The organism is Brevundimonas sp. NIBR10 (assembly GCF_027912515.1).
In the GTDB taxonomy this organism is placed as follows: Bacteria; Pseudomonadota; Alphaproteobacteria; order Caulobacterales; family Caulobacteraceae; genus Brevundimonas.
This window is the reverse complement of sequence record NZ_CP115464.1, coordinates 1,180,895-1,238,565: the sequence shown is the minus strand read 5'-3', so window position 1 is coordinate 1,238,565 and position 57,671 is coordinate 1,180,895. Positions and strand designations below refer to the sequence as shown.

48 protein-coding genes (2 of these 48 running past the window's edge) are annotated in these 57,671 nt (G+C 67.8%); 26 read left to right on the top strand and 22 right to left on the bottom strand.

Annotated elements, in window-relative coordinates:
- On the top strand, positions 1-597 hold the 3' portion of the coding sequence (locus O5K39_RS05970) for a PQQ-dependent sugar dehydrogenase (RefSeq protein WP_271146365.1). The gene continues 690 nt to the left of window position 1, outside the view; the window shows 597 of its 1,287 coding nt (coding positions 691-1,287); its start codon lies beyond the left edge, outside the window; the stop codon is at positions 595-597.
- Positions 598-988: 391 nt separating this feature from the next.
- On the opposite strand, the gene O5K39_RS05965 is transcribed toward O5K39_RS05970, so the two are convergent.
- A complete protein-coding gene (locus O5K39_RS05965; RefSeq protein ID WP_271146364.1) occupies positions 989-1,654 on the bottom strand; it encodes a hypothetical protein in 666 nt (221 codons plus the stop codon).
- A 206-nt stretch (positions 1,655-1,860) separates the two neighbouring features.
- On the opposite strand from O5K39_RS05965, the gene O5K39_RS05960 reads away from it, so the two are divergent.
- The 4 genes from O5K39_RS05960 (at position 1,861) to O5K39_RS05945 (ending at position 5,981) form a co-directional block, all read left to right on the top strand.
- Positions 1,861-2,772, top strand: a complete 912-nt coding sequence (locus O5K39_RS05960; protein ID WP_271146363.1) for a co-chaperone YbbN — start codon at positions 1,861-1,863, stop codon at positions 2,770-2,772.
- Between the two features lie 11 nt (positions 2,773-2,783).
- The gene (locus O5K39_RS05955) at positions 2,784-3,440 is read left to right on the top strand and encodes an LON peptidase substrate-binding domain-containing protein (protein WP_271146362.1); all 657 of its coding nucleotides are present in this window, start codon (positions 2,784-2,786) and stop codon (positions 3,438-3,440) included.
- Positions 3,441-3,559: 119 nt separating this feature from the next.
- A complete protein-coding gene (locus O5K39_RS05950) occupies positions 3,560-3,757 on the top strand; it encodes a Trm112 family protein (RefSeq protein WP_271146361.1) in 198 nt (65 codons plus the stop codon).
- Between the two features lie 100 nt (positions 3,758-3,857).
- Entirely contained in the window at positions 3,858-5,981 is a 2,124-nt protein-coding gene (locus O5K39_RS05945) for a response regulator (RefSeq protein WP_271146360.1), read from the top strand.
- Positions 5,982-5,987: 6 nt separating this feature from the next.
- On the opposite strand, the gene O5K39_RS05940 is transcribed toward O5K39_RS05945, so the two are convergent.
- From O5K39_RS05940 to O5K39_RS05930, 3 genes are read right to left on the bottom strand one after another with little or no spacing between them, the layout of a single operon-like run.
- On the bottom strand, positions 5,988-6,362 hold the full coding sequence (locus tag O5K39_RS05940; protein ID WP_271146359.1) for a potassium channel family protein: 375 nt from the start codon (positions 6,360-6,362) through the stop codon (positions 5,988-5,990).
- On the bottom strand, positions 6,359-6,862 hold the full coding sequence (locus tag O5K39_RS05935) for an NUDIX hydrolase (RefSeq protein WP_271146358.1): 504 nt from the start codon (positions 6,860-6,862) through the stop codon (positions 6,359-6,361). Before O5K39_RS05935 ends, O5K39_RS05940 begins: the two co-directional genes overlap by 4 nt.
- Positions 6,859-7,509 (bottom strand): glutathione S-transferase family protein, encoded by a 651-nt coding sequence (locus O5K39_RS05930; RefSeq protein ID WP_271146357.1) that lies wholly within the window; start codon positions 7,507-7,509, stop codon positions 6,859-6,861. The genes O5K39_RS05935 and O5K39_RS05930 overlap by 4 nt, the downstream gene beginning before the upstream one ends.
- Before the next feature lie 268 nt (positions 7,510-7,777).
- Between O5K39_RS05930 and O5K39_RS05925 the strand changes: the two genes are divergently transcribed.
- From O5K39_RS05925 to O5K39_RS05915, 3 genes are all read left to right on the top strand, one after another.
- Positions 7,778-8,335, top strand: a complete 558-nt coding sequence (locus tag O5K39_RS05925; protein WP_271146356.1) for a hypothetical protein — start codon at positions 7,778-7,780, stop codon at positions 8,333-8,335.
- 166 nt (positions 8,336-8,501) lie between these two features.
- Positions 8,502-9,548 carry a ribonucleotide-diphosphate reductase subunit beta gene (locus tag O5K39_RS05920; protein WP_271146355.1) on the top strand — a complete coding sequence of 349 codons (1,047 nt, stop codon included), beginning with the start codon at positions 8,502-8,504 and terminating at the stop codon, positions 9,546-9,548.
- A gap of 164 nt (positions 9,549-9,712) precedes the next feature.
- Complete coding sequence (locus O5K39_RS05915; protein ID WP_271146354.1) at positions 9,713-10,738, top strand: oxidoreductase; 1,026 nt, start codon at positions 9,713-9,715, stop codon at positions 10,736-10,738.
- Here O5K39_RS05915 and O5K39_RS05910 read toward each other — a convergent pair.
- Positions 10,728-11,486, bottom strand: coding sequence for an alpha/beta hydrolase (locus O5K39_RS05910; RefSeq protein ID WP_271146353.1), 759 nt, complete (start codon positions 11,484-11,486; stop codon positions 10,728-10,730). The two genes, O5K39_RS05915 and O5K39_RS05910, sit on opposite strands and share 11 nt — an antisense overlap.
- 62 nt (positions 11,487-11,548) lie before the next feature.
- Here O5K39_RS05910 and O5K39_RS05905 point away from each other — a divergent pair, with 62 nt between their 5' ends.
- From O5K39_RS05905 to rplT, 5 genes are all read left to right on the top strand, one after another.
- The gene (locus tag O5K39_RS05905; RefSeq protein ID WP_271146352.1) at positions 11,549-12,517 is read left to right on the top strand and encodes a glycosyltransferase family 9 protein; all 969 of its coding nucleotides are present in this window, start codon (positions 11,549-11,551) and stop codon (positions 12,515-12,517) included.
- A gap of 171 nt (positions 12,518-12,688) precedes the next feature.
- The gene (infC, locus tag O5K39_RS05900) at positions 12,689-13,210 is read left to right on the top strand and encodes a translation initiation factor IF-3 (RefSeq protein ID WP_271146351.1); all 522 of its coding nucleotides are present in this window, start codon (positions 12,689-12,691) and stop codon (positions 13,208-13,210) included.
- A 114-nt stretch (positions 13,211-13,324) separates the two neighbouring features.
- A complete protein-coding gene (locus O5K39_RS05895) occupies positions 13,325-15,295 on the top strand; it encodes a S9 family peptidase (RefSeq protein WP_271146350.1) in 1,971 nt (656 codons plus the stop codon).
- A gap of 176 nt (positions 15,296-15,471) precedes the next feature.
- Positions 15,472-15,669, top strand: coding sequence for a 50S ribosomal protein L35 (gene rpmI / locus O5K39_RS05890; protein WP_131250811.1), 198 nt, complete (start codon positions 15,472-15,474; stop codon positions 15,667-15,669).
- A gap of 120 nt (positions 15,670-15,789) precedes the next feature.
- Positions 15,790-16,143 (top strand): 50S ribosomal protein L20, encoded by a 354-nt coding sequence (gene rplT / locus O5K39_RS05885; RefSeq protein ID WP_271146349.1) that lies wholly within the window; start codon positions 15,790-15,792, stop codon positions 16,141-16,143.
- Between the two features lie 66 nt (positions 16,144-16,209).
- On the opposite strand, the gene O5K39_RS05880 is transcribed toward rplT, so the two are convergent.
- The 4 genes from O5K39_RS05880 to O5K39_RS05865 form a co-directional block, all read right to left on the bottom strand.
- A complete protein-coding gene (locus tag O5K39_RS05880) occupies positions 16,210-16,662 on the bottom strand; it encodes a PaaI family thioesterase (RefSeq protein ID WP_271146348.1) in 453 nt (150 codons plus the stop codon).
- Positions 16,663-16,838: 176 nt separating this feature from the next.
- Positions 16,839-17,414, bottom strand: a complete 576-nt coding sequence (locus tag O5K39_RS05875) for a DUF3035 domain-containing protein (RefSeq protein ID WP_271147110.1) — start codon at positions 17,412-17,414, stop codon at positions 16,839-16,841.
- 69 nt (positions 17,415-17,483) lie between these two features.
- On the bottom strand, positions 17,484-18,041 hold the full coding sequence (gene lspA / locus O5K39_RS05870) for a signal peptidase II (RefSeq protein ID WP_271146347.1): 558 nt from the start codon (positions 18,039-18,041) through the stop codon (positions 17,484-17,486).
- A gap of 43 nt (positions 18,042-18,084) precedes the next feature.
- Positions 18,085-18,504 carry a hypothetical protein gene (locus tag O5K39_RS05865; protein WP_271146346.1) on the bottom strand — a complete coding sequence of 140 codons (420 nt, stop codon included), beginning with the start codon at positions 18,502-18,504 and terminating at the stop codon, positions 18,085-18,087.
- A 137-nt stretch (positions 18,505-18,641) separates the two neighbouring features.
- Here O5K39_RS05865 and O5K39_RS05860 point away from each other — a divergent pair, with 137 nt between their 5' ends.
- The gene (locus O5K39_RS05860) at positions 18,642-21,527 is read left to right on the top strand and encodes a pitrilysin family protein (protein WP_271146345.1); all 2,886 of its coding nucleotides are present in this window, start codon (positions 18,642-18,644) and stop codon (positions 21,525-21,527) included.
- Between the two features lie 48 nt (positions 21,528-21,575).
- Here the strand turns inward: O5K39_RS05860 and mmsB are convergent, their stop codons facing one another.
- Genes mmsB through O5K39_RS05845 form a run of 3 tightly spaced genes read right to left on the bottom strand, consistent with a single transcriptional unit; the run spans position 21,576 to position 25,156 of the window.
- Entirely contained in the window at positions 21,576-22,607 is a 1,032-nt protein-coding gene (gene mmsB / locus O5K39_RS05855) for a 3-hydroxyisobutyrate dehydrogenase (protein ID WP_271147109.1), read from the bottom strand.
- Positions 22,504-23,643 carry an acyl-CoA dehydrogenase family protein gene (locus O5K39_RS05850; protein ID WP_271146344.1) on the bottom strand — a complete coding sequence of 380 codons (1,140 nt, stop codon included), beginning with the start codon at positions 23,641-23,643 and terminating at the stop codon, positions 22,504-22,506. Before O5K39_RS05850 ends, mmsB begins: the two co-directional genes overlap by 104 nt.
- 10 nt (positions 23,644-23,653) lie before the next feature.
- Positions 23,654-25,156, bottom strand: a complete 1,503-nt coding sequence (locus tag O5K39_RS05845; protein ID WP_271146343.1) for a CoA-acylating methylmalonate-semialdehyde dehydrogenase — start codon at positions 25,154-25,156, stop codon at positions 23,654-23,656.
- 185 nt (positions 25,157-25,341) lie between these two features.
- Here O5K39_RS05845 and O5K39_RS05840 point away from each other — a divergent pair, with 185 nt between their 5' ends.
- From O5K39_RS05840 to O5K39_RS05825, 4 genes are all read left to right on the top strand, one after another.
- The gene (locus tag O5K39_RS05840) at positions 25,342-26,442 is read left to right on the top strand and encodes a DUF2855 family protein (protein WP_271146342.1); all 1,101 of its coding nucleotides are present in this window, start codon (positions 25,342-25,344) and stop codon (positions 26,440-26,442) included.
- A gap of 43 nt (positions 26,443-26,485) precedes the next feature.
- Complete coding sequence (locus O5K39_RS05835; protein ID WP_271146341.1) at positions 26,486-27,364, top strand: LysR family transcriptional regulator; 879 nt, start codon at positions 26,486-26,488, stop codon at positions 27,362-27,364.
- Between the two features lie 149 nt (positions 27,365-27,513).
- The gene (locus O5K39_RS05830) at positions 27,514-28,137 is read left to right on the top strand and encodes a TetR/AcrR family transcriptional regulator (RefSeq protein ID WP_271146340.1); all 624 of its coding nucleotides are present in this window, start codon (positions 27,514-27,516) and stop codon (positions 28,135-28,137) included.
- Between the two features lie 64 nt (positions 28,138-28,201).
- Entirely contained in the window at positions 28,202-29,734 is a 1,533-nt protein-coding gene (locus O5K39_RS05825) for an acyl-CoA carboxylase subunit beta (RefSeq protein ID WP_271146339.1), read from the top strand.
- 197 nt (positions 29,735-29,931) lie between these two features.
- Here the strand turns inward: O5K39_RS05825 and O5K39_RS05820 are convergent, their stop codons facing one another.
- On the bottom strand, positions 29,932-30,345 hold the full coding sequence (locus O5K39_RS05820) for a GIY-YIG nuclease family protein (protein WP_271146338.1): 414 nt from the start codon (positions 30,343-30,345) through the stop codon (positions 29,932-29,934).
- Between the two features lie 150 nt (positions 30,346-30,495).
- Between O5K39_RS05820 and O5K39_RS05815 the strand changes: the two genes are divergently transcribed.
- The 4 genes from O5K39_RS05815 (at position 30,496) to mce (ending at position 36,629) form a co-directional block, all read left to right on the top strand.
- On the top strand, positions 30,496-32,490 hold the full coding sequence (locus O5K39_RS05815) for an acetyl/propionyl/methylcrotonyl-CoA carboxylase subunit alpha (protein ID WP_271146337.1): 1,995 nt from the start codon (positions 30,496-30,498) through the stop codon (positions 32,488-32,490).
- 181 nt (positions 32,491-32,671) lie between these two features.
- Complete coding sequence (locus tag O5K39_RS05810) at positions 32,672-34,051, top strand: methylmalonyl-CoA mutase family protein (protein ID WP_271146336.1); 1,380 nt, start codon at positions 32,672-32,674, stop codon at positions 34,049-34,051.
- Complete coding sequence (gene scpA / locus O5K39_RS05805; protein WP_271146335.1) at positions 34,051-36,210, top strand: methylmalonyl-CoA mutase; 2,160 nt, start codon at positions 34,051-34,053, stop codon at positions 36,208-36,210. The genes O5K39_RS05810 and scpA overlap by 1 nt, the downstream gene beginning before the upstream one ends.
- Entirely contained in the window at positions 36,207-36,629 is a 423-nt protein-coding gene (gene mce / locus O5K39_RS05800) for a methylmalonyl-CoA epimerase (RefSeq protein ID WP_271146334.1), read from the top strand. The genes scpA and mce overlap by 4 nt, the downstream gene beginning before the upstream one ends.
- Positions 36,630-36,893: 264 nt before the next feature.
- Here the strand turns inward: mce and O5K39_RS05795 are convergent, their stop codons facing one another.
- Positions 36,894-37,703 carry a LytTR family DNA-binding domain-containing protein gene (locus O5K39_RS05795; RefSeq protein WP_271146333.1) on the bottom strand — a complete coding sequence of 270 codons (810 nt, stop codon included), beginning with the start codon at positions 37,701-37,703 and terminating at the stop codon, positions 36,894-36,896.
- A gap of 71 nt (positions 37,704-37,774) precedes the next feature.
- On the opposite strand from O5K39_RS05795, the gene O5K39_RS05790 reads away from it, so the two are divergent.
- Both O5K39_RS05790 and polA read left to right on the top strand, forming a co-directional pair.
- Entirely contained in the window at positions 37,775-38,413 is a 639-nt protein-coding gene (locus O5K39_RS05790) for a DUF2141 domain-containing protein (RefSeq protein ID WP_271146332.1), read from the top strand.
- A gap of 252 nt (positions 38,414-38,665) precedes the next feature.
- Positions 38,666-41,596: a DNA polymerase I gene (polA, locus tag O5K39_RS05785; protein WP_271146331.1), complete on the top strand. Its 2,931-nt coding sequence runs from the start codon at positions 38,666-38,668 to the stop codon at positions 41,594-41,596.
- 12 nt (positions 41,597-41,608) lie between these two features.
- Here polA and O5K39_RS05780 read toward each other — a convergent pair whose 3' ends face one another.
- From O5K39_RS05780 to O5K39_RS05765, 4 genes are all read right to left on the bottom strand, one after another.
- On the bottom strand, positions 41,609-42,682 hold the full coding sequence (locus O5K39_RS05780) for a 2OG-Fe(II) oxygenase (RefSeq protein ID WP_271146330.1): 1,074 nt from the start codon (positions 42,680-42,682) through the stop codon (positions 41,609-41,611).
- Positions 42,683-42,735: 53 nt separating this feature from the next.
- A complete protein-coding gene (locus tag O5K39_RS05775) occupies positions 42,736-45,825 on the bottom strand; it encodes a calcium-binding protein (RefSeq protein WP_271146329.1) in 3,090 nt (1,029 codons plus the stop codon).
- Positions 45,826-46,295: 470 nt separating this feature from the next.
- Positions 46,296-47,654, bottom strand: coding sequence for an HlyD family type I secretion periplasmic adaptor subunit (locus tag O5K39_RS05770; protein ID WP_271146328.1), 1,359 nt, complete (start codon positions 47,652-47,654; stop codon positions 46,296-46,298).
- A complete protein-coding gene (locus O5K39_RS05765; RefSeq protein ID WP_271146327.1) occupies positions 47,651-49,387 on the bottom strand; it encodes a type I secretion system permease/ATPase in 1,737 nt (578 codons plus the stop codon). Before O5K39_RS05765 ends, O5K39_RS05770 begins: the two co-directional genes overlap by 4 nt.
- A gap of 224 nt (positions 49,388-49,611) precedes the next feature.
- On the opposite strand from O5K39_RS05765, the gene O5K39_RS05760 reads away from it, so the two are divergent.
- Positions 49,612-49,944: a hypothetical protein gene (locus tag O5K39_RS05760; RefSeq protein ID WP_271146326.1), complete on the top strand. Its 333-nt coding sequence runs from the start codon at positions 49,612-49,614 to the stop codon at positions 49,942-49,944.
- 83 nt (positions 49,945-50,027) lie between these two features.
- Positions 50,028-50,912 carry a UTP--glucose-1-phosphate uridylyltransferase GalU gene (gene galU / locus O5K39_RS05755; RefSeq protein WP_271146325.1) on the top strand — a complete coding sequence of 295 codons (885 nt, stop codon included), beginning with the start codon at positions 50,028-50,030 and terminating at the stop codon, positions 50,910-50,912.
- Positions 50,913-50,994: 82 nt separating this feature from the next.
- On the opposite strand, the gene O5K39_RS05750 is transcribed toward galU, so the two are convergent.
- From O5K39_RS05750 to O5K39_RS05735, 4 genes are all read right to left on the bottom strand, one after another.
- Entirely contained in the window at positions 50,995-55,512 is a 4,518-nt protein-coding gene (locus O5K39_RS05750) for a calcium-binding protein (protein WP_271146324.1), read from the bottom strand.
- 118 nt (positions 55,513-55,630) lie between these two features.
- Positions 55,631-56,392, bottom strand: coding sequence for a tetratricopeptide repeat protein (locus O5K39_RS05745; protein ID WP_271146323.1), 762 nt, complete (start codon positions 56,390-56,392; stop codon positions 55,631-55,633).
- Positions 56,389-57,618: a glycosyltransferase gene (locus tag O5K39_RS05740; RefSeq protein ID WP_271146322.1), complete on the bottom strand. Its 1,230-nt coding sequence runs from the start codon at positions 57,616-57,618 to the stop codon at positions 56,389-56,391. Before O5K39_RS05740 ends, O5K39_RS05745 begins: the two co-directional genes overlap by 4 nt.
- Positions 57,615-57,671, bottom strand: the 3' portion of a protein-coding gene (locus O5K39_RS05735) for a glycosyltransferase family 1 protein (RefSeq protein ID WP_271146321.1). The gene runs 1,338 nt beyond the window's last position; 57 of the gene's 1,395 nt are visible here — the last part of the coding sequence; its start codon lies off the right edge, out of view; the stop codon is at positions 57,615-57,617. The genes O5K39_RS05740 and O5K39_RS05735 overlap by 4 nt, the downstream gene beginning before the upstream one ends.

Here is a 57,671-nt window from a genome sequence, read left to right as displayed (position 1 = left end):
GGGCTGCGCAACTCCGTGGCCATGGTCCGGCATCCGTCGGGTGCCGTCTATCAGGGCGAGAATTCGGTCGATCTGACCACCGCCAACCGGCCGTTCGACGAGATCAACCGGCTGACGGCGGGGGCCCATTACGGCTGGCCCTACTGCACCGACATGGCCACCGCCCTGCCTGGCTGGAGCGCGCGACAGGCCCGGTGCGGCCAGAGGACGCCGCCCGTCTCGCTTCTGCCGCCCCATGCCGCGCCTTTGGCCATGCTGTACTACGACGGGGCGATGTTCCCCGAACTGCGCGGGCGGATGCTGATGAGCTGGCACGGCCATCGCCAGGCGGCGGGCCGGGTCGTGGCCATCGAGACCGATGCGAACGGCGCGCCCCTGACCGACACCCGCGCCCTCTACGCCGTCTATCCGCGCGGTGCCCTGCCCTATCCTTCCAGCGCGCCTGCGCCCCGGGCCAGGGTTCTGACGCCGGGCTGGAATGCGGTGGCGGGGTCACATCCGATGGGCGCGCCAGTCGGAATGGCGGTGGCCCGAGACGGCTCGATCTGGATCGCCGACGACCGCAACGCCGCGATCCTGCGGATCGCCCGGCCCTGAAGTTCGTCAGGCGGGCCGGCCACCTCGTCCTTTGAGGATCAGCGGTGCAGTGGAAAGTTTCATCACCAAGGGCACCAAGAATCCACAAAGGACGCGAAGGGATAGCGCTGGATTCAATATCGCTGCGCCAGAAAACAGGGCGCGGAGAACGACGGCAGCTGCGCCGCAGGCTGGCCTTCCGCTGAAACCCATTCATGGAACCGTTTGCCGACCGCACCGCCCGCTCGGTCCCTTCGTGGCCTTTGTGGATTCTTGGTGCTCTTGGTGATGAACCCTCTGCCCCTCACCGGTCGGCTCGGGGCACCGCCCAAACGAAAAGAGCGGCCCGCCTTTCGACGGACCGCCCCAGTTCGGTAACCTTGGAGGCCCCGCAAGGCCCCCTCGGTATTCTTTAGCCGCGTTCGCCGGGCTCTTGGGCGTAGCCCGAGCTCGAACCGGTCGCCGCAGGAGCGGAGTAGGTCGGAGCGGCGGGGTAGCTGGCCGGAGCCGAGTAGCCGTTGTCGGCGGGAACGGCCGGAGCCGCGTAGCCGGTGTCGGCCGGAGGAGCCATGTCGCCCGAGTAGGCGGGCGGCGAGGCCACGTCGCAGCAGTGCTCGTCCGGATGATCGGGACCGGCGGGCGTGAAGTGGATTTCCGGCGGGGCCACGGACACTTCCGACGGGCGGACGTGGACGTCGGGCGCTTCCAGATAGACCTGGGCGGGCGCGACCTGAACCGGCGGGGCGTCGACGTAGATCGGCGGGCCCTGGATGTAGATGGCGGGCGACGGCGCGAACACCGGAGCCGAAGAGATGCGCAGGCCGGGGGCGCGGACCCGGATCGGCGGTGCGGGCGGACGGACCGTGTAGAACGGAACGTTGATCACCGGCACGTTGCATTCGCAGTTGCGGTCATAGATGGTCGCGCCACCGCCGCCCCAGCGTTCGCCCTCGACGAAGGAAACCTGCGTCGGGGTGGCAACCGCGGAAGAGCCCGTGGCCGCTTCGTCTGCAGCGAAGGCCGAGCCGGCCGCCGTTGCCATGGTGGCGCCCAGCGCCATGATCAGAACTGATTTCACTTTGATGTCTCCCCAGTCACCTGTTCCTTACTGAAGCATGAACGACAACGGTTTGGCTTGCACCCAACGAGACGCAAACCAACGATTTATTTCGCGTTGCAGGAGAGTGACACCCGCGCCCGGGAGAATTCCTTGAGTTTGTTCCCCTGGGAGACCATCTGACGCCTCCCGCGTTCACCAAGACTCGTCACGAAGCAGGCCCTGCAATGACCTTCGCCGACCCGAAATCGACTTCCACAGGCTCCGATCACGAGGACGTGATCATGGAGGGATCGGACGCCGGCTTCATGAAAGACGTCATCGCGGCCTCGAAAACCGTCCCGGTCATCGTCGATTTCTGGGCGACATGGTGCGGTCCGTGTCGCCAGCTGACCCCGGCACTGGAAAAGGCCGTGCGCGCGGCGGGCGGCAAGGTCCGGCTGGTCAAGATCGACGTCGACAAGAACCCGGCCTATGCGGGACAGCTGCGAGTCCAGTCGATCCCGACCGTCTATGCCTTCGTCAACGGCCAGCCGATCGACGGCTTCCAGGGCGCGGTGCCCGAGAGCCAGATCAAGGCCTTCATCGACAAGCTGACCGGCGGGACCGGCGAGAACGCCGATGTCGAGCAACTGCTGTCGCTGGGCGAGGAATCCCTGGGTCTCGAAGACTTCGGCGGTGCGGCCCAGGCCTTCGCCCATGTGCTGACCCTCGACCCCGAGAACCTCAAGGCCATCGCCGGCATGGCCCGGGTCTATCTGGCGTCGGGCGACCCCGAACAGGCGGTCCAGACCATCGCCATGGCACCCGAGGGCTCGTCCGATCCGGCGGTCCAGAGCGTCCGCGCCCAGCTGGCCCTGATGTCGGCCGCTCCCAGCGGCGAGGCCGACGCCCTGAAGGCCCGGGTCGCCGCCGATCCGACCGATCACCAGGCCCGCTACGACCTGTCGATCGCACAGGCCGCCGAGGGTGACCTCAAGGGCGCCGTCGACAGCCTGCTGGCCATCGTCCAGGCGGACCGCGAGTGGAACGACCAGCAGGCCAGGAAGCAGTTGCTGGTGGTATTCGAGGCCGCCGGCCTGGCCAGCGACGTCTCGAAGGACGGCCGCCGACGCCTGTCCTCCATCCTGTTCGCATGAGGAAGCCGACGATGGCCCAGGGCTATGTGAGGGCGGCGGACCTCCCGCAGGTCATTCCGGTCTTTCCCCTGCCGGGAGCGATCCTGCTGCCGCGCGGCCAGCTTCCGCTCAACATCTTCGAGCCGCGCTATCTGAACATGATCGACGATGCCATGGCCGGGGACCGGATGATCGGCCTGATCCAGCCGGCGGGCGGGCCGGCGAGCCTGCCCAGCCTGACGGCCGTCGGCTGCGCCGGCCGGATCACCAGCTTCGCCGAGACCTCGGATGGTCGATACCTCGTGACCCTGACCGGCATCTGCCGCTTCCGCGTGGCCGTCGAACTGCCCAGCCAGACGCCGTACCGCCAGGTCCGCGCCGCCTTCGCCCCCTTCGAGGCCGACCTGGCCTCGCCGTCCGGCGACGACTTCGACCGCGACGCCTTCCTGTCGGCGCTTCGCGCCTATCTGGAACGCCGCCAGCTCGAGATCGACTGGGAGACTGCGGGTGGCGCGCCGCAGGAGGCCCTGATCAACAGCCTGTCCATGGCCCTGCCGTTCGAGCCGGCCGAAAAGCAGGCCCTGCTGGAATCCCAGACCCTGGAGGACCGCTGTCAGACCCTGACCGCCCTCCTCCAGATCGACGCCGCCGAAAGCGGTGACGGCGATTCCCCGACGGCGATGCAGTAGGTAGGGGGCGCTACCGCTCGGCTCGCGGAGCCTCGCTGCTTGAGCGCGTAGACCCCACGCGCGAAGCGATGATGTGGGCTCAAGTAGCGCAACGCGCGATAGCCCACTAGAAGCAAAGAATGTCAGACGCCTTCCACACCCCCTCGACCGTCGATCCGCGCCTGCTGGAGGTGCTGGTCTGTCCCGTGACGCGCGGGCCGCTGTCCTATGACCGCGAGGCGGGCGAACTGGTGTCGAAGGGCGCGAAGCTGGCCTTCCCGATCCGCGAAGGCGTGCCGATCATGCTGGCCGAGGAAGCCCGTCCGATCGAGGGTTAGGCCCGGTCAGCGGCCCCAAGGCAAAGCTTCCGGGTTCGGCATCCGAAATTTAACCTTCTCGTGCGACGGTAGTCTCAAGAACTGCGGTCGAGGGGGCCGAATGCACGGTCGCTGGCGACTATTCAGGCATGATGCGGGACAGGCTTCGGGCCCGCATGCGCTGATCTACGTCGCCCTCTTCGTACTCTGCCTTGTCTTCGGGATCTGGAGCGCACGCACCTTTGATGCGGTGGTCATCTGGCCCGCCAACGGGGTGATGCTGGCCGCCGCCCTGCATCTTCACCGTCGCCGTGCGATCCAGGTCCTGGCCGCCTGCCTCGTCATCAACCTGATCGGCAACGTGGTTCGCGGGGACATCGCGCCCTTCTGGTGGCTGAACGCCGTCATGAACATGGGCGAGGTCCTGGTGGCGGCCGTCATCGCCCGGCGCGTCTGCGGCGCGGCGCTCGACATTCGACGGCCCAAGCGGTTGTGGCGTTTCGCCTTCCTGGCCGTGGTGCCCGCCGTCCTGCTGTCCACGGTGATTTCCATCGGCGTGGCTGCGGCGACCTTCCGGTTCCCCGTGAGCACCCTGGCGTTCATGGCCCAGCGCTTCTTCGTCATGGAGACCCTGGGCCTGCTGATGGTGGCGCCGGCCCTGCTGCTGATCGCCAAGGCGCACCGGTTCCGCTCGACGGCCCCGGCCTCTCCGGCCGAGGCATCGCTGCTAATCGCTCTGTTGATGCTGGTGACGGCCGGTATCTTCTTCCAGAACTACGTGCCGGCCGCATTCCTGATCTTCCCCTTCCTGCTGCTGGTCGCCTTCCGGACGCCCCCGTCCTGGGTCGCGGGAGCCGTCATCGGCGTGGCCGTCATCGCTGCCACAGGGACTCTGTCAGGCCACGGCCCCGGCACCCTGTCGCGGCTCGCCGAACTGCCGGAACTGTCCGACCGACCGGCCCTGCTGCGCCAGCTGAACATCTACTATGTGTTCCTGCTGGGGGTTCTGGTCACGGCCCTGCCCGTCTCGGCGGTCATGTCGGAACGCCGCCGCCTGATCCAGTGCCTCAAGGCCCGGACCGAGGCCGCTCACGCCGCCCGCCGCCGCGCCGAACAGGCCGATGCCGCCAAGTCCCGCTTCCTGGCCCTGATGAGCCACGAGATGCGCACCCCCCTGAACAGCGTCACCGGCTATGCCGAGGTCCTGGCGCGCCGCCCCGGCATGGACCTGGACGCCGTGTCCCACCTGGGTCACATCCAGCGTTCGGGCGACGCCCTGCTGATGCTCGTCGAGGACGTTCTCGAAATCTCGCGCGGCGACGACGTGCTCAACATGACACCGCTGTCCCTGCTCCAGGTCATCGACACGGCGGCGGCCCCCAGCCGCATCGAGGCCGCCGACAAGGGCCTGACCCTGAGCGTCGAGGTCCGCCCCGACGCCCTGGCCCCCGTGATCGGCGACCCGCGTCGCCTGCGTCAGGCCCTGCATCACCTGATCGGCAATGCCGTCAAGTTCACCGACCACGGCGGCGTCCGCATCCTGGCCGACCGGATCGACGGTCAGGTCCTGATCGCCGTCTCCGACACCGGCAAGGGCTTCGACCCTATCGCCGCGCCCCGCCTGTTCGATCCCTTCGTCCAGGGCGACGATTCGATCAGCCGCGCCCATATCGGCGCCGGCATCGGCCTGACCCTGGTCAAGCGTCAGGCCGAGCTGATGGGGGGCGACGTCGTGATCGACAGCCACCCCGGCGAGGGCGCGACTTTCACCCTGCGGCTGCCCCTGGCCCCTGCCGCGCCGGAGGCCATGGCGAACCACGCAGACGCCCGCGCCGAGCGGGACGAGGGCTCTCCGCCCCGTATCCTGGTGGTCGACGACCATCCGGCCAACCGCGAGGTCGCCCGCCTGATGCTGACCGCCGTCGGCTGCGAGGTCGTCGAGGCCTGCGACGGCGACGAAGCCATCGACATGGCCGCCACCCAGCCCTTCGACCTGATCCTGATGGATGTGCGGATGCCGCGCGTCGACGGCCTGGCCGCGACCCGGGCGATCCGGGCGACGGGCAGCGGCGTTCCCATCCTGGCCGTCACCGCCGACGCCATGCCCGAGGATGCCGCCCGCTGCCTGGCCGCCGGCATGGACGCCCACCTTGCCAAGCCCATTTCGCACCACGCCCTCTATACCGCCATGGAGCGGCTGCTCTGCGCGCCCGAGGCAGCGGAAGCCGAGGCCGAGGCCGCCTGATCGCGATCAGGCCTTCGGCCCGTCCTCCTCGGCCAGCCGCGCCTTGATGAAGGCGATGTCGGCCAGAAGCTGACGCTGTTCCTCGTCGGTGAACTTATGCTGGTCCTCGATCAGCGTCCCAATGATCCGCCCGATCAGCAGCGGCAGGATGAACAGCAGGGTCACGTGCATCAGCACCACCGTCACGATCCGCCCGCCCACGGTGGTCGCATAGATGTCCCCATATCCCGTCGTCGTTGCCGTCACCGCCGCCCACCACAGGGCGTCGCCGAAGGACTTGGCCTCGAACAGGGCATACAGCCCCGCGCATCCGGCCAGTATGGCCATATAGAGCAGCAGCAGTTCCAGAATGCTGTTGGTGGCGCGGATCAGCAGTTTCACGGGCGACGAACTCCTTTGCGATTGCAGCGGGGATCTACGAACGGGCGTCGGACAGGGCGGTCCATGGCCCAGAGCCCGCGCGCCTGGATGGCGTCCTCGATGATCCGATCGTGATCGAAGGCCAGTTCAGGCAAGGCGTCCAGCGAGAACCATCGACAGTCCACCGCGTCGTCGCCGGCCTTCACCTCGCCCGAGACCCCGACGAGATAGGCGGCCGTCACCGTCTGTCCGCGCGGATCCCGTCCCGGCGCGCTGTAGACCCCGACCAGGCTGAGCCCGTTCGCCGCCAGACCGGTCTCCTCCTTAAGTTCTCGCGCTGCGCACGCCTCCAGCGTCTCGCCGTCGTCCAGGAACCCTCCGGGCAGGGCCCAGGCGCCGGCGAACGGCGCATGACGCCTCCGGATCAGGAGAATGGAGGGGCACCCCTCGCGAACCTCGATCACGGCGATGTCGGCCGTCACGGCCGGGCGTGGCCAGTCGTAGCAGTACGGGCCCGTCATCGGTCCTCCCCCGCAGCGAAGGGCCAGCGCGCCGCCCAGAAGTCGGCCAGCTCCGGCAGGGCGTCGACCCGGCGCACCACCTCGGCCATGCGCGGCGCCACCTCGGCGAAACGCCGGCGGCGCGGTGTCCATCGGCTGGCGACCGTCACATAGAGGTCCAGCACGGTCGGTTCCGCACCCAGCAGGAAACGGCCGGGCTCCAGCTGGCTCTCCATGACCCCCCAGCACTCGGCGATGCGGGCGGCGGTCCGCTGCAGGAGCACCGTCTGCGCCGGACCATCGTCCCCGACCAGCCGCGACGGCACATCCCGCACCCAGTACATCGAATAGATCGCCGCAGGGATGAACGTCATCCAGCGCAGGAACTGGCCCCGAATCGGATCGCCGGGCGGCGGCGCCAGCCGCGCCTCGGGGTGCCGCTCGGTCAGCCACAGCAGGATGGCGGCGCTCTCGGTGATCGTGTCGCCCTCCGGTGTGACCAGGGCGGGGATCTGGCGCATCGGATTGACGACCGCGACCTTGTCCCGCTCGGCGTCGCCTTCCCAGGTCACGGCCTCGACGACCGAGAACGGCTGTTTCATCAGGGTCAGCGCCGCCTCAACCGGCATCGAACCGGACCCCGAGGCCCCGTACACGACATAGGTCATGATCCCGCGCCTCGGCAGGCCACGGCCAGGGCGGATATCCGGGCGGGAAAAAGGGCGCGCATGGCGTATCCGGCGAGGACCATCGATCCCGGCATCTGAACATCCCGCCCGGGTTTGGCAATCGGCCGCACGACGTCCCGGCATCGGGTCGCTCGGCTTGTCCAGCCGTCCCAGGTTGCGAACCTCGACGGCCCAATCCCTTGCCGCACAAGGGATTGCATCGCCACAGACCCCGTTGAACGCGCCTGGGTTGGAACTGGCCCTAGACTTGCCGGATGACAGACAGCGAACCCACACCCGCCTCACCCCCGAAGCCTGGGCCTGCGTCCGGGCGGACTTCCTGACCGGTGTCAGCGCGCCGGTCCTCTCCGAACGCTACGGCGTGAGCGTTCGCCACATCCGGCGACGCGCGGCGATCGAGGGGTGGCGACGCGCCGATTTCACGCCCGGCCGTGTGGCTCCCCCGCCACCCTGGATGGCCGGGATCCCCACCAAGGACCAGGAAATGGAGATGGACCCTGCCCTGGAGGAGGTCGACGAGGCCGAGTCGACCTCGCGCTTCGGCCTGCTGTTCAATCCGGACGCCCGCGCCCTGCACCGCTTCGCCTTCCGTCAGGCCGCGGAGAACGCCGCCATCGACCAGCCGCAACAGGCCATGGTCTGGATGCGTCTGGCCCAGATGGTCGAACGCTCGACCGGCCGCCTCGACAGCGACAGCACGGCCTTCCGCCAGATCGACCATGTCCGGGCGGCCTATCTCCACCGTCTCAGGGAGGCGCTGGACGCCGAGGCCGAGCGAAAGGAACAGGGTTCCGCGCCCGACTGATGTCACTGTCCGTCACCCGAGATCCTGTCACGGTGGCAAAACCATCCCCTGTTCGACACAAGATGTTGATGCTGGGGATCGTTAACCATCTAGGGATAGCCTTCAGGTCGATTCTGGGCTTGGATAGGTCCAGTCCTCTCCTCGATCCCAGTCCGGTGCCTGTCGCATGAACGCCCACGCCATCATCCGTCCCGGAACCCCCGGCCTGCTGACCCCCTCGGCGGCCTACAAGCCGTTCCGCTATCCGTGGGCGTTCGACATGTGGAAGAAGCAGCAGCAGGTCCACTGGATGCCCGAAGAGGTGCCGCTGGGCGAGGACTGCAAGGACTGGGCGGCGAACCTGAACGACAAGGAGCGCAATCTGCTGACGCAGATCTTCCGCTTCTTCACCCAGTCCGACATCGAGGTCGCCGACAACTACATGGAAAAATACGGTCGGGTGTTCAAACCGACCGAGGTGAAGATGATGCTGTCGTCCTTCGCCAACATGGAGACGATCCACATCGCGGCCTACGCCCTGCTGCTGGAAACCATCGGCATGCCCGAGAGCGAGTTCGGGGCCTTCATGGAATACGAGGCCATGCGCGACAAGCATGACTTCATGCAGACCTTCGGCGTGGACACCGAGGCCGACATCGCCCGGACGCTCGCCATGTTCGGCGGCTTCACCGAGGGGCTGCAGCTGTTCGCCAGCTTCGCCATGCTGATGAATTTCCCGCGCCAGAACAAGATGAAGGGCATGGGCCAGATCGTCAGCTGGTCGGTGCGCGACGAGAGCCTGCACTGCGACGGCATCATCAAACTGTACCATGCCTTCAACAAGGAAACGGGCGTGGTGACGAAGGCCGTGGCCGACGACATCGTCCAGTGCTGCGAGACCGTGGTGGGGCTGGAGGACAAGTTCATCGACCTGGCCTTCGAGGCCGGCGAGATCAACGGCATGACGCCCGAGGACATCAAGTCCTACATCCGCTTCATCGCCGACTGGCGCCTGCGCCAGCTCAAACTGCCCGAGCTCTACGGCGTCAAGGAAAACCCCCTGCCCTGGCTGCAGTCGCTGCTCTCGGGCGTCGAACACGCCAACTTCTTCGAGGCCCGCGCCACCGAATACTCGAAAGCCGCCACCACCGGCGCCTGGCACGGCGCCGACGGCGTCTGGGGAGAGTTCGACAAGCTGCTGGCCCGCCGCGACATGAGCATGGTGGCGGGGTGATGTAGGTCCCCTCTCCCGTCGGGAGAGGGCTTGAGCGCACGGCGGCGAAGCCGTCGTCCAGGCGCGAAAGGGTGAGGGTTTACGGTGCGAACCGTTGAGGGCGGAAGCCCTCATCCGTCCGCTTCGCGGCCACCTTCTCCCTATGGGCGAAGGAAAAAATAAGAATGACCGCCCCGATCAACACCGCCGTCATCGGTTTCGGCAACGCCGGGAAGACTTTCCACGCCCCGCTGGTCGCCGCCTGCCCCGACCTCAACCTCCTCACCATCGTCAGTCGCCGCCCGGACGACGTCCGCGCCGTCTACCCGGACGTCCGGGTCGTGCCCGATTTCGAGACCGTCCTCGTCGACCCCGACATCGCCCTCGTCGTCCTCGCCACGCCCGACGTCCTGCACGCGCCCCAGGCCGAGGCCGCGCTCAACGCGGGCAAGGCGGTCGTCGTCGATAAACCCTTCGCCACCACCCTGGCCGACGCCGAACGCCTGGTCGCCCTGTCCGCGCAGACCGGCCTTCTGCTGTCGGTCTTCCAGAACCGCCGCTGGGACGCCGACTTCCTGGCGCTGAGGGCCGAGATCGCCTCGGGACGCCTCGGCGACATCGTGACGGTCGAGAGCCGCTACGATCGCCACCGCCCCCTGGTCCGCGACCGCTGGCGCGAGAACGACGGCGACGGCGTCTGGCTGGACCTCGGCCCCCATCTGATCGACCAGATGCTGGTGCTGTTCGGCGCACCCGAAGCCGTAACTTGCGACATGGCCATCCAGCGCCCCGGCGGCCTGACCCCTGACTGGGTCCATGCCGTGCTGCGCTATCCGGACCGACGCGTCGTGCTGAACGCCGCCATGGTCGCCGCCGCCCCCGACGTCCGCTTCGCCGTCCACGGCACGAAGGGGTCCTGGCTCAAATCCGGCCTCGACACCCAGGAGGATCAGTCGAAATCCGGCATGATCCCCGGTGCCCCCGGCTGGGGCCTCGACCCCAACCCTGCGACCTTCGTCGACGGCGAGACCTTCGCGCGGTTTCCCGCCCCCGGCCCGGCTGGAAACTATCTCGACTACTACGCCGGGATCGCCGCCGCCCTGCGGGGCGAGGGTCCCAACCCGGTCCCGCCCGAAGAGGCCCTGCTCACCATGCGCGTCATCGACGCCGGCCTGCGCAGCGCCCGCGAACGTCGTGAGATCACCCTCTGATCACGTCCACCGCCAGGACCAGCCGTTCAAGATCGGCGGGGGTCGACAGCCGGTGATCCCCGCCCTCGATCAGGTCCAGCCGCACATCCCCGCCCGTCAGCCGCTCGACCAGTTCGATCGCATGGGTCCAGGGCACGGTCGCATCGGCCCGACCCTGAAGGATATGAACCGGCACCGTGATCCCGATGGGCCCGTCCAGCAGCATCCAGGCCTTGGCCTCCTCGAACATGGTCCGGGTCAGGGCATAGGTGCCCAGCCCTTCCTCGACCACCACGGTCTCACCATCCCTCAGGATCGCCTGCCGCTCATGATCCGCCAGCCCCGGCCACATCAGCCGCTCGGTGAAATCCTGGGCCGGATTGACCAGCACCAGCCCCGCCACAGCCTGCGGCCTCGCCAAGGCTGCCAGCAGGGCGATCCATCCCCCCATCGACGATCCGACCAGAACCACCGGCCCCGGGATACTGTCGATCACCGCCACCGCATCCTCGCGCCACCGCCCGATGGTCGCCGCCTTCCAGTCGCCGCTGGACCGGCCATGGGCGAAATGGTCGTACCTCAGGAAGGCCCAGCCCCGCGCCTTCGCCGCCGCCTCAAGCGCCAGCGCCTTGGTTCCCTCCATGTCGGACCGGAACCCGCCGATCCAGATCACCGTCGGCCCCTCCCCCGAGACCTGCTTGTAGGCCAGGGTCTCGCCGTCCGGCCGGCGGATAAAGCGGTGGGCGTCGTCGTTGTCGGCGTCGGTCAAGTCGGGTCCTGTCCAGTTCGGCGCGGTTGGCGATCCGGTCGCGGCTCGCGTATGAGCGCACCATGCCCGTAACCCCCCGCGCACCGATAGTCCTGTTCGTGACCTCCAACCGGATCGGCGACTGCGTGATCTCGTCCGGGATCATCCGCGAGATCGGCCGCCAGTTGCCGGGCGCCCGGATCACCGTCGCGGCCGGTCGCCCTCCCGCCCCCTTCTTCCGCTCCGCCCCCGGGGTCGTCCGCACCATCATCCTCGACAAGAAGAAGGCCGCCGGACACTGGCTCGATCTGTGGAAACAGGTCGTCGGCACCCGCTGGGACCTGGTCATCGACATCCGGGGATCGGCGCTCAGCTACCTGATCCCGGCGAAGCGGCGCGTGGTCTACAACCGGTCCTGGGAGACGGGCCTGCGCAAGGTCGAAATGGTCTCGCGCCTGATGGGATCGTCCACACCGCTCGACCCGGAGATCTGGCTGGACGCTCAGGCGCGCGCGCAGGCCGCCGCCGTCATCGACCCGCAATTGGCGATGGGCCCGGGGCCCGGCCCCATCCTCGCCCTCGCCCCCATCGCCCACCAGCCCGGCAAGAGCTGGCCCGCCGAGCGCTGGGGCGAACTGGTGGCGCGGTTGATGGCCGAGCCGCGCTTCGACGGCTGGCGCTTCATGCCCGTCGGCGGGCCCGGCGACCGCCCGCCCGCGACCTCGGCCCTCGAGACGGCCGGAGACCGCGCCATCGACTTCGTCGGCAAGGGCGACATCCTGGCCTCCGCCGCCGCGATCGATCGAGCAGCCCTGTTCGTCGGCAACGATTCCGGCCTGATGCACGTCGCCGCTGCCCTCGGTCGACCGACACTGGGTCTGTTCGGCCCGACCGAATGGTGGCTGTACGGCCCCTGGGGCCCGCGCACCCGCACCGTCGCCTCCAACGAGACGCGCGGCCAGTTCGCCCCGATCGAGGACCTGAGCGTCGATCATGTGTTCGATGCGGTGCTGGCCCTGCACGACGACTTCATCGGCGGGGCGGGGGCCTGAGCCCATCACCCCCGGCCTACACCGGTCCGCCTTGTAAATCGGCGTCTTCGAGCGCATATAGCGCCCCTTGGGGAACGCGGCGCCAGACCGCGCGCTGACCCCTGCACGACCGACGTTCAGACTATCCAGACCCTTCATCCACACAAGGAAACGACGCTCATTCGCCGTCCGATGAACCAGCCGCCCGTCAAGGATGGCCCCCCCATGAACCACGATATCCGCGCGCCGCGCGTTCTGCTCATCGATCAGAACGGCGAAAAGCAGGGCGTCATGCCGACGTCCGCCGCGCTGGAAGCCGCCGAAGAGGCCGGCATGGACCTGGTTCAGATCGTGTCCACCTCCGAACCGCCGGTGGCCAAGATCCTCGACTACGGCAAGTTCCGTTTCCAGGAGCAGAAGAAGAAGGCCGAGGCCAGGAAGCGCCAGAAGGTCGTCGAGCTCAAGGAAATCAAGCTGCGTCCCAACATCGACGTCCACGACTATGAGGTGAAGGCCAAGGCCATGCATCGCTTCTTCGACGAGGGCGACAAGGTCAAGGTGACCCTGCGGTTCCGCGGTCGCGAAATGGCCCACCCCGAGCTGGGCATGAAGCTGTTGAACAAGGTCCAGGCCGACTTCGACGAGATCGCCAAGGTCGAATATGCGCCCCGCATGGAAGGCCGCCAGATGATCATGATCCTGGCCCCGAAGTAGGACCGGATCACCGTCCGATCGATACAGACGCCCCGGCCCGCGCCGGGGCGTTTTTCGTTTGCGGGCCGGTCACCGCGCGTTACGGTTGCGTCCGGGTAGCGGGGGAGTTCGGGGATGATGGGTCGGTTCTGGCGAAGAACCCTGCTTTGTCTGGCGCTGGCGACGATCCCGGCGGCCGGGCCCGGCCTGGCGCAGCAGCCTGCGCCTCCGCCGCTGTCTGCCTACGGCGCCTTGCCGGGGACCGAACTGGTGCAGTTGTCGCCGTCGGGTGACCGGATCGCCTTCGTCACCGTGATCGGCGAAGAGCGGCGCCTGGCGATGGTCGACCTGACGACCGGCCGCCCCCTCGGCGCGATCGGCGTCGGCGCGGCCAAGGTCCGCGACGTGGAATGGATCGACGAGGAGCGGGTGCTGATCACCACCTCCAGCACCGAAACCCTGCATCAGATCGGCCTGGCCAAAAGCGAACTGTTCATGGGCCAGATCTTCAACATCACAAGCCGCCGCGTGGCCCGAATGCTGGTGCCGACCCGCAGTCTGTTTCCGGCCCTGTTGAGTTCGGTGCGCATCCGGACCGGCGACGACGGCCCCGAAATGTTCGTCAGGGCCCACTCGTTCCAGGCACCGGGCGCGCTCGATCTGTATCGCGTCGATCCCGACACCGGCGGTGCCCGCCAGGCCGAGGGCATGACCCGCGACACCGACGATTTCATTCTTGACGACGACGGACGCAGCCTGGTCCGCAGCATCTATGATGAACGGTCCCGGACCTGGAGCCTGCTGCTGCGCCAGAACGGCCGGTTCAACGAGACCTGGCGGGTCTCGGCACCGCTGGATCAGCCCGCCCTGGTCGGCCTGGGCATGTCCGGCGACAGCGTGATCGTCGCCGCAGACCGTCCGGACCTGCACCGCGAAGGCCGTGAGGACGCAGAGTTCTTCGACGTCAACATGGCCACCGGCACCTGGCGGCCCGTGCGGTTCGAGTTCGACCCGGAGAATCTGCTGTTCCATCCGGTTACCCGGCGGATGATCGGGGCCACCCGGGTAGAGACGACGGGACGCCGTTACGTTTTCGCCGACGAGTCAGCAGCGGTGCTGTGGGCCAGCGTCCAGCAGACCCTGCCGAACGTCTCGCCCGAACTGGTCAGTTGGAGCGACGATCTGCGCACGGTCGTGGTCTACACCGGCGGCCCCGGCGATCCCGGCGCCTATCGGCTGATCGACCTGGAGACGGCCGAGATGCGGACGGTCGGACGGGCCTATGCCGGTATCGCCTCCGACCAGGTGGCCCAGGTCCAGCCGATCGAGTTCGAGGCCGCCGACGGCCTGGATCTGCACGGCTATCTGACCACGCCACCGGGCGGTGCAAAGCGCAATCTGCCCCTGGTCGTCCTGGCCCACGGCGGGCCGGCCGGCCGTGACGTCCTGGGCTTCGGCTGGTGGTCACAGGCTCTGGCCTCGCGCGGCTATGCGGTGCTCCAGGTCAACTTCCGTGGCTCGACAGGATACGGCCGGGCCTTCATGGAGGCCGGCTACGGCGAATGGGGCCGCAAGATGCAGACCGACCTGTCGGACGGGGTTCGCCATCTCGCCGCCCAGGGGATCATCGATCCAGAGCGTGTCTGCATCGTCGGCGCCAGCTACGGCGGCTATGCGGCGCTGGCCGGGGCCACCCTGGATCCAGGCGTCTATCGCTGCGCCGTTTCGGTGGCGGGGGTGGCGGACCTGCGCGACATGGTCGCCTATGCCGCCGAGCGCGGCGAAAGGCGCGACAACAGCACCGTGCGCTACTGGAACCGGTTCATGGGCGGCGACGGCCCCGGTGACCGGTCGATGGACGCCCGCTCTCCGGCCCATCAGGCTGCCTCGGCCGACGCGCCGATCCTTCTGATCCATGGTCGCGATGACGTCGTGGTGCCGATCGCCCAGAGCCGGTCCATGGCCAGCGCCCTGCGTCGCGCAGGCAAGCCGCATGAATTCATCGAACTGGATGGCGAGGATCACTGGCTATCGCGGGCCGACACCCGCACCCGGATGCTCACCGAGACTGTTCGGTTCCTGGAGGCGAACAATCCTGCGCGCTAGAAACGGGGCCTCGAGCCAGACTCGGCTTGCCTTTGCGGGTGGTTTCGCCTACTAGCCGCGCCTTCGCCTACGAACCGCCGGGCTAATGGCATGCCTTGGCGGTTTTCGAACCGGGTTATCGTCTTCCAGGCTCAAGTAGCCCGAAGGGCGTTAGCCCCCTCAAAATGAGAGTGAAAATGCCGAAACTGAAGACGAAGTCGGGCGCCAAGAAGCGCTTTTCTTTCACTGCGACGGGCAAGGTAAAGTCCGGCGTTGCGGGCAAGCGTCACCGCTTGATCAGCCACAACTCCAAATACATCCGTCAGAACCGCGGCACCAAGGTCATGGCCGACGCCGACGCCAAGAAGATCAAGTCCTACATGCCCTACGCGTAAGCGTAGCGCAGCAGCACTGACCTCCACACCGCACCGTCGCACTGAACAGAAATCAGGAGTCCCTCAAGAAGTGAGCCGCCGCGCGGTGAACGTTAGGGACCCTTCCGAAGGAATAAAAACATGGCTCGCGTAAAGAGGGGCGTCGTATCGCACGCCCGCCACAAGAAGGTTCTCGAACAGGCCAAGGGCTTCTCGGGTCGCCGCAAGAACACCATCCGCACGGCCAAGGCCGCCGTCGACCGCGCCGGGCAATACGCCTATCGCGACCGTCGCACGAACAAGCGCAACTTCCGCGCCCTGTGGATCCAGCGTATCAACGCCGCTGCCCGTCAGGAAGGCTTCACCTACTCGCAGTTCATCCATGGCCTGGGCCTGGCCGGCATCGAGCTGGACCGCAAGGTTCTGGCCGCGATCGCCGCCGACGAAACCGGCTTCAAGGCCATCGCCGACAAGGTCCGCGCCGCCCTGGCGTAAGACTGTCCGGTCTGTCGATCTGAAACGCCCGCCCCGGTCTCCGGGGCGGGCGTTTTCGTGTGCGGTCTACCGCTCCATCACCAGACAGGTCGAGGTCGCCGTCGCATAGAGCTTGCCGTCCAGACCCCGCAGGTCGGCCTCGGAGAAGGCGGCGCGACGGCCCATCTGGACGATCCGGCCAACGGCACGCACCGATGTCCCGGCCGTCAGCGCCTTGTGGAAGACGGTCTTGAGCTCCAGCGTCGTATAGGCCTGGGTGGGACTGAGCATCGAATGGACGACGCAGCCGCAGGCCGAATCGAGCACCGTCGCCATCCAGCCGCCGTGGACCGTTCCCAGCGGATTATAGACGGCCCGGGTCGGCGTGGCCTCGAACACGACGCGACCTTCCTCGACCTCGATCAGCGAAAAGCCCACGGTCTCGGCGATCGGCGCGATCACGCCCTGGCCCGACATCGCCAGACGCAACTGGGCGATCCCCGACAGAGTGGCGATATCGGCTGTGGCGGAATCGGACACGGGCTCGCTCCGGAAAGGAAACGTCAGGTCCGTTTACAATAAGGACGCACCTGCAGGTGGCAAGCGATATCGTGCCGGCCTGCGCTCAAGCAGCGAGGCAGATCCTGTCCTCCGGCCGGTCGAGGATCGGACCGGGGGGCGAGCCGGGCGTTAGCGCACCGCGAAGCGGCCCGGGCTTAAAGCCCCGGCAGCTTGAACCCGCTGGAGCGGCGCGGCTGGATGGCGATGCCGGCGGTGTTGCCGGTCAGGGCCTGGAGCCGGGCGTTCTCGGTCGCGGCGTCGATTGTCACCGCACCGGTCGAGGTCTGGGCCGTGGTCGGGGCCTGGGAGGCCGCGTCGTCCTTGCGCCAGAACATGACGCGGTTGGCGAAGCTCTCTTCCTTGTGGGTCAGGTCACCGAACTCGTCGTCGACGACGTAGCGGGCCAGAGGATCGGCCCGGTCGGCGCCGGCGGCGGTGACCAGGGCCTGTTCACCCGGCGTGCGGGTGATCGACTGGCGCTGACCCAGCAGGATCTGGCGAGCCGCGCTCTCGGGGGCCAGTTCCTGGGGCCGGGGCTGGCCGGGCGACGGCGGGCGCAGGCCGTACTCCGGCGGCACGCTGAGCGGGGCGGTCGAGACGGTGACGAACTCGTCGGGGACGACCTTGGTCAGGCCGATCGACTGGCGCATCCCCTGGCAGGCGCCCAGCGACAGGGCGGACACGGCCAGCAGGGAAACAATCCCGGTACGGACGAGGGTGCGGGTGGTCATCATGGTTCGCTTCGGTTCCGGCCCGACTGATGCGGGTTTGCGCAGATCGAAATGGCAAAGAGCGGTTGATTACGCCTTTTCGTGGGCCGCGCCAACCTGAGCCGTCTTTCGCTCCGACAGGACGCTGTCGAGGATCAGCAGGATGACGCCCACGGTGATGGCGCTGTCGGCGACATTGAACACCCAGGGGAACAGGCCCGTCGACGAGAAGTCGATGAAATCAATGACCCAGCCGAAGCGGATCCGGTCGATCGCATTGCCCAGCGCCCCGCCGATGACCAGGCCGATGGCGGTGATCAGCAACCGCCGGTCCGCCTGGGTCGCCCACCAGGCCAGACCCGCTGCGACCGCGACCGAAAAGACGCTCAGCAGCCAGCGCGCCTCGCCCCCGCCGAACAGGCCGAAGCTGACGCCCTGGTTCTGGACGAAGGTGAACTTCAGGACGCCCGGGATGACGACACCGAACAGATAGCCCTCGGGCACCATACGAATGTCATCGACCCCCGCCGCACTCATCAACCAGGCCTTGGTCAACTGGTCCAGAACGATGATCACCAGGGCGAAGCCATAGGCGGCCCAGGCGATGCGGGGGATATTCAGACGCGGGGTCGGGGTCGAAACTGTCATGCGGCGTGCTGGTTAGCAGGGCCGTCGCGGTACGACCAGACCACTAGCGTTTGGTGAACCGCTTGGCGTCGGCGGCCAGGCTGGAGCCCCAGTCGGACTGTTCCTGCGCCGGCTCCGCATGGAACGGCAACTCGCCGGCGATCCCGCGCAGCGCCAGCGCCAGGGGCAGGGCCAGGTGCGGCAGCAGACGCAGCGGCTTCCGTCGCTTGTCGGTGACGTCCCACCCCTCGGCCTCGAACGCCTCGGCCATATCGGCGGGCGACAGGGTTTCGATTCCGTCCCAGTCGTCGGGGCGGACGGTCGCCTCCGCCGCATCCAGCGAAAGACCGAAGACGGCCACCGACAGGGCGTCGATCTCGTCGCGACCCTCCGGCACATCCGGGTCGGCAAAGCGCGGCTTCATCAGCGCCTTGAGTTCCAGGTCGTCGACGCCGGGCAGGTCTCGGAGGGTTCGCAGGGTCATGCGTCACGATACCGCCCGATCGCGGACGAGGCCAGCGTCGCCGAAATCCGCAGCCTGATCAAACATTACACCGACGTAACTTTGCGATCCGCCCCGCGTTGATACGGTCGGCGATCGTCGCCTTCGGAGTTCCCCCCATGATCCGTCCCGTCCTGTCGCGCACGCTCGCCGTGGGTTGCTCCGTCCTCGCCCTGAGCTTGGGTCTCGCCGCCCCAGCCTTGGCGCAACAGTCTTCCGCCCGGCTGGAGGCCCTGACGCCGCCGCCACTGGAATATGCGCACCGGACCCTTGGCAACGGATTGAACGTCTATTCCATGCCCGACCCGACGGCCGGGACCGTCACCATACAGGTCTGGTACGACGTCGGCGGCAAGGACGATCCGCAAGGCCGTTCGGGCTTCGCCCACCTGTTCGAACACATCCTCAGCCGAAAGACCGTCAACCTGCCCTACGGCATGATCTCGACCATGGTCGAGAACGCCGGCGGCACCCGCAACGCCTCCACCAGCCAGGATTTCACCAACTACTACGAGACCGTCCCGCCCCAGTATCTGGAGCAGATGCTTTGGACCCATGCCGAGCGGATGGCCCGCCCGGTCGTCGATCAGGCCGTGTTCGAGGCCGAGCGGTCGATCGTCAAGGAAGAGCTGCGCCAGAACGTCCTGGCGCCCCCCTATGGCCGGTTCGGGCGGTTCGTGATCGGCGACAATTCGTTCGACGACAGCATCTACCGCCGCTCCGTCATCGGCTCGATCGAGGAGCTGGATTCGGCCCAACTGTCCGACGCCCTGGCCTTCCACGAGGCCTATTACCGCCCCGCCACCGCGACCCTGATCGTCTCGGGCAATTTCGATCCGGCCCAGCTGGACCGTTGGGTCGATCAGTATTTCACCGACATCGACAACCCCCAACGCCCGGTGCCGCAGTTCGCCCGCCGCCCGGTCGCACCCCGCACGGCCCCGCGCTCGGTCGTGGCCTATGCGCCCAACGTGCCCCTGCCCGCCGTCGCGGCGATCTATCAGGGCGTGGCCGATTCCAGTGCCGACACCGCTGCACTGGAAGTCCTGTCGGCGGTCATGTCGCGCGGCGAGAGCTCGCGGCTGTACAAGGCGCTCGTCTATGACGAGCAGCTCGCCTCATCCGCCTTCCTGAGCGCTCAGGGCCAGGAAGAGGCCGGGTCGATCATCGCCCAGGTCATCGTCGCGCAAGGCAAGGCCGTCGAGGACGCCGAGGCCGCGCTTAACCTCGAACTGGACCGCATCCGCAACGAACCCATCACGGCCGCCGAACTGGCCGAGGCTCAGACCGAGATCCTCGCGTCGGACCTGCGCCAGCGCGAGACCGCGTCCGGCCGCGCCTTCATCCTTGGCCGCGTGCTGATCGCCCAGAACGACCCCAAGGCCGCTGACGAGCGGATCGCCGCCATCAAGGCCGTGACCATCGCCGATGTCCAGCGCGTCGCCCGGACCTATCTGAACGAGAACGCCCGCGTATCGGCCCGCTATCTGGATCAGAGCCAGGCCCCGGCCGGCACGCCCTCGTTCGACGAACAGACGGGCTGGCGCAACCCCGCCCCCATGCCGGCCTTCCTGACCGTGCCCCCGGCCATCCTGCCGCCCAACGAACTGCTGCCCGAGGGCCAGCGTCAGGCCGCGCCAACGCCCGTCGCCGCGCGGCCGATGGCGGCCCCGGTGATCGCCGAGCGCACCCTGTCGAACGGACTGCGGGTCATCGTCGCCCGGTCCACCGACCTGCCCATCATGAACGCCCAGCTCGTCGTCAACGGCGGCGCGGCGGGCGATCCCGCCGACCGGCCGGGCCTAGCCTCCATGACCGCCGCCCTGGCCACGCAAGGTGCCGGTGGCCGCACGGCACCCGAGATCGCCTCGACGCTGGAGGCCCTGGGGGCGAACATCGGCGGAGGCGCAGGCGCGGATTCCACCAGCCTGTTCGTCTCGGCCCCGACGGCTTCCGCCGATGCCGTGGGCGCCGTCCTCGCCGACGTGGTCCAGCGCCCGACCTTCGATCCGGCCGAGGTCGAGCGCTCGCGCACCCGCGCCGTCAACGCCCTGCGCGTCGCCCTGCGCCAGCCCGGCCCGATCGCGTCCCAGGTCCTGGCCCGCGTGGCTTACGGCGACGCCGCCTATGGCGCGCCGGCCGGGGGCACGATCGCCTCGCTCGGCGCCCTGACCCGCGACGAGATCGTCGCCTCTCACCAGCGCTGGTGGCGGCCCGACAACGCCGCCCTGATCATCACCGGCAACATGACCGCGGAGGAAGGCTTCGCCTTCGCCCAGAAGACGCTCGGCGGCTGGGCCAAGCCTACAGGCGCGGTTCCGACCACTCCGACCCGCGCCGCTGCTCCCCTGCCGCCCCGCGTGATCGTCGTCGACCTGCCGGGTTCAGGCCAGGCGGCGGTGACGGCGGCGGTCCCCGGCCCGCGCCGGGGCGACCCGGCCTTCTATCCCCTGTCGGTCGCGGGTGCCGTGATCGGCGGCGGCCAGAACGGTCACCTGTTCCAGGAGGTCCGCGCCAAACGGGGCCTCAGCTACGGCGCCTATGCCTCTGTCGCCGCGCGCCGTGACGGTGGCCTGCTGACCGCCACCACCCAGACCAAGAACGAAAGCGCGTCCGAGGTCGTCGATCTGGTCCTGGCCGAACTCGACCGGCTGGTCACCGAACCGGTCACCGAGACGGCGGTCAAGGATCGCGAGACCTTCCTGACGGGCGGCTTCTCGCGCGGCATCGAGACGACGGGGGGCCTCGGCGGTTTCATCGCCGACGCGGTGACCTACGGCCTGCCGCTCGACGAAAGCACCGCCTATGCCGGCAAGATCGAGGCGACGACGCCCGAGAGCCTCCAGGCCGTGGCCCGGTCCACCCTCGGGGCCGAGCGCGCCTATGTCGTGGTGGTCGGCGAATCGTCGATGTTCGTCGACCAACTGCGCGTCAAACACCCCGACCTGGTGATCATCCCGTCGTCGCAACTGGACCTTGGGTCGGCGGGGCTGGGGGTGCGGTAACCCCAATTTCGCTCATCCCGGCGGATGCCGGGATGAGCGGAGATGATTTTAGCCCTTCGGCAAACCCTCCAACTGCCCGCGCAGCATTTGCAGGATGGCCGAGAAATCGCGCCCGCCGTAGCCCAGACCGTTAAACAGCTGGAACAACGCCTCCGACTGCGCCCCCAGCGGCGTCGAGGCCCCCGACTTCGCCGCCGCCTCCTGGGCCAGCTTGAGGTCCTTCAGCATCATGCCGGTAGCGAACCCGCCGTCATAGTTGCGGTTGGACGGCGCCGTCGGCACCGGCCCGGGCCAGGGGTAGTAGCTCGACACGCTCCACGACTGCCCCGACGACTTCGACGCGATGTCGAAGAATTTCACGGGATCCAGCCCCAGCTTCTCGGCCAGGGCCACGGCCTCGCAGGTCCCGATCATGGTGATACCCAGGATCATGTTGTTGCAGATCTTGGCCGCCTGCCCCGCGCCGTGGTCGCCCGCACGCATGGTGACCCGGCTCATGGGCTCCAGCGCCGCCTCGATCCGGGCGAACTCGGCCTCGTCGCACCCGACCATGAAGGCCAGGGTCCCGGCGTCGGCCGCCACCGTCCCGCCCGACACGGGCGCGTCGGCAAAGACGTATCCCGCCTCGGTCGCCAGCCCCGCCACCTTCCTCGCCGTGTCCACGTCGATGGTCGAGCAGTCCAGCAACAGGGCCGAACTCGGCGCCGCCCCGATGATCTGTTCCGAATAGACCTTCAACACGTGCGGCCCGGCGGGCAGCATAGTGATAACCACCTCGGCATCCCTAACCGCCTCGCCGACCGAGGCGACCGGCGTACATCCCGCTGCCTTGGCCCGATCCAGCGCAGCCTGCGACAGGTCGAACGCGGCCACCTCATGCCCCGCCTTCGCCTGGTTCGCGGCCATCCCGCCGCCCATGTTGCCCAGGCCGATGAATGCGATCTTCATGGTCGTTCTTCCCTGTGTTCTCGGATGCTTACTGGCGAAGCATTTCCCGCGCGGTGATGACCCGCATGATCTCGTTGGTGCCTTCGAGGATGCGGTGGACCCGCAGGTCGCGCACGATCCGCTCCAGCGGATAATCCTTCAGGTATCCGTACCCGCCGTGCAGTTGCAGGGCCTCGTCGGCGATCTGGAAACAAGCGTCGGTGGCCAGCCGCTTGGCCATGGCGCACCATTTGGTCTTTTCCGGATGGTCGGTGTCGATGGCCCAGGCCCCGCGCAGGACCATCAGCCGCGCGGCCTCCAGGTCGGTGGCCATGTCGGCCAGTTTGAACTGGGTGTTCTGGAACTCGGCCAAGGCCTTGCCGAACTGCTTGCGGGTCGAGACGTAGTCCTGCGCCGTCTCCAGCGCCAGTCGCGCCCCGCCCAGCGAACAGGCGGCGATGTTCAGCCGCCCGCCGTCCAGCCCCATCATCGCATAGCGGAAGCCGTCACCTTCCTTGCCCAGCAGTTTGGCCGCCGGAATGCGACAGTCGTCGAACTGGACGATGGCGGTCGGCTGGGCGTTCCAGCCCATTTTCTTTTCCTGGGCCCCGAACGAGAGGCCGGGGGCATCCTTGTCGACGACGAAGGCCGAAATGCCCTTGGGGCCCGGTTCGCCGGTGCGGGCCATGACCACATAGACGTCCGATGTTCCGGCGCCCGAGATGAAGGCTTTCGACCCGTTCAGGACCCATTCGTCGCCCTGCAATACGGCGCTGGTCCGCATCGCCGCCGCGTCCGAGCCCGAGCCCGGTTCGGTCAGACAATAGGAAGCGATCTTGTCCATCGTCACCAGTGACGGGACATAACGGCCGCGCAGATCATCCGACCCGAACCGGTCCACCATCCAGGTCGCCATATTGTGGATCGAGATGAAGGCCGCGACCGAGACGTCGCCTCGCGCCAGTTCCTCGAAGATCACCGCCGCCTCGACCCGGCCCAGCGCCAGGCCGCCGTGCTCCTCGCCCGTGTAGATGCCACAGAACCCCATCTCCGCCGCCTGACGCATGACATCGACGGGGAAATGCTTGGCCTCGTCCCACTCCGCCGAGTCCGGCAGCAGCAGGTCCTGGGCGAAGGCCCGCGCCGCGTCCTGAATGGCGCGCTGGTCGTCGTTGAGGGCGAAGTCCATCGGCGAACCCTCACGCCATCGTCGGGATGACGAACGAACTGTCCGCGTGTTCCAACTCCGAGTCCGGCCAGCGGGCGGTGACCGTCTTGACCTTGGTCCAGAATTTGAGGCCTTCCATGCCGTGCTGGTTGGTGTCGCCGAAGGCCGAACGCTTCCAGCCGCCGAAGGTGTGATAGGCGACCGGCACCGGGATAGGCACATTGATGCCGACCATCCCGACATTGACGCGGGCGGCGAAGTCGCGGGCCGCGCGGCCGTTCTGGGTGAAGATGGCGACGCCGTTGCCGTATTGGTGCTTGCTCGGCAGGCTCAGCGCCTCCTCGAAGGTCGCGGCGCGGACGATCTGCAGCACGGGCCCGAAGATCTCCTCCTTGTAGCTCTCCATCTCCGGCGTGACATGGTCGAACAGCGACGGGCCGACGAAATAGCCCTTCTCGTGGCCTTGCAGGCTGAAGCCCCGGCCGTCGACGACCAGTTCGGCACCGTCCTTGACCCCTTGGGCGATCCAGCCCTCGACGCGGGCCTTGTGCTGGGCCGTGACGACGGGGCCATAGTGGGCACCGGCGTCGGTCGAGACGCCGACCCGCATGGTCGGGATCTCGGCGACCATCCGTTCACGGAGTTCGTCGGCCGTCTTCTTTCCGACCGGCACCACGACCGGCAAGGCCATGCAGCGCTCGCCGGCCGAGCCGTAGGCGGCACCCGACAGGTCCTTGATCACCTGGTCCATGTCGGCGTCGGGCAGGACGATGCCGTGGTTCTTGGCCCCGCCCATGGCCTGGACCCGCTTATGGTTGGCGGCGCCGGTCTGATAGACATAGTGGGCGATATCGGACGACCCGACGAAGCTGACCGCATGCACCAGCGGGTGCTCCAGGATCGAGTCGACCGCCAGCTTGTCACCGTGAACCACATTCAGCACGCCCGCAGGTGCCCCCGCCTCCATCATCAGCTCGGCCAGACGCACCGGCACCGACGGATCGCGCTCCGAGGGCTTCAGGATGAAGGTATTGCCCACCGCGATGGCCACGCCGAACATCCACATCGGGATCATGGCCGGGAAGTTGAACGGGGTGATGCCGGACACGACGCCCAGCGGCTGGCGCATCGAGTAGACGTCGATGCCGGGACCGGCACCCCAGGTGTATTCGCCCTTCAGCGCATGAGGGATGCCACAGGCGAACTCGATCACTTCGAGACCCCGCTGGATGTCGCCCTTCGAGTCCGCGACCACCTTGCCGTGCTCGGACGACAGCAGTTCGGCCAGCTCGGTCATATTCGCCTCGACCAGCCGCTTGAATTCGAACATCACCCGGGCGCGGCGCTGGGGGTTGGTGCTCGACCAGCCCTCGAACGCGGCCTGGGCCGACTGCACCGCCCGGTCCATCTCGGCGACCGAGGCCAGTTGCACCCGCGCCTGGACCTCGCCCGTGTTGGGATTGAACACGTCAGCGAACCGGCCCGAGGCGCCGATGAAACTCGCGCCGTCTATGAAGTGGTTGATGTCGCGCATGGCGAGGCTCCCTGAAACCGGTTCTGTTCGTTGGGCCCGGTCTAGCAGGCCGGGCACTCCGGCGGCATTGCAAAGTTGCAGCGACGGGTCCGCGTAATCGCATCGATCCGCGCCGCCGATCCTTCTCCTGCGTCACCTGAAATCTTCGCTAGGCTGACCCCAGAGGAAACGCCCGGAGAGGCCCGATGACCCAGACCACCCGCCGCCTGATGACGCTCAAATCCGATCCGGGCGTCACCCTGATCGACGCCGTCCCGGCCGCCGACCTGGCCGAGGGCGAGGTCGTGCTGGCGCTGGACCGTTTCTCGCTGACGACCAACAACATCACCTATGCGGCCTATGGCGACGCCATCGGCTACTGGAAGGTCTTCCCGACCGGTCGCGACGACCATGGCCTGATGCCCGTCTGGGGCTTCGCCGATGTGGTGGGGTCGCGCGCCGAGGGCGTCGCGGTCGGTGCCCGGGTCTTCGGCTATTTCCCCATGGCCGAGACCCTGACGGTCCAGGCCGAAAAGGTGTCCAGCGGCGGGTTCGCCGACGCCGCGCCGTGGCGAAAGGCGGTGCCCGACATCTACAACCGCTATGTCCTGTGCGCGGCCGACGCCAACTATGCCGCCGAACTGGAGAACGCCGAGGCGATCTTCCGGCCCCTGTTCATCACCTCCTATACGGCGGTCGATTTCCTGAGGGATCACGACTTCTTCGGCGCGAAACAGGTGGTGGTGTCCAGCGCCTCGTCCAAGACCGCCTATGGATCGGCGCACTGCCTTGTCGAGGACGAGGTGCGGCTGATCGGCCTGACCGGTGCGCGCAACCGCGCCTTCGTCGAGGGACTGGGCGCCTATGACGCCGTCTACGGCTATGACGAGGTGGAGATGCTGAAGACCGGGGTTCCGACCCTCTATCTCGACCTGGCCGGCGATCCGGGCCTGCGCCGCCGCGTCCACGCCCATTTCGGCGCCGACCTGAAATACGACTGCCTCGTCGGCTCGACCCAGAGCGACGACTTCACCGGCGACGATCCCGACCTGGTCGGACCCCGCCCGGTCTTCTTCTTCGCCGCCACCTGCCTGGACTCGCACCGGCAACGCGGCACGCTTCGCGCCTTCTACGACCGGTTCTTCGCCGACCAGCGCGCCTTCTTTGAGCGGGTGGTCGATCCGGCCTCGCCCTGGATCCGCATCGTCGAACACCAGGGGCTGGAGGCGGCGGCAAAGGTGGTACGCGACCTCGCCGACGGCCGCGCGGACGCAGCCGAGGGCGCGGTGGTCCGCCTCCGCGCCTGACACCGGACTTGCATTCCCGCAGCAACCCCGCTGCAATCCCACAATGTTCGACTGGGACGACGTCCGCATCTTCATCGCCGCCGCCCGCGCCGGGTCTCTGGGCGGGGCGGCGAGCCGGCTCGGCATCGACGCCGCCACGGTCGGTCGCCGGGTGGCCCGGCTGGAGAGCGCGCTGAAATCGACCCTGGTGGTCCGCTCGGCCCAGGGTCTGCAACTCACCGCCGCCGGGGCCCAGTTGCTTCAGGTCGGGCTGGAGGCCGAGACCGCCATGGACGCCGCCGGCCGCATCGCCCAGCCCGATGTCGTGGCCGGCACGGTGCGGATCAGCGCCTCAGAGGGCTTCGGCGGCGTCGTCCTGGCCCCTGCCCTGGCCGGCCTGCACGCCGCGCGGCCGGGCCTGCGCATCGAGCTGGCCGCCAGTTCGGGCTTCCTGTCGCCCAGCCGGCGCGAGGTGGACATGGCCATCACCCTCAGCGCGCCCGACAGCACCCGGCTGATCGTCGAGCCCCTGACGTCCTACCAACTGGCCCTCTATGCCGCCCCCGCATACCTGACGCAGCGCGGTGCCCCGGGCGGCATCGACGCCCTCGCCGGCCACGACATCGTCGGCTATGTCGACGACCTGATCTATGCGCCCGAGCTGCGCTATCTGGACGAGGTCAGGCCCGGCCTGACCCCGCATCTGGCCTCGTCCTCGATCCGGGCCCAGAGGGACATCATCGCGGGCGGCGGCGGCATCGGCGTCCTGCCCTGTTTCCTGGCCGAGGGTCTGGAGCGGGTCCTGCCCGACGTCCTGATCCAGCGCCGCTTCTGGCTCAGCACCCACCGCGAGGTCCACGACACCGCGCGGCTGCGGGCCGTGCGCGGATGGGTCAAGGCGTTGTGCGAGGCGAATGCGGCGTTGCTCAATCCTCACCCGTAGGGGGCGGGGGACCCCGAAGGGGTGGAGGGGGCCGGCCGCAAACACCAAGCTCGCTTCGAGCCCCCTCCGTCACAGCGCGAAGGCGCGCTGCGCCACCTCCCCCAACGGGGGAGGATTTGAGTCACGACGATATGTGCTATCCCTGACCCATGAGTAGTGTTTCCACCCTCACCGACGATCCCTGGACAGGCGGCCGCGCCCGCGATCCGGACGCCAAGCGCGAGGCCGTCCTGGCCGCCGCGGCGTCCGCCTTCGTCCAGGACGGATACGGCGCGACCTCGATCGACGACATCGCCGCACGCCTGGGCGTGTCCAAGCCCACGGTCTACTACTATGCGGGCGGCAAACAGGCTCTGCTCGGCGCCTGTTTCACCCTGGCGCTCGACGCCTATTCCGAAGCCGTCGAGGAGAGCGCCGTCACCGGCATCGACGGCCGCGAGCGCCTGCATCAGGTGGTCCAGAAATACGTGGAGATCACCACCACGGTCTTCGGACGCTGCCTGCACCGCGTCCCCGACGTCGAGCTGACCCCAGACGTCCGTGACCGGCTGCGCGCCGTCAAACGCAAGGTGGACGCCCGCATCCGCGACCTACTGCGCGAAGGGGTGCGAGACGGATCCCTGCGCACCGCCGACGTGCGGATGTCCACCTTCGCCATCTCGGGCGCGATGAACTCGATCGCCCAGTGGTACGCCCCTAACGGCAAGCTGACGCCCCAGGAGATCGCCGAACGCCTGTGGGACAGTTTCTCCGAAGGAGTCCGGCCCCGCTGAAGCGTCCCCGTTGACCCGGAGGCACCGTTCGGCCATTAAGTCTACTCGCAAGTAGGAAATCCAGATGCAGTCCATCCTCGAACAACTGGACCAGCGCCGCGCGGCCGCGAAACTCGGTGGTGGCGAGGCCCGCATCGCGGCCCAGCACGCCAAGGGCAAGCTGTCGGCGCGCGAGCGGATCGACGTCCTGCTGGACGAGGGCTCGTTCGAGGAAACCGATATGTTCGTCGAGCACCGCTCGACCCAGTTCGGCATGGACAAGCAGCGCATCCCCGGCGACGGCGTCGTCACCGGACGAGGCGCCATCGGCGGCCGTCTGGTCTATGTCTTCTCCAAGGATTTCACGGTCTTCGGCGGCTCCCTGTCGGGCGCCCACGCGGCCAAGATCGTCAAGCTGCAGAAGATGGCCCTGACCACCGGTGCCCCCATCATCGGCCTGTTCGACGCCGGCGGGGCGCGCATCCAGGAGGGGGTCGAGGCCCTGGCCGGATACGCCGACATCTTCCTCCAGAACACCCTGGCCTCGGGCGTCATCCCCCAGATCAGCGTCATCATGGGCCCGTGCGCGGGCGGCGACGTCTATTCGCCGGCCATCACCGACTTCATCTTCATGGTGAAGGACACGTCCTACATGTACGTGACCGGCCCCGACGTGGTGAAGACGGTCACCAACGAGGTCGTCAGCCACGAGGACCTGGGCGGCGCCAAGGTCCATGCGGGCAAGTCCGGCGTCGCCGACGGCGCCTTCGAGAACGATCTGGAGGCCCTGTCGGAGGTCCGCCGCCTGATCGGCTTCCTGCCCCTGTCGAACCGCGAGAAGCCCCCGGTGCGCGAGTCGTACGACACGCCCGACCGCGACGAGGCCAGCCTCGACACCCTGATCCCGGCCAATCCGAACCAGCCCTATGACATGAAGGAGCTGATCCTGAAGACGGTCGACGAGGCCGACTTCTTCGAGATCGGGGCCGATTTCGCCAGGAACATCGTCTGCGGCTTCGGCCGTCTGGACGGCCAGCCCGTCGGCATCGTCGCCAACCAGCCCCAGGTGCTGGCAGGCGTGCTCGATATCGACTCCAGCCGCAAGGCCGCGCGGTTCGTCCGCTTCTGCGACGCCTTCGGCATCCCGATCGTGACCTTCGTCGACGTGCCGGGCTTCATGCCGGGGACCAAGCAGGAATACGGCGCCCTGATCAAGCACGGGGCCAAGCTGTTGTTCGCCTATGCGGAGGCGACCGTGCCCAAACTGACCCTGATCACGCGCAAGGCCTATGGCGGCGCCTATGACGTGATGAGCTCCAAACACCTGCGCGGCGACGTCAACTACGCCTGGCCCACCGCCGAGATCGCGGTCATGGGCACCAAGGGCGCGGTCGAGATCATCTTCCGCAAGGAGGCCGGCGACCCCGAGGCGCTGGCCGCCCGCGAGGCCGAATACAAGGACAAGTTCGCCAACCCCTTCGTGGCGGCGGGCCTCGGCTACATCGACGACGTCATCATGCCCCACGGCACGCGCCGCCGGCTGATCCGCGCCCTGCGGACGCTGAAGAACAAGGTCCAGGACAATCCCTGGAAGAAGCACGACAACATTCCGCTGTAGGGATCATGTCGCGCTCTCGCCCTCATTCACCGTCATCCTCGGGCTTGTCCCGAGGATCCAGAAACACCGTCGAGGACGGTGGGTCACGGCCAACACCGGGAGCCTGGACCCTAGGCACAAGCTTGCCCTTGGGCGGGCCGCGCAAGCGGCGCGGTCCCGAGGGGCCTAGGGTGACGGAGTGTGTGGATACGGGTTCGTCACTCGTCGGACGTCGGCCAGTCCTTGGGCAGCGGACGCGGCTTGGGCGGCTCCGCCTCCTTCGGCGTCCAGTCACGGTACAGGTCCGGGTCGGGCGGCACAGCCACGCCCCCGGTGACCAGGCTGTTGTACAAATCCGACCAATCCGGATTCATCCGCTCGATCAGGTTGCATTTCCAGTCGCGCTCGTAGCGTTTCAGCGACTTCTCCCGCTGGATCGCCACCGTCATCAACTCGAACGGTTGATACCAGACCAGCCGCTTGAGCCCATACTTGCTGGTATGCCGACTGCCGCGCCCCTCCCGATGCTGGCCAATGCGAGCAATGAGATCGCCGCTCACGCCGATGTAGATCGAACCGTGCATCTGGTTGGACATCATGTAGCAGGCGATGATTCCGTCGCGAGTGACCATTCGTTCGTCTCCCCACCATCGTCATCCTCGGGCCTGTCCCGAGGATCCAGAAACACCGCCGGCGACGGTAACCCACGATCCGCACCGAGCGTCTGGATCCTAGGCACAAGGCCTAGGATGACGGCGATCTGTAAAGCCTAGGACCGCCCCATGTTCTCCAAAATCCTCATCGCCAACCGGGGCGAGATCGCCGTTCGGATCATCAAGACCGCGCGCAAGATGGGCATCCAGACGGTGCTGGTTCACTCCGACGCCGACACCGGGTCCAAGGCCTGGGAGATGGCCGACGAGACGATCCATATCGGGCCTTCGCCGGCGGCCCAGTCCTATCTGATCCAGGACAGGATCGTGGAGGCCGTGCGCCAGTCGGGCGCGGAGGCGGTGCATCCCGGCTTCGGCTTCCTGTCGGAGAACCCGGTGTTTGCGCGCAGGCTGGAGGCAGAGGGCATCACCTTCATCGGCCCGAACCCCTATGCGATCGAGGCGATGGGCGACAAGATCACGTCCAAGAAGTTCGCGGCCGAAGCCGGCGTCTCGACCGTGCCCGGATACATGGGTCTGATCGAAAGCCCCGACCACGCGGTCCATATCGCCGCCGAGATCGGCTATCCGGTCATGATCAAGGCCTCGGCCGGCGGCGGCGGCAAGGGCATCCGCGTCGCCCATTCCGAAACCGACATGGCCGAAGGGTTCGCAGCGGTGAAGGCCGAGGCGCTGACGGCGTTCGGCGACGACCGGGTCTTCCTGGAGAAATTCATCGTCAACCCGCGCCACATCGAGATCCAGGTGCTGGGCGACAAGCACGGCAACATCGTCAGCCTGTTCGACCGCGAATGCTCGATCCAGCGCCGCAACCAGAAGGTCATCGAGGAGGCGCCGTCGCCCCTGCTCGACGACGCCACCCGCAAGCTGATGGGCGACCAGGCCATCGCCCTGGCCCGCGCCGTGAATTACGATTCCGCCGGCACGGTGGAGTTCGTGGCGGGTCAGGACCGCAGCTTCTACTTCCTGGAAATGAACACCCGGCTGCAGGTCGAGCATCCGGTGACCGAGCTGATCACCGGCGTCGATCTGGTCGAACAGATGATCCGTTCGGCGGCCGGAGAGACGATGGCCTTCGGTCAGGACGACCTCAAGATCAACGGCTGGGCCATCGAGAGCCGCATCTATGCCGAGGATCCCTATCGCGGCTTCCTGCCCTCCATCGGCCGTCTGGTTCGCTACGAAACCGCCGAGGAGGGCGAGCACGAATCTCCGATTGGTCCGTACACGGTCCGTAACGATTCCGGCGTCCGCGAGGGCGACGAGATCTCCATGTTCTACGACCCCATGATCTCCAAACTCTGCGCCTGGGCCCCGACGCGGGCGGGCGCGGTTGAGGGGATGGCGCGGGCGCTGGAGGACACCCACCTTCAAGGCGTCGGCCACAACGTCCCCTTCCTCGCCGCCGTCATGGATCAGGACCGGTTCAAGTCGGGCGCGCTCTCGACCAGCTATATCGTCGACGAATTCCCGGACGGCTTTCACGGCATTCCCGCCGGACCCCTGCAGAAGGACGTCATGGTCGCCTGCGCCGTCGCCATGAACGAGATCCTGGCCGAACAGTCCGGCGACCCGTCCGACCGCACCGACTGGATCGTCCTGATCGATCGCCTGCCCATCGGCGCCTCGGTCAGCTACGATGACGACGAGGCGTTGACGATCGAACTGGTCGGCGAAGACCGGGCGCTGCGCCTGTCCGACATCGACTGGCGCCCCGGCCAGGCCCAGTTCCGGGGCGTCCTCGACGACGCCCCCTTCACCGCCGAGGTCAAACGCATCGCCGACGGCTTCGACATCCGTTCGCGCGCCTCGAAATCCCGCGTCCGCGTCCTGTCGCCCCACGTCGCCGAACTGTTCGCGCGCCTGCCGGAGAAGGTCGCCGCCGACACCTCCAAACTGATCCAGTCCCCCATGCCCGGCTTGGTCGTCTCCATCGCCGTGACGCCCGGCCAGTCGGTCAAGACCGGCGAAACCGTCGCCATCATTGAAGCCATGAAGATGCAGAACATCATGAAGGCCGAGCGCGACGGCGTGGTGAAGATGGTCGGCGCCCAGGCGGGCGACCCCGTCGCCGCCGACGACGTGCTGGTGGAATTCGAGTGATGGACTCCTCTCCCTTTCGTCATTCCGGGGGCGCGCAGCGCAACCCGGAACAAGGCGGCGCGCGCGAGCGCGAAACTGTCACGCACGCATCTGCGTCAAACATCGCCTTCGCTCCGCTACGGCGCCGCCTTGTTCCGGGTCTCCGCTACGCTGCGCCCGGAATGACGGAAGGGATAAGGGCATGACCTTCCCCACCCCCACCCCCGAGCAATGGCGCGAGTCCGCGACCAGGGCCCTAAAGGACAAACCACTCGACTCCCTGCTCCACCTTGACGCTGACCATCTCGCGATCCGGCCTCTCTATGCCGCCGCCACCGGCGTCACCCCCCTGTTCGCGCCGCGCCCCACCGACGCCGAAGGCCGCGCCTGGGACGTGCGGACGCTGGTCGAGGGCGAAGATCCCGAAACCGTCAACGCCGCCGTCCTGACCGATCTCGAAGGCGGCGCGGCCAGCGTGATCCTGTCAGGCGGCGTGCTGTCGGACTCGGAGCCGCTGGGCCGGGCGCTGAACGGCGTCGCGCTCGAACTCGCCCCCGTCGCACTGGACGCCGGGATCGACGGACCCGACGCGGCCAATGCCCTGGCCGTCGTGGCCAAGGGGTCGCCGCGCGCGAAACTGATGTTCCACATGGACCCGATCTCGGCCTTCGCCGAGGCCGGGGGATCGCCGCGCGCCATCGCCGAACACCTGTCCATCGCCGCCAACACCGCCGACCGCCACGCGGGGGCCTATCCGGAGGCGACCTTCTTCCTCGCCACCGGCCGGGTCGTGCACGAGGCCGGCGGTTCGATCGGCCAGGAACTCGGCTTCGCCCTCGCCGGCGCCGTCGCCTATGCGAAGGCCGCCGTCGAGGTCGGGATGAGCCCCGAAGCGGCCCTGCGCGGCACGGTCCTCGGCGTCTCAGTCGATGCCGAATATTTCGACAGCCTGGCCAAGGTCCGTGCCCTGAGGATTCTCTGGGCCTCGGTGACCAGGGCCTTCGGCCTCGACATCCCCGCCAACATCGAGGCCCGGTCCTCGCGCCGCATGCTGGCTGCCCGCGACCCCTGGCCCAACTTGCTGCGCCTGACCGCCGCCGGGTTCGCCGGGGCCGTCGGCGGGGCGGACGCCGTCGTTCTGGACGCCTTCACTCGCGCCTCGGGCCGCCCCGACGCCTCCGCCCGGCGTCAGGCCCGCAACACCCAGCTGGTCCTGATGGAGGAGGCCAACCTCGGCCGCGTCGACGATCCCGCCGCCGGCTCCTGGTTCCTCGACAGCCGCACCCACGACCTCGCCGGTGCCGCCTGGGCCGAGTTCCAGCGTATCGAACGCGAAGGCGGCGTGGTCGCCTCGCTCAAGGGCGGCGCGATCCAGATGCGGGTCGCCGCCTCGCGTGCCGGCCTGCAAGCCACCTTCGACAACGGTGCCAGACAGATCGTCGGCGTCACCAAATTCGTGGACAAGGACGTCCGTCCGGCCTCCGTCGAACCCGCGCCGCCAGCCGCACCCGCCGCCCACGCCGACACCTGCGAGCCCCTTGCGCCCGTCCGCTTCGCCGCCGCCTTCGAGGGGGCCAACTGATGACATTCCCCGACTTCACCAAGGCCGAGCTCGACCTGTCCCCGACCGGACATGGCCCCGCCCGCGATCCCTGGCTCACCCCCGAGGGTATCGAGATCGCCACGGACTATGACGCCTCGGCGATCGACGGCAATGAATCCGTACACGGACTACCGGGCTTCGCGCCCTTCCTGCGGGGCCCCTATCCGACCATGTACGCGGGCAATCCCTGGACCATCCGCCAGTACGCGGGGTTCTCGACCGCCGACGAATCCAACGCCTTCTATCGCCGCAACCTCGCGGCAGGTCAGAAGGGGCTCTCGATCGCCTTCGACCTGGCCACCCACCGGGGCTATGATTCCGACCACCCCCGGGTGAAGGGCGACGTCGGCATGGCCGGTGTCACCATCGATTCGATCCTGGATATGCGCACCCTGTTCGACGGCATCCCCCTGGACCAGATGTCGGTCTCGATGACCATGAACGGCGCCGTCCTGCCGATCCTGGCCCTCTATGTCGTCGCCGCCGAGGAACAGGGCGTGCCCCACGCCAAGCTGACCGGCACCATCCAGAACGACATCCTCAAGGAGTTCATGGTCCGGAACACCTATATTTATCCGCCCACGCCGAGCATGCGGATCATCGCCGACATCTTCGCCTGGACGGCGAAGGAGACGCCCAAGTTCAACTCCATCTCCATCTCCGGCTATCACATGCAGGAGGCGGGGGCCTCGGCCGACATCGAACTGGCCTATACCCTGGCGGACGGGATCGAATATCTGCGTGCGGGCAAGGCGGCGGGCATGTCGATCGATGCCTTCGCGCCGCGCCTGTCCTTCTTCTGGGCCATCGGCATGAACTACTTCATGGAGGTGGCCAAGATGCGCGCCGGCCGCCTGCTGTGGGCCGAGGCCGTGCGGCGCGAGGGCGGGGTCGATCCCAAATCCCTGTCCCTGCGCGCCCACTGCCAGACCTCCGGCTGGTCCCTGGCGGCCCAGGACGTGTTCAACAACGTGCCCCGCACCATGGTCGAGGCCATGGCGGCGGCGGGCGGCCAGACCCAGTCCCTGCACACCAATGCGCTCGACGAGGCGCTGGCTCTGCCCACGGACTTTTCGGCCCGGATCGCGCGCAACACCCAGATCCTGCTCCAGACCGAGACCGGCCTGACCCGCACCATCGACCCCTGGGGCGGCAGCTACTACGTCGAACGCCTGACCCACGAACTCGCCGAAAAGGCCCGCGCCCACATGGCCGAGGTCGAGGCCCTGGGCGGCATGGCCAAGGCCATCGAGGCCGGCATCCCCAAGCTGCGGATCGAGGAATCCGCCGCCAAAACCCAGGCCCGGATCGACACCGGCAAACAGACCGTCGTGGGCGTGAACCGCTATCTGAACGACACCCCCGACGACATCCCGATGCTGAAGGTCGACAATGCCGCCGTGCTGACGGCCCAGATCGAGAAGCTGAAACGCCTCCGCGCCGAACGCGACGAGACGGCGGTCCAGGCCGCGCTGACCGCCCTGACCGAAGGTGCCAAGGGTACCGCCAACCTGCTGGAATTGTCAGTCCAGGCGGCCCGCGCCCACGCCACGGTCGGCGAGATCTCCGACGCGCTGGAGGCCGCCTTCGGCCGCCACGTCGCCTCGGTGAAGACGGTGTCGGGCGTCTATTCGAAGGAGGCCGGAGGTGACACCCGCTTCGCCCGCGCCCGTGACATGGTCGCCACCTTCGTCGAGAACGACGGCGGCCCGCCCCGCATCCTGATCGCCAAACTGGGCCAGGACGGCCACGACCGGGGCCAGAAGGTCATCGCCACCGGCTATGGCGACCTGGGTCTCGACGTCACGGCGGGCTGCCTGTTCCAGACCCCCGCCGAGGCCGCGCGCGACGCGGTGGCCAAGAATGTCCACGCGGTCGGGGCCTCGTCGCTGGCGGCCGGGCATCTGACGCTGGTGCCGGAACTGCGCGCCGAACTGGAGCGCCTCGGCCGACCAGACATCATGATCGTGGTCGGCGGGGTGATCCCGCCGTCCGACGTCCAGCCCCTGATCGACATGGGTGCCGCCGCCGTCTATCCGCCCGGCTCGACCGTGGCCGACACCGCCGTCGACCTGATCGAGAAGCTGAACCAGCGGCTCGGCTACGCCCAGCCCGCGCCCGTCAAGGAACCCGCATGATCGGCAATCTGAACCACGTCGGGGTCGCCACGCCGTCGATCGCCGAGTCGATCAAACTCTATCGCGACATCCTGGGGGCCACCCGGATCGGCGAGCCGTTCGACCTGCCGGCCCAGGGAGTGAAGGTCTGCTTCATCGACACCCCGACGGCCCAGATCGAGCTGATCGAACCCTATGACGAGACCAGCCCCATCGTCGGCTTCCTGGCCAAGAACCCGTCCGGCGGCCAGCATCACGTCTGTTTCGAGGTCGCCGACATCCACGCTGCGGTCGCGCAGATGCGCAGCAAAGGCGTTACCATCCTGGGCACCGGCGAACCCCGCATCGGTGCCCACGGCACGCCGGTCGTCTTCCTTCATCCCAAACAGATGGGCGGCGTCCTGATCGAGCTGATGGAAGCGCCGAAGGGCGCGCATTAGGCCTTCCGTCTGCGGAGTGGCCCGGCCTGAAGGGGTTGATCACAACGGGCACAACGAACCACGACGAACACAACGGAGCCGAGCGCGAAGATCCGGCTGGTCAGGCTTCAGCCGGTGATCGGGAGACGAGCCGATCACTCATCGCGGCGAAGCCGCAATCTGAGCAGGTGCCCACAAGTCCACCCTTGGAACTCCGCCTCGGTCCCGTCGTGTTCGTTGTGCCTCGCCGTGTTCGTTGTGATGAACTTGCTGTCGCAGAAGCGCCTAATACCACCCCGCGTCCCGCAGAGCCTTCGCGTACCGCCGACTGACCGGAGCCGTCACCCCGCCCTCCAGCGCCAGCGTCGCCCGCCCGTCACCCCGGCTGACGTCGCGCACCGCGTCCCGCGCGACCCACCAGCTGCGATGGGTCTGGGCCCCCTCCAGCCCTTCCAGCTCCTCCAGCGCATCGGACAGGCGCATCAGGATCAGGTCCGAGCCCCGGTCGGTATGGATGCGCAGGTAATGATCCTCGGCCTGTACCGCGCGGATCGCGGCTCCTCTCAGCTTCGGCGGCAAACGGTCTGGAAAACGGGCGGGCGCGGCACCGGCCGGGGCGGCATGGGTCTGGACCGGCTGGGCCTTGGCCAGAAAGACGTTGAGCGTGCTCATGGTCAGGGTGATCAAGACGACCGGACCGACCATCAACGGCAAGGCCATCAGGGGATAGATCCGCCCCGTGAACACCAGACCCGTGACCAGCCACACCATCACCGACACCGGGCCGGAGATGGAGGCGGTCAGGGCCGCCACGGTCAGCCATGGCCGGTCGTCCAGATCGACCCACCGCTGGACCAGCCAGGAACAGACCTGTCCCCACAGAGCGCCCGCCAGCATCACCGGAACCCAATAGACCAGCCGCATCCACATCGGTGCGTCGACCGTGCCGAAGGCCCCCGAGAATGCGAGCAGACCCCCGGCCGCCGCCGCCACGACAAGGCCGCGCGCCAGCCCAAGGGTGACGGGACGCTGGGTAACGGGGCGCTGGGCTACGGGCCGCGCCGCCACGCTCTGTTGGGGAATCGGGGTGTTCATCATTGCAATCGGGCGCGCTTGGTCGTCATGGTTGGGGGAGTAAGGCTTTGAGACCACGAAACGGCCCCGGAATGAAGCGCATCCTCGCCCTCGTCGCAATCGCCCTCGCCGCCGCGTCGGGTGTCGCCCCCTCCGGCATCGCCTGGGCCCAGCAGACCGGGCGCGTGCCCGTGCCGCCGCCGACGCGTCCCGGCGGCAACCCGGTCGTGGCCCCCGGACCCGGCCCCGTCGGCCCGGCCGTGCCGGTGCCGTCCAGCGGAACCAGCCGCCCCTCGGCCATACCCATGCCCAGCCAGCGCCCGCCCTCGACCGGCCGCCCGGCCCAGACCTCCCTGTTGCTCGAGTTCGAAACGCCCCAGCCCACCGGCCGGGTCGCCGTCGCCATCTATCGCGACGCCGACAGCTTCCGCCGCAACCGCAGCCCGATTCGCACCCTGATGCTGACCCGCAACCGCAACGGCCAGATCACCGCCTTCGTCCAGGGCCTCCAGCCCGGCCGCTATGCCATCGCGGCGTTTCAGGACGTCGACGGCGACGGCGAACTGGGCAAGGGGGCGTTCGGCCTGCCGCGCGAGCCCTTCGGCTTCTCCAACAACGCTCGCGCCCGCTTCGGTCCCCCCTCGTTCGACAGCGCGGCCTTCTCCGTCGGAGCCACCGGCACGACCCAGCGCATCATCCTGCGCAACCCGATGAACGCCATCCTGCGCTGAGGCGACACGACTCACCTCTCCATTCGCGAAGGCGAATGGAAAGGACAGATCGGCGTCTTCGCCGATCAGGAGGGGGCGACGCGATGTCGAAAGTGGGCGCTGCGTGAAACCCCGCAGACGGCCAGAACTCCCTCACAGGCTAGACCGGGTCGCCCCCTCCTGACCGCTGCGCGGTCTGTCCTCCCCATCGCCCTTCGGCGATGTGGAGGTGAGCCGGTGACGAATGCACCCGCCCGCCCTATGCTACTAACCATGTCCGACACGACCGCCGCAGCGACCGAAACCGACCGCCCCCTGACCCAGGACGGCCCGCCGCTGCGGCTCTATCTGATCGACGCCTCGGCCTATATCTTCCGCGCCTACCACGCCCTGCCGCCCCTGACGCGCAAGTCCGACGGCCTGCCCGTCGGGGCGGTCCAGGGCTACTGCAACATGCTGTGGAAGCTGCTGCAGGACATGAAGGGCGCCGACGGCCCCACCCATCTGGCCGCCATCTTCGACCATTCGGAAAAGACGTTCCGGAACGACCTCTACGACCAGTACAAGGCCAACCGCTCGGCCCCGCCCGAGGACCTGATCCCCCAATTCCCCCTGGTGCGCGAGGCCACCGCCGCCTTCGGCGTCCATTGCGTCGAACTGCCGGGCTACGAAGCCGACGACCTGATCGCCACCTATGCCTGCAAGGCGCGCGACGCGGGCGGCGAGGCCGTCATCGTCTCGTCCGACAAGGACCTGATGCAGTTGATCGGGCGCGGCGTCGTCATGTACGACCCGATGAAGGACCGTCGTCTGGCCGAAGAGGCCGTGATGGAGAAGTTCGGCGTCACCCCCGACAAGATGGTCGATCTCCAGGCCCTGATCGGCGACAGCGTCGACAACGTCCCCGGGGCCCCCGGCATCGGCCCCAAGACGGCGGCCCAGCTGCTGGACGAATACGGCGACCTCGACACCCTGCTGGAACGGGCCGGCGAGATCAAACAGCCCAAGCGCCGCGAGACACTGATCAATTTCAGGGATCAAATCCTGCTCAGCCGCGAACTGGTCCGCCTGACCTGTGACGCGCCTGCGCCCGAGGCGATCGAGGATTTCGCCGTACGCGATCCCGATCCGGCGACCCTGTCCGCCTTTCTGGAGTCGATGGAGTTCCGCTCCCTGCTGCGCCGCGTCGGCGACGGCAAGACGGCGGGCCACGATGGCCAGGCCTTCACCGCCCCCCAGAACCGCCCGGCTCCGCGTGTGCCGACGGCCCCCGTCATCTCGCCCCGCTACGCCCCCCAGGCCGTCAACGCCGACGCCCCGACCCAGACCTTCGACCACGACTCTTACCAGTGCATCCAGACGCTGGAGGCGCTCGACGCCTTCATCGCCCGTGCGACCGCCGCGGGCGCCGTCGGTTTCGACACCGAGACCGATGCCCTGTCGGCCACCCACGCCGGGCTCTGTGGCGTGTCCCTGGCCATCGGCCCCAACGACGCCGCCTACATCCCCCTGACCCACGAACATCCGCCCATGGCCGGCGCAGGCGGTCTGGACTTCGGCGACACGCCCGATACCCGCGAGCCCCTGACCCAGCTGGACAAGCCCACCACCCTGGCCCGGCTCAAGGTCCTGCTGGAGAACCCCGGCGTCCTCAAGGTCACCCAGAACGGCAAATACGACCTCGCCGTCATGGCCCGCCGCGGCATCCGGGTGTCGCCCATCGACGACACCATGCTGATCTCCTACGTGCTGGAGGGCGGCCTGCACGGCCACGGCATGGACGAACTGGCCCGGCTCCACCTCGGCCACGACCCCATCCCGTTCAAACAGGTCACCGGCACCGGCAAGGCCCAGAAATCCTTCAAGCACGTCGAGCTGAAACCCGCGACCGCCTATGCCGCCGAAGACGCCGACGTCACCCTGAGGCTCTGGCGCATCCTGAAACCCCGGCTGGCCAAGGCCGGCCTGATGACCGTCTATGAGACGCTGGAACGCGGCATGCCCGCCGTCCTGGCCCAGATGGAGCTGGAGGGCATCCGCGTCGATCCCGACCGCCTGCGCCGCCTGTCGTCCGAGTTCGGCATCCGCATGGCCGAGCTGGAGATCCAGGCCCACGAGATCGCCGGCCGCCCCTTCTCCATCGGCAGCCCCAAACAGATCGGCGAGCTTCTATTCGGCGAACTGAACCTGACCGGCGGCAAGAAGACCGCCTCGGGCCAATGGGAAACCGGCGCCGCCACGCTGGAGGCCCTGGCCGAAACCCACCCCCTGCCCCGCGCCATCCTGGACTGGCGCCAGCTCAGCAAGCTCAAGGGCACCTATACCGACGCCCTCGTCGCGGCGATGGACGAGGCCACCAACCGGGTCCACACCTCCTACCAGTTGGCCGCCGCCACCACCGGCCGCCTCGCCTCGTCGGACCCCAACCTGCAGAACATCCCGGTCCGGAACGAGATCGGTCGCCAGATCCGCCAGGCCTTCATCGCCGCCCCCGGAAATGTCCTGATCAGCGCCGACTACAGCCAGATCGAGCTGCGCCTGCTGGCCCACATCGGCGACATCCCCGAGCTGAAACGCGCCTTCAAGGCCGGGCTCGACATCCATGCGGCGACCGCATCCGAGATGTTCGGCGTCCCCGTCGAGGGCATGCCCGCCGAGACGCGGCGCCGCGCCAAGGCGATCAATTTCGGCATCGTCTACGGCATCTCCGCCTTCGGCCTGGCCGCCCAGCTGGGCATCGATCAGGGCGAGGCCGGGGCCTATATCAAGACCTATTTCGAGCGCTTCCCCGGCATCCGCGACTATATGGACAAGACCCGCGCCGAGGTCCGCGCCGCCGGATACGTCTCCACCCTGTTCGGCCGCAAGATCCACATCCCGGCCATCCACTCCAAGTCGGGGGCCGAACGCCAGTTCGGCGAGCGCGCCGCCATCAACGCCCCGATCCAGGGCGCCGCCGCCGACATCATCCGCCGCGCCATGATGCGGATGCACGCGGCCCTGGCCGAGGCCGGTCTGTCGGAGGTCAAGATGCTGCTCCAGGTCCACGACGAACTGGTCTTCGAGGCCCCCGAAGCCCTGGCCGATCGCGCCATGACCGTCATCCGCCGGGTGATGGAGACGGCCGACGAACCGGCCATCAAGCTCAGCGTCCCCCTGGTCGTCGACGCCCGCGCCGCCCTCAACTGGGACGAGGCGCACTGACGCCTGGCCCGGTCACTCGGCCGGAACGGGCGTCCCCTGCCGCAGCCCCGTCGGATCGAGGAATTTCAGGTTCTCCTCGCGCACCTTGGCCGCCGCCTCGTCATAGAGGAACGGCAGGAACGCATAGCGACGCCCGCGAGTCACCGGCGTCGCCTCGTGCAGCAGCGAGCAGGAGAACACCACCGCCCCGCCCGGCGGCGGCCTCAGCGTGGTCGCCCCATACTCGGGAAACCTCAGGTCGCCGCCGTCGAAATCGTGGTTCAGGTTGATCGAGACCGCGAACCGCCGGTGCGCCGTGCCCTTGGTCGTGTTGTCCCGGTGCGGCCGGAAATAGCCGCCGGTCGCCGCATCATAGGTGGCCACCAGATAGCGTTCGATCCGCGTCGCCTCATACTGGAAAGCCTTCCTGATCTCGGGCACCAGCCGCCGCGCGATCCGGGCCCGGGCGGCCGTGACCAGCGTCTGATCCTCGATCAGGACGTCGGAGCGCTTCTTGTGGTTGGGGTCGGTCATCAGCCGGGTGACCCCGTCGACCTCGCGCATGAAGCCCGATTCCTGGCCCCCCACCCTGTCGTAATGGTCGATCAGCACCTGACAGAAGCCGGGCTCGAAGATGCGCGGCAGGATCAGGACCGGCGCATGCGACGCCACCCCCGCATGCCGATCCGGCGGCGGCAGGTGGTCCAGCCCGGCCAGCAGTTCCTCCGCCCGGTCCGGCCCGGCACAGGCCAGCACCCGCATCGAGGGATCGATCACGATCCACTGCGGCGGGCCGTCGGGCACCTGGATCAACTCCCGCACCGCCCCGGAATCATAGAGCCACCGCACCCCCGGCATCGAATCCGGAAACCGCCCGCGCCACTCCGGCCGATCGGGCAACAGGCCGAAAAAGCTGCGGCTGTCGTCATCGAATTTAGTACGGTGCCGAGCTGCCAGCACGGTCGCGGCCTCGATCTCGGCGTCGCTCGCCCCGCTGAGGACCGCCAGCACCAGATACCGCCCGGCGGCGGAATCGAACGCATAGTTCGGGTTGGAATTCCCCGGCGCACGAAAGCTGGGGAAGGGATCACCGGTCAACAGGGCCATGTCGCAACCTGCCGCGCCCCGCGCCGCCGTTCAAGCCGGAACGACAGACACCTCTACAGATACCAGTCATGCCCGCGCGCCGACGCCGATCCCCCGTCGTCGAGGAACAGCATCCCGTCATCGTGCCGCGAAACCAGCCCGGTCCACGCGCCATCGACATCGTCCGACACCGGCAGCACCTCCGGCCCCGCCGCCTTGGCGACCGGCTCCATCTCGCTCGCGCTGGCGCTCCAGCGGATATCCGAGGCCACCAGCGTCGTCCCCGCCAGCTGGATCAGCATGTCGTTGGTTCCGTTCCCCCCCAGATCGACGAACAGGAAGCTGCCGCCGCTCAGATAGGCGATGCCGAACGCATCCGACGCCCCCGTCCGTACCGCACTGAGATCGAGCCGGTCCGACCCCGACACGAAGCCGAAGATCGTATCCGCCGCCGCGACGGTCGAGTCCGACGCCGCGCGATAGACGAAGGTATCCGCCCCGCCTTCCCCGAACAGCACGTCGGCCCCACCGCCACCGGTAATCGAGTCATTGCCCGCCCCGCCCTGGATCGGATCGGCGAACCGGGAGCCCATCAGCACGTCTGCGCCGCTTGAGCCGATCAGATAGATGCCGATGGCCGAGCCGTTCCCGTAGTTGATGTCCGACCCGTTGATGGCCCGCCCAGCGGCCGAGATCACCATGTTGCCCGCAGCGGAGTCTGCAAAGACGAAACTCGACCCGTTGTCGGTGCGGATGATGCTGATCGCGGTCAGGGGGTTGCTGGTGAAGCTGATGGTGTCGATGCCCGTCTCGAAGTCGTACAGGTTGTCGGTCGCGCTCGCGGTCGAGTCCAACGCGGCGCGGTACAGGAAGACGTCCGCCCCCGCGCCGCCCGCCAGGGCATCCGCGCCCCCACCGCCATAGATCGTGTCGTCGGCCACGCCGCCGGCCAGCCAGTCCGCCGCACCGGCACCGTTCATCTGGAGGGGAATATTGGTTCGGCCGGCCAGCAGGAAGTCGTTCCCCTGGACCAGGCTCTGCACATAAATCTGGAAGCTGCTGTTCGCATTGTTGGCAAACACCACCGTTTCCCGTCCCTCGGCATAGCGGTCAATCCGGATGGACAGCGGCAGGATCGAGTTCAGGTTGATCAGATCGACGCCGGTCTGGAAGTCGGTGATCCGGTCATACTCGTCCACGCCGGGGGCCAGATAGATGAACTGATCGGTGCCCGCCCCGCCGGTCAGGACGTCCCGCCCGCCTCCGCCGGTGATGAAATCATCGCCCGCCCCACCGTTGATCGTGTCGGCCAGGCTCGACCCGATCAGCACGTCCGACCCGTCCGAGCCAGCCATGTTGGCGGGCAGGATTTCGCCGTTTGCGCCGAACACATCCCCCGCCTGGATCGTGCCGTTGACCCCGATCACCGTCTGGGTCGCCAACAGATGCCCGGCGAACACCAGTGTGCCCCCGCCGTTGGTCCGCACCAGGCTCAGCCCGTTGCTGACCGTGCCCTCGATCACGATCCGGTCCGAGCCGCTCTGGAAGTCCGCGATGGAATCAATGGCCGTTCCCGTCGAATCCCCCGCCGCGAAGACGAAGATGTCCGCACCGGCCCCGCCCGTCAGCAGGTCCAGACCCTGCCCGCCGCGCAGGGTATCCCCCGTCGCCGACCCGGTAAGGGTGTCGCCGAACGTCGATCCGATGATGCCTTCCACCCCGTTCAGGGTGTCCGAGCCGGCACCTCCGCTTGCCTGCCGGGCCGCGAGGCTGACCACGACTGCGCTGGTAGCGTCGCTGTAATCGGCGGTGTCGAACCCCGCGCCGCCATCCAGACTGTCATTGCCTGCTCCACCGCGCAGACTGTCGTCGCCGTCGTCGCCCCGCAGGATGTCGTTGGCCGCGCCGCCCTGCAGACGGTCATTGCCGGCTCCGCCGACCAGCAAGGCCACGCCGTCGCCGCCGATCAGCACGTCGTTCCCGGTCTCGCCGCTGAGGTTCGATGGGCCTGTCGCCGGGGCCGTGATCGTGTCGTCGCCGTCCCCGCCGTTGGCCGAGGACCACCCCGTCACGACATCGTTTCCGGTCGTGCCGAAATAGGTGATCGAACCTGTCTGGACGATGCCGGTCGGAGCGTAAGGCGACGACCCGTTGTTCAGGTAGGACGAGGTCGGGATGGCCCGCGCATCGACGTTCAGCAGCCGTCCATAGACGACGCCGATGCCGTTGGAGCCATCGCTGGCCCGGCCATAGAAGATGATGTCCGCCCCCTGCTGGCCGATATAGACCGGCCGGTAGCTCAGGGTGACCACGGTGCTGCCCGACAGGTCCAGCCGGTCCGTGGCGACGTCGAAGTCCGTGACGATGGCCGTCCCGACCGGGTTCCAGATGCGGAAGGTGTCGGCACCCGTGCCGCCGGTCAGCCGTACCGTGGTGTCCGTGCCCGGCGGGCTCACATAGCTGGTGTTGCCCCGGTTGGAGATTCCGTCGATGGCCCCGACACCGGCCGTGATGATGTCGTCGCCGGTGCCGCCGTCGATGACGGCGTGCCCCAGGACTGTCAGCGTATCATTGCCGTCTCCACCGTTCACCCGGATCGCGGTGCCGTCGTAGGCGGTCCAGGTCGTATTGGAGTTGAAGACGCTGAACACGCCGGAAAAGCCGACCTCGATCACGTCGTTGCCGCCTTCCCCGTTCAGCACAGAGCCGTTGGACACGCCGATGGCAGTGATACGGTCGTTGCCTTCGCCGGCATTGACCAGGTCATTCGCGTTGAAGAATCCGTAGGCCGTGGGCTGCGGCTGGATTTGGAGAACCCGCGAACCCGTGTCGATCACATCGTCGCCCGCGCTGCCTGTCAGGGTATCGCCAAAAAGCTGTGAACCGATCAGGCGGTTGATGCTGACGAGCTGGTCGGTGCTGTACCCCGTGTTCTGGAATCCCGAGACGGCCAGTGACACGGCGACCCCGATCGTCGCGTCCAGATAACTGACCGTATCGTTGCCGGGCCCGCCGTCGAGATAGTTGCGACCCGGCCCGCCGGACAGGACGTCGTCGCCGCCCGCCCCGATCAGGACATCGTCCCCGGTCAGGCCGGTGATGACGTCGTCACCCTCTCCGCCGGTGAGAGTATCGTCGCCTGCGGTTCCGGTGAAGGTCGGCATGGATCAACTCCTGATGTCTCCGGCAACCCTACGCCCCGATCACCGAAAGGTTCAACTCACGATAGGGCGCGGCTCAGTGCCCGGCCGCCCCGGACTGCGAGTCGAGAGGTGATCGGGGCTCCAACTCTCCAACTTCGAGCCTGCAATCCCTTGCGCCATAAGGGATTGGACGATTCTCGAGGCCTTCGACCTGGCGACCCTTCCGGCCGTGGTAGACTGCGGCCTCCCCCCGGTCTTTGACAATCAGCCCGCGTCCGCCCCGGAAGGCACAGGAGTCCGGACTCAACGGACTCTTCGGACTCTGTTTTTCGAGTCCGGACAGGCCCAAGTAGTCATGTTAGCCTGACATTTTCAGACGATTCAGACCTTTCGGACTCTGCTTTTTACAGCGCACACCTCCCGTGGTGTCCGTGGGCCTGGATACCGAAGTCCACGCCACCACCGTCACTCCGGGAGCCGCAGAGACCGCCCTACTGCTCCGACCCCGACCGCCACAGGCTGCGGGTCAGGGGCTCGAGAAGGTACTGAAGCGCCGTGCGGTCCTTGAGCAGGACCACCACCTCGACGGGCATCCCGGGCCGGATGTGGGTCGCGGCGGTGCCCAGCTTGGTCATTTCCGAAGGCGGGATCACCACCTCGGCGCGATAGAAGCTGCGCTTGGTGGCCTCGTCGGTGAAGGTGTCGGCCGAGATCAGGGTGACGGTCCCGTGCAGGATCGGGGTCGAGCGGTCGCGCAGGCCCGGAAACTTGATCTCGGTCGACAGCCCGACCCTCAGGTCGTCGATGTCGACGGGATCGATCGAGGCGATGATCACCTGGTCGGCGCGGTCGGGCAGGACCTCCATCAGGGTCTGGCCCGGCTGGATCACCCCGCCGGGCGTGAAGATGGTCAGGCCGACGACCTGGCCAGTCGAGGGGCTGCGGATCTGGGCCCGGGCGATCTGGTTGCGCAGCTCGGTCTGTTTGGGCCGCAGGTCGTTCAGGTCCACCTCGACCTGCCGCAGCCGGTCGGCGACGTCCTCGTCCAGCCGGGTGGTGACGCCCAGGCTCTGCAGCCGGGTCTCGCCCATGGCCTCGCGCGCCCGCGCCACCTGGGCCCGCAGCGAGCCCAGCTCGCCGTCCAGGGCCGCCGCGTTGCGCTCCAGTGCACGCACCCGGTTCTGGGGCGCAAAGCCCTGGGCCGCCAGGCTGCGCATGCCGTCCAGCTCCTCGCCGATCAGGCGGCGCTGTTCGATGTTGCTCTCGATCTGCCGCTGGAAGCCCGCGATCTGCTGGTTGAGCTGCTCGCCGCGCTGGCTGAGGACGCCCGTCTCTGTCGAGCGGCCCGAGCGGCGGGCCGAGTACTGCAGCCGCTGCAAGCGCATCGCCTCATCCGCCAGCACCCGGTCCTCGGCCGACAGGCCGGCGAACTCGGCGGGTTCGGGCACGGAACCCAGCCGGTCCCGCTCGGCGATCATCCGCGACCGCTGGGCCAGCAGGGCGATGATCTGGCCGGTGACCCCGCGCTCGCTGGCGCTGAGCTCGCCGGTGGACAGTTCCAGCAGCACCTGCCCCTGGGTGACGCGATCGCCCTCCTTGACGTGTAGGACGCTGACGGTGCCGCCCTCGCGGTGCTGGACCGCCTGACGGTTGCCGAGCACCGCCACCTGACCCTGGGCATAGGCCCCGGCCGCCAGCGGCGCGAACGCCGCCCAGCCCAGGAACAGCACAAAGAACAGGACGATGATGACGCCGCCGATGATCAGCTCGCGGCGCGGCGAGTCGGTGACCTCGACCGGGGCGGGCGCCTTGGGAGGAGTGCCCGACGACGGGATGGGCGAGGCGGTCATTGTGGGCGGGCTCCGACAGGCGGGGCGGCGGCGCGCATCTTGGCCAGGACGTCCTCACGCGGACCCTCCAGCTGGACCGCGCCGTCCTTCATGGTCAGCAGCCGGTCGACGCGTTGCAGCACCCCGGCCCGGTGGGCGATGATGACGACGGCGGCACCCCGGGCGGCGGCTTGCAGGATGGCATTCATCAGGGCGACCTCGCCCTCCTGGTCCAGGGCCGAGTTGGGCTCGTCGAGCACCAGCAGGGCGGGCGATCCGTACAGGGCCCGCGCCAGGGCGATCCGCTGCCCCTGTCCCGCCGACACCCCCTGGCCGAACGGCCCGAGCATGGTGTCATAGCCGTTCGGCAGGCGCAGGATCAGCTCATGTACCCCCGCTGCCTGGGCCGCCGCCACCGCGCCTGCGTCCACCGCCTCGGCGCTGACCCCGACCGACGAGGCGAAGCGCGAGATATTGTCCTTGATCGAGCCGGCGAACAGGTTCGGGTTCTGCGGCAGATAGCCGATGTGGCGGGCAAGCTCGTCGGAGTCGCGCGCGGAGTACTCGGCCCCGTCCAGCCGCACCGTGCCGATGGTCGGGCTCTGGGCCCCCGCCAGCACGCGCGCCAGCGTCGTCTTGCCCGATCCGCTGGGCCCGACGACGCCGAGCGTCTGTCCGGGATTGAGGGTCAGGCTGACCCCCTTCAGCTGGGGCTGTTCGGTGCCGGGCAGGCGCACGGCGATCCCCTCGACCTGAAGCAGGCCTCTGGGGTCCGGCAAGGCCGTGCGCGGCTTGTCGACGCCGGCGGTGGAGGCGAACAGCTCCTGCAACGTCGTCCAGCTGGCGCGCGCCTGAACCAGGCTGGGCCAGGCCCCGACCAGGGCCTCGATCGGGGCGACCGCCCGGCTCAGCAGGACCGAGGCGGCGATGATCGCCCCCGCCGACATCTCGCCCTTGACCGCCAGATAGGCTGCCAGACCCAGCGACGCAGATTGCAGCGCCAGGCGCAGGAACTTGATCGCGCCCGAATACTTGCCGCCGCTGAACTGGGCGTCGGCATACTGGCCGGTGGCCGAATGGCGCTGATGGAGCTGGCGGTTGATGCTGGCCTGACGCATCCCAAGGGCCCGGACGATCTCGGTCTGGCCGGTCATCCCGTCCTGACTGGCATAGGCGGCGTTGGATGACTGGATGGCCCGCTTCAGCCGGGGCCGGCTGTCGCGCTCGTTCAGCCAGGCCAGCAGGAACAGCACCGCCCCGCCCACCAGGGTCAGCACCCCGATGGCCGGGTGCAGCAGGAAACAGAAGACCAGATACAGCGGCGTCCACGGTGCATCGAACAGGGCCATCACGCCCTGGCCCGACACGGCGGTGCGCACATTGTCGAACTCGCGCAGCGCCTGGGTCGACTGCGGCTTGCCCTGGGCATCGACCACGCGGGCCATGATGGCCGGGGCCAGCATCTTGTCCATGCGCAGGCCGGCCCGGACCAGCAGCCGCGTCCTCAGCCAGTCCAGCGCCGCCAGCGTCCCGAGCGCCAGCATGGCCACGACGGTAATGAGGACCAGGGTCGTGATCCCGCCCGTCGGCACCACCCGGTCATAGACCTGCATCATGTAGATGGTCGGCACCAGGTACAGCAGATTGACCAGGGCGCTGAACACCGCCGCCCACACGAAATGGGTCCGGCAGGCCCGGATGGCAGCGGCCAAAGGCTCGGTGCCGGCCTTGGGTGCAGTCAGGGATTTGAACACGCGACCATTTTCGACACTTGATGACCCGGCCTTATACGCGTTTGGGGTGCATCGAGATAGTCTGTGGAATTGCACAGGTCTGGAAACGGGCGCTTGTCGCTTCCTTCCTGTCGGAGGATAGTCATCGCGGGCTCTGGAGCATTGAAATGACCGGTCGTCGTCTTGCCCTCATCGGGTCTGCCCTGATCATTTCGGCTGCGGCCTGTCGCGCCGAGGAGATTGCCATGACGTCCCCTGACCCTGCTGCCTCCGACGTGGCCTCGGATCGTGTCCTTGGGACTGAAGAGGTCTTCGGCCTGTATGGCCTGAGGCGCGCCGACGGCGAGGGTGCCTGCCGGATCGCCCTGAACCGCGTCCCGACCGACGGCGGCTTCGGTGTCGTGATCGGCCGGTGCGATCTTGAGGTGGTACGCGGCGCCAAGGCCTGGAAGACGGTTCAGGGCGGCTTCGAGCTGCTGCGTGAGACCGGCGGGCCCTTGCGCTTCCGCCAGACAGGGGTCGATGATTTCGAGACGATCGACGGTGCCTATCGCCTGAGCCGCGCACCCATGGCCTGATCGGCGGGGGAACCGGCGACGCGCTTGTATGTTTTCGCCGGTCCGGTCACACAGACCCATCTGACCCTATCGCAAGGCTCCCCATGCGTTCTCCTTCCACCCGGCTGCGCAAGGCCGTCCTGCCGGTCGCAGGCCTCGGCACCCGGGTTCTGCCGGGCACCAAGACCACGCCCAAGGAACTGCTCAACGTCGTCGATCGGCCGATCCTGAGCTATATCGTCGAAGAGGCGCGCGAGGCCGGGATCGAGCACATCGTCTTCGTCACCGGTCGCTCCAAGGGTGCAATCGAGGACTATTTCGACCACCAGATCGAGCTTGAGGCCCAGCTGCTGGCCAAGGGCAAGACCGACATTCTCGACAATATGAACGCCGAACTGGCGACGGCCGGCGAGATGAGCTTCACCCGCCAGATGCAGCCCCTGGGCCTGGGCCACGCGGTCTGGTGCGCGCGCGACATCATCGGCCATGAGCCGTTCGCGGTGCTGCTGCCCGACGTCATCGTCGACGCCGCGCCCGGGGCCCTGAAACAGCTAACCGCGGCGTACGACGAGCTGGGCGGCAATATCATCGGCGTCGAGGCCGTGCCCGCCGAGGACACTCACAAATACGGCATCGTCGATCCGCTCGAGCGCGACGGCCGCCGTATCGGCATGCGCGGCATGGTCGAGAAGCCGGCCCAGGGGACCGCCCCTTCGAACCTTTCGATCGCCGGCCGCTACATCCTGCAGCCCGAGATCTTCGACATCCTGCAGACCCAGCCGCGCGGCGCGGGCGGCGAGATCCAGCTGACCGACGCCATGGCTACCCTGATGAAGACCCAGGGCTTCACGGCTGTGGAGTACGAGGGCGTGACCCACGACTGTGGCGACAAGATCGGCCTGTTGCGCGCCAACGTCGCCCTGGCGTTGAAGCGGCCCGACCTGGGCATGGCGGCTCGGGCCGCGCTGACACCGTACTTCAACGGCTGATCGCGGGCTTAACGGCGTCAGGATACAGAAAGGCCCCGGACGTCGCCGTCCGGGGCCTTTGTCGTGATCGCTCAGGTCGCGCTTACAGGTACCAGTCCTGGCCGTGGTAGAAGCCGGTCCCGACGTTGGGGTCCAGGTCCAGCATGAACCGGCCGGTCTGCGGCGCGAACCCGTCGAGGATCGCGTCGTCCGCACCGAAGTCCAGACCCTCTACCGGCAGCACTTCCGGTGCCGGCACCTTGACCGTGCCCTCCAGCGCCGCGCCGCCGGCCGTCCACAGGATGTCGGAGGCGACGATGTTGGTGTTGGTGATCTGGATGACCAGGTCGTTTGAGCCGTTGTTGCCCAGGTCCACGAACAGGGTCGAGATGCCCCCGGTGTTGACGATGTTGAACACGTCCGACGCGCCCGTCCGCACGGAACGCAGGTCGATCTTGTCGGTGCCCGAGGTGAAGTCCTGAAGCACGTCCTGGCCCGACACCGGCGAGTCGCCGCCGTAGAAGACGAAGATGTCGGCACCCGCGCCCCCAATGAGGGTATCGGCACCGCCGAAACCGACGATCAGGTCGTTGCCGTTCCCGCCGACGATCGTGTCGGACCGCTGCGACCCGATCAGGAAGTCGGCACCGTCGGAGCCCTGCATGAAGACGCCGTGGTTGATCCCGACCAGATCGTGGCCGTTGATTGGACGCAGAGCACCCGAGGTCACGAACTGGCCGGCCGCGGTGTCGGCGAAGACGAAGGTCGAGCCGTCTGCCGAGCGAATGATGGTCGCCGCCGTCGTGTTCAGCGCCGTCAGGTCGATCGTGTCGGTGCCGGTTTCAAAGTCGTACAGGTTGTCGAGGCTGCCCTGAACGGAGTCGGCACGGGACTGATAGACGAACCGGTCCGCGCCCGCACCGCCCGAGATCGCGTCCGCACCCGTGCCCCCGATCAGGATGTCGTTGCCGCCATTGCCGACGATCGGGTCGGCCAGGCTGCCGCCGATCAGGGTCTCGGCAGCGTTCGAGCCCAGCAGGAAGATGACGTGGCTGTTGTTGTAGATGAAGTCCGTACCCTGGATCGCGCGGTAGGCGGCCGAGGTCAGGAATGAGCCGGCGTAGCTCTCGGCGAACACGAAGCTGGAGCCGTCCTCGCCGCGCACCACGCTGATCGACACCGTATTCAGCGCCGTCAGGTCGATCCGGTCGATGCCGGCCTCGAAGTCGTAAAGGTTGTCGAGGTTGCCCAGACCTGAATCCGACCCCGTCAGATAGACGAAGACGTCGGCCCCGGCCCCGCCCGAGATGGCGTCGCCGCCCGCCCCGCCGGTCAGGATGTCGTTGCCTGCAAATCCGACGATCGGGTCGGCGCGAAGGGTGCCGACCATCGTGTCATTGTCGGACGAGCCGATCATGAAGACGCCGAAGGTCCCATTGTAGAGGAAGTCCGAGCCGTGGAGGTTGGCACCGGCCGCGAACAGCTGGAACGCGCCGCCGGGGGTCTCGGCATAAACAACGGTACCGCCGCCGGCGAGCCGGGCCATCGACACCGAGGTCGGGTTGATGGCCGACAGATCGATGCGGTCGATGCCGCTCACGAAGTCGGTGATGACGTCCTGGTTGGAGGCCGTGGAGTCCGACGTCGCCGTATAGCGGAAGGTGTCCGCCCCGCCGCCGCCGGTCAGGGTGTCGCCGCCACCGCCGCCGATGATGGTTTCGCCGCCGCCCGTGCCGATCAGGCTGTCGGCACCGGCACCGCCGGTGATCGCCGAACCGGTGGAGGTGGTGATGATATCGCTGCTGTTCACGGCACCGCGCACCCGCACCGTGAAGGTGCCGCTGGCCGAGGTCGCGATCACGGTGTTGTAGACGCCGTCGGTGCCGAACGACACCGAGGTCGGGTTGAAGCCCGAGATGTCGATCTTGTCGACGCCGGTCTGGAAGTCGTCGATGATGTCGGACACGACCTGAAGCGTCGCCTGGCTTTCGGCCACGGTGTCGAACACGAAGGTGTCGACCCCGGCTTCGCCCAGCATGATGTCGGTGCCCAGACCGCCATAGATGGTGTCGTTGCCGGCATTGCCGGCGATCAGGTCGGCCCCGTCGCCGGTACGGATCACGTCGTCACCCGCTCCACCCTGGACCGTATTGGCGTTGGCGTCGCCCACGATGGTGTCGGCAAAGGCCGAGCCGATCACGCCCTCGATCGAGTCGAATGTGTCCCCGGCGGCGTCACCCGCTTCGGGTCCACCGACCAGGGAAACGCTGACGCCGACGGCCGATCCACCATAGACGGCGAAGTCGAAGCCCGTGCCACCGCGGATCGTATCGGCCCCCGCTCCGCCTTCCAGCAGGTCGTCGCCGCCGCCACCCTCGATCACGTCATTGCCGGCCAGACCCAGCAGGTAGTTGGCGTTGCCGTCACCGGTGATGGTGTCGGCGGAATTGGAACCCGCGACGTTCTCGATGCTGTTGTAGATGTCCCCGGCGGCATCGCCGTTTGCGCCGCCACCGGCCAGGGAGACCGACACGCCCAAGGCAGAGGTCACATAGCTGGCCAGGTCGGTCCCGCCGCCGCCGTTGAGGACGTCCGCGCCCGCACCGCCGATCAGGACATCGTCCGAACCGCCGCCGTTCAGGGTGTCGTTGCCGTCATCACCGTTCAGCTGGGTCGCACCGAGCGCGTTCAGGGTGTCGTTGCCGCCCAGACCCCGCAGGACGCTGCCCGCACCGGCCGCGCCGGTCAGGGTGTCGCCGGCGTTGGAGCCGTTGATCTGCTGGATGTTGGCATAGGTGTCGCCCTGGGCGTCGCCGGTATTGACGCCGCTGTTGGCCAGGGACGCCGTAATGCCCGCACCTGACGAGGCATAGCTGGCGATATTGAAGCCTGCGCCACCGTCCAGTTGATCGCTGCCGGCGCCGCCGTCCAGGGTATCGTCTCCGCCCGCGCCGATAAGGAAGTCGGCACCCAGCTCACCCCGCAGGGTATTGGCGGCGTCGTCGCCGGTGATGATGTCGGCGTGGGCCGATCCCAGGACGCCTTCGATCCCGAAATAGGTATCGCCCACCGCGACCACGCCGACATTGGTGGCGGGCACGGCGAGGTTGATGGTCACGCCGACCGTCGAATCCGAGTAAGTCGCCAGATCCAGGCCCGCTCCACCGATCAGGATGTCGGCCCCCAGGCCGCCGACCAGCAGGTCGTCGCCGCCCTCGCCTTGCAGGGTATCGTTGCCGTCGCGGCCCAGCAGGGAGTTGTCGAGATTGTCGCCGCCCAAGGTGTCGCCGAAGTGCGAGCCGATCAGGGCCTCGATATTGATATAGGTGTCGCCCGCCGCGTCACCGGTGTTGGCACCCGGATTTCCGAGGAATGCGCCGACCCCGGCCAGGGCGCTGGTATAGGCCGCCGCGTCGAAGCCGTTGCCGCCGTCCAGGGCGTCGCCGCGCGGACCGCCGTCCAGGGTGTCGTTGCCGTCGCGGCCGAACAGCTGGTCCACGCCGTTGACGAAATTATAGGCCACCTGATCGGGGTCGCCGATGATGTTGTTGTTGCCCGCGTCGCCGTACAGGACGTCATTGTAGGGCGAACCGGCCAGGTCGCGTCCGAACAGCTCGAAATAGGTGTCGCCGGCCGCATCGCCCGTGTTGACGGTCGGGTTTGCCATGTCGGCGGTCACGCCCGCGAGCGCGGTTTCGTAATCGATCAGGTACAGGCCGCCGGGCGTGCCGTGCAGGGCGTCCGCGCCGATGCCGCCGATCAGAACCGTATAGGCCGCGCCGCCGCCGAAGATGGTGTCGTTGCCGCCCTGCCCCTGGAGCTGGTTGATGAGCGGATCGTTGTTGCCATAGATGATGTCGTTGAACTCGGACCCGATGACGTCTTCGATACTGGTGAAGGTGTCCCCGGCCGCCCAGCCGGTGTTCTCGACCGCCGGGTTGCGCAACGAAATCGTCAGGCCCGTCGGCGACAGCAGATAGCTGACGGTATCCTCGCCCGCCTCGCCGTCCAGCCGGTCGAGCCCCATGCCGCCCAGCAGCAGATCGATGTCGTCACCACCGTACAGGAAGTCGATCTCGGCCGTGTCGTCCGCGAAGCCGTAGAGGTCGTCCATTCCGCCACCACCACGGATGACGTTGTTGGAGCCGTTTCCGGACAGGTAGTCGCGGAAGTTCGACCCGATCATGTTCTCGACCGAGATGTAAGTGTCGCCCAGGCCGTCGCCGTAGGGCAGGCCGCCGCCGGAGAGGTAGGCACCGACGCCGGCGGTGGCGTTGGCGAAGGTCACCGTGTCTGTCCCGGTTCCGCCGTCGAGAATGTCGATGCCGCCGCGTCCATCCAGGATATCGTCGCCGCCGAAGCCGTTCAGCGTATCGTTCCCGGCCGTCCCGACCAGGGTGTCGTTGCCCGGCCCGCCGTCGATGTCGCTCGGTCCCTCGACAGGACGGGCCGCCGTCGGCGTATCCGTGGGAATGGCCAGGACGGGCGACCCCGGGCCTGCGATCCCGCTGGACGCCGCGGCCCGCCGCGCGGCGGCCAGGGCCGGCAGATAGTCTTCGGTCTCGAGGGCGCTGGCGAAGCTGAAACGCAGGTTGCCGTGGCGGTTGGCGATGACAGTCATGGCGGGTACCCCTCGTCGATCCATCGAACTGGATGATCCGACCTCCCATGGCCGACCACCGGTTAACGACCCGTGTGCCGGCCCGTCACCCACCCATGGCTAGCAAGTTGAACGCGAATCATCCACCGCCGTTTTGTAAAGTGTTCGCGATCACGATGCCGCGTTCGCGCAGCAGAGCCAGGGTCGAGGGATTGTCGGGCTGAAGATCGACCAGCGCCCTGGCGAACCGTTCCGCCTCGCCGCGCTCGCCGGCCACCACTGCGGCGCTGGTCAGTTCGTACAGGATCGAAAAATCCTGCGGATACCGCCGGTGCGCATTGAGCAACACACGATAGGCGGCCCTGACGTCGTCCTTGGCCAGCAGCCGCCCTCGCATCAGCGACGCAGCCGCAGACCGGCGGATCGACGGCTCCAAGGCCATGGCCAGCACCAGGTCGCGCTCCGCTCCGGCGGCGTCAGCGATGAGTTCGCGCGCCAGGGCGCATTGCAACAGCACCTCGGCCGGCGACATGGACCAGGTCGAACGGACGTTCGGATCGACCGCCTCATCCTCGCCCATGGCTTCGAGAACGGAGTTCCAGCGCGACAGGGATTCAGGCCATTCCGCCTTGCGCACCGCGACCCGTGCCATGCCGATACGCGCGTCCAGGCGGTACTCGGGAATTTGCGCGGCGTCGTAGAAGGTCGCTTCCGCCTCGCCGTACTGACCCAGTTCGGCATGCATGTTGGCGATCGGCAACAGCACGGAACGGTTCTGGGGATTGATGGCCTCGACCCGTTTGAAGTTGGCCAGCGCCTCGGCCCAGGCTCCCCTGGCCATGGCCTTCCGCGCGGCGTCGCGGAAGGGGCGGGCGATGCGGCGGCGCAGGACCTGGCTCATGCCGCCTCTCCCTCAGCCTTAACGGTGCCCAGAGCGTGAACCCGGTCGGCCAGGCCGCTGTCGTCGAACACCCGATCCCAGAACAGGCCCTCGCGCTGGGTCCTTTGCCTGGCCGTCAGGCTCAGCGGCTTGCCGTAGACGACGTCCAGCATCGCCTGCTGGAATTCGCGCGGACTGGTCGCCACGATGACGCCGGCGTCGCCCTGGTGATCCTCGAACGAACGCATCGCGACCGATGTCGCAACCACCCATTTGCCCGAGCTCAGGGCCTCGGCGGTCTTCAGGTTGCTGCCGCCACCCGCGCCGATCGGCAGAAGTATTCCCTTGGCGTTCTCGCGAAGCCAGCTGAGCTCGGCGTCCGACGGATGGGGGAAGAAGTGGGTCCGGTCGCCGTAGGCCTCGGCATGCGGCATATAGAGTCCGGACTGGTAGATGCCGTCCGAGGCCCCGCCGCAGATCGCGAACATCTTTTCCGGCGGGAAGCCGTAGAGACCGCCGCTGAGGACGTATTTCTCGAACCCCTGGATATTCGGCGGATAGGCGCTGCCGACGAAATAGAGGTATTCATTGGGCTTGAAAGCGGCACCGTGAGGTGGGCGCTTGGCCTTGCCGGGACGCTCGCTGCCGTTGCGCACCACCAGCGGCTTGCAGGCGGGATTCAGGCCGCGATACGATTGGGCGTCGGCCGCCGACACGCAGAACAGCAGGTCGGCCTGCTCGGCCAGCTCGGTCTCGATGTCCAAGGCCATCGCCTCGACGCGATTGACCAGTTTGCGATCCACACCGACCCCTTCGAGGATGTCGCGCTTCAGCGGCGCCTCGAAATTATGCGACGAATAGATCAGGGCGGTACCGGTCAGAACGCCTTCCTCGCGCAGCTTGCGGACCAGGGGCCACATGAAGGGCTGCTCGATCTGGATGGCGTCGGGCTGGAAGGATTCGATCAAGGAACGGAAATGCCGATACGGCCCGCTCTGGCTTGCCGCAAAGGCTCCACTGCCCATGTCCTCGATAAACGGAACGTCCGAATAGATCCCGCCGATCGACGAATAGGGATAGTCCCGCTCGGTCACCTTTTCGGGGCTGTAGGTCGTCGCGGAATAGACCGAGGCGTATAGATACTGGATGCCCGCCCGCTCGTAACACAGGCCGATCTGGGTCGTGCGCCGCTGACCGCCGTGGACCGGCAGGCGGATGGGATAGGTGCCGAGGGACAGGACTTTCATCGGGCCGCCTCCACCCAGCGATTGAGGATGCCGTAGAACAGGTCGGCGGAGTC

What these genes read in the sequence shown, in the direction of transcription:
- O5K39_RS05960 (WP_271146363.1), top strand. Translation starts at nt 1,861, where the DNA reads ATGACCTTCGCCGACCCGAAATCGACTTCCACAGGCTCCGATCACGAG.
- O5K39_RS05955 (WP_271146362.1), top strand. Translation starts at nt 2,784, where the DNA reads ATGGCCCAGGGCTATGTGAGGGCGGCGGACCTCCCGCAGGTCATTCCG.
- O5K39_RS05950 (WP_271146361.1), top strand. Translation starts at nt 3,560, where the DNA reads ATGTCAGACGCCTTCCACACCCCCTCGACCGTCGATCCGCGCCTGCTG.
- O5K39_RS05945 (WP_271146360.1), top strand. Translation starts at nt 3,858, where the DNA reads ATGCACGGTCGCTGGCGACTATTCAGGCATGATGCGGGACAGGCTTCG.
- O5K39_RS05935 (WP_271146358.1), bottom strand. Translation starts at nt 6,862, where the DNA reads ATGACGGGCCCGTACTGCTACGACTGGCCACGCCCGGCCGTGACGGCC.
- O5K39_RS05930 (WP_271146357.1), bottom strand. Translation starts at nt 7,509, where the DNA reads ATGACCTATGTCGTGTACGGGGCCTCGGGGTCCGGTTCGATGCCGGTT.
- O5K39_RS05920 (WP_271146355.1), top strand. Translation starts at nt 8,502, where the DNA reads ATGAACGCCCACGCCATCATCCGTCCCGGAACCCCCGGCCTGCTGACC.
- O5K39_RS05915 (WP_271146354.1), top strand. Translation starts at nt 9,713, where the DNA reads ATGACCGCCCCGATCAACACCGCCGTCATCGGTTTCGGCAACGCCGGG.
- O5K39_RS05905 (WP_271146352.1), top strand. Translation starts at nt 11,549, where the DNA reads ATGCCCGTAACCCCCCGCGCACCGATAGTCCTGTTCGTGACCTCCAAC.
- infC (WP_271146351.1), top strand. Translation starts at nt 12,689, where the DNA reads ATGAACCAGCCGCCCGTCAAGGATGGCCCCCCCATGAACCACGATATC.
- O5K39_RS05895 (WP_271146350.1), top strand. Translation starts at nt 13,325, where the DNA reads ATGATGGGTCGGTTCTGGCGAAGAACCCTGCTTTGTCTGGCGCTGGCG.
- rpmI (WP_131250811.1), top strand. Translation starts at nt 15,472, where the DNA reads ATGCCGAAACTGAAGACGAAGTCGGGCGCCAAGAAGCGCTTTTCTTTC.
- rplT (WP_271146349.1), top strand. Translation starts at nt 15,790, where the DNA reads ATGGCTCGCGTAAAGAGGGGCGTCGTATCGCACGCCCGCCACAAGAAG.
- O5K39_RS05875 (WP_271147110.1), bottom strand. Translation starts at nt 17,414, where the DNA reads ATGACCACCCGCACCCTCGTCCGTACCGGGATTGTTTCCCTGCTGGCC.
- lspA (WP_271146347.1), bottom strand. Translation starts at nt 18,041, where the DNA reads ATGACAGTTTCGACCCCGACCCCGCGTCTGAATATCCCCCGCATCGCC.
- O5K39_RS05865 (WP_271146346.1), bottom strand. Translation starts at nt 18,504, where the DNA reads ATGACCCTGCGAACCCTCCGAGACCTGCCCGGCGTCGACGACCTGGAA.
- O5K39_RS05860 (WP_271146345.1), top strand. Translation starts at nt 18,642, where the DNA reads ATGATCCGTCCCGTCCTGTCGCGCACGCTCGCCGTGGGTTGCTCCGTC.
- O5K39_RS05850 (WP_271146344.1), bottom strand. Translation starts at nt 23,643, where the DNA reads ATGGACTTCGCCCTCAACGACGACCAGCGCGCCATTCAGGACGCGGCG.
- O5K39_RS05845 (WP_271146343.1), bottom strand. Translation starts at nt 25,156, where the DNA reads ATGCGCGACATCAACCACTTCATAGACGGCGCGAGTTTCATCGGCGCC.
- O5K39_RS05840 (WP_271146342.1), top strand. Translation starts at nt 25,342, where the DNA reads ATGACCCAGACCACCCGCCGCCTGATGACGCTCAAATCCGATCCGGGC.
- O5K39_RS05835 (WP_271146341.1), top strand. Translation starts at nt 26,486, where the DNA reads ATGTTCGACTGGGACGACGTCCGCATCTTCATCGCCGCCGCCCGCGCC.
- O5K39_RS05830 (WP_271146340.1), top strand. Translation starts at nt 27,514, where the DNA reads ATGAGTAGTGTTTCCACCCTCACCGACGATCCCTGGACAGGCGGCCGC.
- O5K39_RS05825 (WP_271146339.1), top strand. Translation starts at nt 28,202, where the DNA reads ATGCAGTCCATCCTCGAACAACTGGACCAGCGCCGCGCGGCCGCGAAA.
- O5K39_RS05820 (WP_271146338.1), bottom strand. Translation starts at nt 30,345, where the DNA reads ATGGTCACTCGCGACGGAATCATCGCCTGCTACATGATGTCCAACCAG.
- O5K39_RS05815 (WP_271146337.1), top strand. Translation starts at nt 30,496, where the DNA reads ATGTTCTCCAAAATCCTCATCGCCAACCGGGGCGAGATCGCCGTTCGG.
- O5K39_RS05810 (WP_271146336.1), top strand. Translation starts at nt 32,672, where the DNA reads ATGACCTTCCCCACCCCCACCCCCGAGCAATGGCGCGAGTCCGCGACC.
- scpA (WP_271146335.1), top strand. Translation starts at nt 34,051, where the DNA reads ATGACATTCCCCGACTTCACCAAGGCCGAGCTCGACCTGTCCCCGACC.
- mce (WP_271146334.1), top strand. Translation starts at nt 36,207, where the DNA reads ATGATCGGCAATCTGAACCACGTCGGGGTCGCCACGCCGTCGATCGCC.
- O5K39_RS05795 (WP_271146333.1), bottom strand. Translation starts at nt 37,703, where the DNA reads ATGAACACCCCGATTCCCCAACAGAGCGTGGCGGCGCGGCCCGTAGCC.
- O5K39_RS05790 (WP_271146332.1), top strand. Translation starts at nt 37,775, where the DNA reads ATGAAGCGCATCCTCGCCCTCGTCGCAATCGCCCTCGCCGCCGCGTCG.
- polA (WP_271146331.1), top strand. Translation starts at nt 38,666, where the DNA reads ATGTCCGACACGACCGCCGCAGCGACCGAAACCGACCGCCCCCTGACC.
- O5K39_RS05780 (WP_271146330.1), bottom strand. Translation starts at nt 42,682, where the DNA reads ATGGCCCTGTTGACCGGTGATCCCTTCCCCAGCTTTCGTGCGCCGGGG.
- O5K39_RS05775 (WP_271146329.1), bottom strand. Translation starts at nt 45,825, where the DNA reads ATGCCGACCTTCACCGGAACCGCAGGCGACGATACTCTCACCGGCGGA.
- O5K39_RS05770 (WP_271146328.1), bottom strand. Translation starts at nt 47,654, where the DNA reads ATGACCGCCTCGCCCATCCCGTCGTCGGGCACTCCTCCCAAGGCGCCC.
- O5K39_RS05760 (WP_271146326.1), top strand. Translation starts at nt 49,612, where the DNA reads ATGACGTCCCCTGACCCTGCTGCCTCCGACGTGGCCTCGGATCGTGTC.
- galU (WP_271146325.1), top strand. Translation starts at nt 50,028, where the DNA reads ATGCGTTCTCCTTCCACCCGGCTGCGCAAGGCCGTCCTGCCGGTCGCA.
- O5K39_RS05750 (WP_271146324.1), bottom strand. Translation starts at nt 55,512, where the DNA reads ATGACTGTCATCGCCAACCGCCACGGCAACCTGCGTTTCAGCTTCGCC.
- O5K39_RS05745 (WP_271146323.1), bottom strand. Translation starts at nt 56,392, where the DNA reads ATGAGCCAGGTCCTGCGCCGCCGCATCGCCCGCCCCTTCCGCGACGCC.
- O5K39_RS05740 (WP_271146322.1), bottom strand. Translation starts at nt 57,618, where the DNA reads ATGAAAGTCCTGTCCCTCGGCACCTATCCCATCCGCCTGCCGGTCCAC.